Annotated in this window: 50 protein-coding genes, 4 tRNA genes and 1 pseudogene (2 of these 55 only partly in view); 25 read left to right on the top strand and 30 right to left on the bottom strand. The window is 72.1% G+C overall.

Going from position 1 to position 56,111, the window contains the following annotated elements:
• The 4 genes from ABD292_RS26360 to ABD292_RS26375 all read right to left on the bottom strand — a co-directional run.
• Positions 1-332: the start of a Bug family tripartite tricarboxylate transporter substrate binding protein gene (locus tag ABD292_RS26360; protein ID WP_344211770.1), read on the bottom strand. 628 nt of this gene lie to the left of the window's left edge; the window shows 332 of its 960 coding nt (coding positions 1-332); the start codon lies at positions 330-332; its stop codon lies beyond the left edge, outside the window.
• A 117-nt stretch (positions 333-449) separates the two neighbouring features.
• Positions 450-1,235 (bottom strand): SAM-dependent methyltransferase, encoded by a 786-nt coding sequence (locus tag ABD292_RS26365; RefSeq protein ID WP_344211772.1) that lies wholly within the window; start codon positions 1,233-1,235, stop codon positions 450-452.
• A 69-nt stretch (positions 1,236-1,304) separates the two neighbouring features.
• Complete coding sequence (gene glmS, locus ABD292_RS26370; RefSeq protein WP_344211774.1) at positions 1,305-3,125, bottom strand: glutamine--fructose-6-phosphate transaminase (isomerizing); 1,821 nt, start codon at positions 3,123-3,125, stop codon at positions 1,305-1,307.
• 23 nt (positions 3,126-3,148) lie between these two features.
• Positions 3,149-3,424 (bottom strand): hypothetical protein, encoded by a 276-nt coding sequence (locus ABD292_RS26375; protein ID WP_091082922.1) that lies wholly within the window; start codon positions 3,422-3,424, stop codon positions 3,149-3,151.
• A 172-nt stretch (positions 3,425-3,596) separates the two neighbouring features.
• On the opposite strand from ABD292_RS26375, the gene ABD292_RS26380 reads away from it, so the two are divergent.
• The 6 genes from ABD292_RS26380 (at position 3,597) to ABD292_RS26405 (ending at position 7,174) form a co-directional block, all read left to right on the top strand.
• Positions 3,597-5,591, top strand: coding sequence for an N-acetylmuramoyl-L-alanine amidase (locus ABD292_RS26380; RefSeq protein WP_344211777.1), 1,995 nt, complete (start codon positions 3,597-3,599; stop codon positions 5,589-5,591).
• Between the two features lie 92 nt (positions 5,592-5,683).
• Positions 5,684-5,755: transfer RNA gene (locus ABD292_RS26385), tRNA-Gly, on the top strand.
• A gap of 15 nt (positions 5,756-5,770) precedes the next feature.
• A tRNA-Cys gene (locus ABD292_RS26390) sits at positions 5,771-5,841 on the top strand.
• Positions 5,842-5,890: 49 nt separating this feature from the next.
• Positions 5,891-5,962 (top strand) — tRNA-Gly (locus tag ABD292_RS26395).
• A 19-nt stretch (positions 5,963-5,981) separates the two neighbouring features.
• A tRNA-Val gene (locus ABD292_RS26400) sits at positions 5,982-6,053 on the top strand.
• Positions 6,054-6,226: 173 nt separating this feature from the next.
• Positions 6,227-7,174, top strand: a complete 948-nt coding sequence (locus ABD292_RS26405; protein ID WP_425565165.1) for a mechanosensitive ion channel family protein — start codon at positions 6,227-6,229, stop codon at positions 7,172-7,174.
• A gap of 124 nt (positions 7,175-7,298) precedes the next feature.
• Here ABD292_RS26405 and ABD292_RS26410 read toward each other — a convergent pair whose 3' ends face one another.
• Positions 7,299-7,565 (bottom strand): DUF6401 family natural product biosynthesis protein, encoded by a 267-nt coding sequence (locus ABD292_RS26410; RefSeq protein WP_344211779.1) that lies wholly within the window; start codon positions 7,563-7,565, stop codon positions 7,299-7,301.
• 54 nt (positions 7,566-7,619) lie between these two features.
• On the bottom strand, positions 7,620-8,807 hold the full coding sequence (pobA, locus tag ABD292_RS26415) for a 4-hydroxybenzoate 3-monooxygenase (RefSeq protein ID WP_344211781.1): 1,188 nt from the start codon (positions 8,805-8,807) through the stop codon (positions 7,620-7,622).
• An 80-nt stretch (positions 8,808-8,887) separates the two neighbouring features.
• Between pobA and ABD292_RS26420 the strand changes: the two genes are divergently transcribed.
• The 3 genes from ABD292_RS26420 (at position 8,888) to ABD292_RS26430 (ending at position 12,226) form a co-directional block, all read left to right on the top strand.
• The gene (locus tag ABD292_RS26420; RefSeq protein WP_344211783.1) at positions 8,888-9,667 is read left to right on the top strand and encodes an IclR family transcriptional regulator; all 780 of its coding nucleotides are present in this window, start codon (positions 8,888-8,890) and stop codon (positions 9,665-9,667) included.
• Positions 9,668-9,743: 76 nt separating this feature from the next.
• Entirely contained in the window at positions 9,744-10,673 is a 930-nt protein-coding gene (locus ABD292_RS26425) for an SDR family oxidoreductase (RefSeq protein ID WP_344211785.1), read from the top strand.
• Positions 10,674-10,777: 104 nt separating this feature from the next.
• Positions 10,778-12,226 (top strand): cellulase family glycosylhydrolase, encoded by a 1,449-nt coding sequence (locus ABD292_RS26430; RefSeq protein WP_344211787.1) that lies wholly within the window; start codon positions 10,778-10,780, stop codon positions 12,224-12,226.
• A 134-nt stretch (positions 12,227-12,360) separates the two neighbouring features.
• Here ABD292_RS26430 and ligD read toward each other — a convergent pair whose 3' ends face one another.
• Positions 12,361-13,560: a non-homologous end-joining DNA ligase gene (ligD, locus tag ABD292_RS26435; protein WP_344211789.1), complete on the bottom strand. Its 1,200-nt coding sequence runs from the start codon at positions 13,558-13,560 to the stop codon at positions 12,361-12,363.
• A gap of 107 nt (positions 13,561-13,667) precedes the next feature.
• On the bottom strand, positions 13,668-14,408 hold the full coding sequence (locus ABD292_RS26440; protein ID WP_344211791.1) for a crotonase/enoyl-CoA hydratase family protein: 741 nt from the start codon (positions 14,406-14,408) through the stop codon (positions 13,668-13,670).
• 92 nt (positions 14,409-14,500) lie between these two features.
• Here ABD292_RS26440 and ABD292_RS26445 point away from each other — a divergent pair, with 92 nt between their 5' ends.
• Positions 14,501-15,373, top strand: a complete 873-nt coding sequence (locus ABD292_RS26445; RefSeq protein WP_344211793.1) for an RpnC/YadD family protein — start codon at positions 14,501-14,503, stop codon at positions 15,371-15,373.
• Between the two features lie 92 nt (positions 15,374-15,465).
• Here ABD292_RS26445 and ABD292_RS26450 read toward each other — a convergent pair whose 3' ends face one another.
• A complete protein-coding gene (locus ABD292_RS26450; protein WP_344211797.1) occupies positions 15,466-17,163 on the bottom strand; it encodes an acyl-CoA dehydrogenase family protein in 1,698 nt (565 codons plus the stop codon).
• A gap of 31 nt (positions 17,164-17,194) precedes the next feature.
• On the opposite strand from ABD292_RS26450, the gene ABD292_RS26455 reads away from it, so the two are divergent.
• Positions 17,195-17,914, top strand: a complete 720-nt coding sequence (locus ABD292_RS26455) for a PaaX family transcriptional regulator C-terminal domain-containing protein (protein WP_344211798.1) — start codon at positions 17,195-17,197, stop codon at positions 17,912-17,914.
• A gap of 18 nt (positions 17,915-17,932) precedes the next feature.
• Here the strand turns inward: ABD292_RS26455 and ABD292_RS26460 are convergent, their stop codons facing one another.
• The gene (locus ABD292_RS26460; protein ID WP_344211799.1) at positions 17,933-18,946 is read right to left on the bottom strand and encodes a hypothetical protein; all 1,014 of its coding nucleotides are present in this window, start codon (positions 18,944-18,946) and stop codon (positions 17,933-17,935) included.
• Positions 18,947-19,024: 78 nt separating this feature from the next.
• Complete coding sequence (locus ABD292_RS26465) at positions 19,025-20,422, bottom strand: glutamate-cysteine ligase family protein (RefSeq protein WP_344211801.1); 1,398 nt, start codon at positions 20,420-20,422, stop codon at positions 19,025-19,027.
• An 89-nt stretch (positions 20,423-20,511) separates the two neighbouring features.
• Between ABD292_RS26465 and ABD292_RS26470 the strand changes: the two genes are divergently transcribed.
• On the top strand, positions 20,512-21,549 hold the full coding sequence (locus ABD292_RS26470) for a zinc-dependent alcohol dehydrogenase family protein (RefSeq protein WP_344211803.1): 1,038 nt from the start codon (positions 20,512-20,514) through the stop codon (positions 21,547-21,549).
• A gap of 37 nt (positions 21,550-21,586) precedes the next feature.
• Here ABD292_RS26470 and ABD292_RS26475 read toward each other — a convergent pair whose 3' ends face one another.
• Positions 21,587-22,075 (bottom strand): carboxymuconolactone decarboxylase family protein, encoded by a 489-nt coding sequence (locus ABD292_RS26475; protein ID WP_344211805.1) that lies wholly within the window; start codon positions 22,073-22,075, stop codon positions 21,587-21,589.
• Positions 22,076-22,152: 77 nt separating this feature from the next.
• Here ABD292_RS26475 and ABD292_RS26480 point away from each other — a divergent pair, with 77 nt between their 5' ends.
• From ABD292_RS26480 to ABD292_RS26500, 5 genes are all read left to right on the top strand, one after another.
• Entirely contained in the window at positions 22,153-23,121 is a 969-nt protein-coding gene (locus ABD292_RS26480) for an aldo/keto reductase (RefSeq protein WP_344211807.1), read from the top strand.
• Positions 23,122-23,161: 40 nt separating this feature from the next.
• Positions 23,162-24,847, top strand: a complete 1,686-nt coding sequence (polX, locus tag ABD292_RS26485; RefSeq protein ID WP_344211809.1) for a DNA polymerase/3'-5' exonuclease PolX — start codon at positions 23,162-23,164, stop codon at positions 24,845-24,847.
• Positions 24,848-25,070: 223 nt separating this feature from the next.
• Positions 25,071-25,661 (top strand): TOPRIM nucleotidyl transferase/hydrolase domain-containing protein, encoded by a 591-nt coding sequence (locus tag ABD292_RS26490; RefSeq protein ID WP_344211811.1) that lies wholly within the window; start codon positions 25,071-25,073, stop codon positions 25,659-25,661.
• A 196-nt stretch (positions 25,662-25,857) separates the two neighbouring features.
• Positions 25,858-26,907: a sulfite oxidase gene (locus ABD292_RS26495; RefSeq protein ID WP_344211813.1), complete on the top strand. Its 1,050-nt coding sequence runs from the start codon at positions 25,858-25,860 to the stop codon at positions 26,905-26,907.
• A 143-nt stretch (positions 26,908-27,050) separates the two neighbouring features.
• The gene (locus ABD292_RS26500) at positions 27,051-28,697 is read left to right on the top strand and encodes a wax ester/triacylglycerol synthase family O-acyltransferase (RefSeq protein ID WP_344211815.1); all 1,647 of its coding nucleotides are present in this window, start codon (positions 27,051-27,053) and stop codon (positions 28,695-28,697) included.
• Positions 28,698-28,937: 240 nt separating this feature from the next.
• Here the strand turns inward: ABD292_RS26500 and ABD292_RS26505 are convergent.
• A pseudogene (locus ABD292_RS26505) lies at positions 28,938-29,090 on the bottom strand (helix-turn-helix domain-containing protein); the annotation flags it as partial.
• A gap of 63 nt (positions 29,091-29,153) precedes the next feature.
• Positions 29,154-30,131, bottom strand: a complete 978-nt coding sequence (locus tag ABD292_RS26510) for an alpha/beta hydrolase (protein ID WP_344211817.1) — start codon at positions 30,129-30,131, stop codon at positions 29,154-29,156.
• 36 nt (positions 30,132-30,167) lie between these two features.
• Here ABD292_RS26510 and ABD292_RS26515 point away from each other — a divergent pair, with 36 nt between their 5' ends.
• Positions 30,168-31,103, top strand: coding sequence for an aldo/keto reductase (locus ABD292_RS26515; protein ID WP_344211819.1), 936 nt, complete (start codon positions 30,168-30,170; stop codon positions 31,101-31,103).
• A 24-nt stretch (positions 31,104-31,127) separates the two neighbouring features.
• Here the strand turns inward: ABD292_RS26515 and ABD292_RS26520 are convergent, their stop codons facing one another.
• Together ABD292_RS26520 and ABD292_RS26525 are read right to left on the bottom strand one after the other, a co-directional pair.
• Positions 31,128-32,150 carry a polyprenyl synthetase family protein gene (locus ABD292_RS26520; protein ID WP_344211821.1) on the bottom strand — a complete coding sequence of 341 codons (1,023 nt, stop codon included), beginning with the start codon at positions 32,148-32,150 and terminating at the stop codon, positions 31,128-31,130.
• Between the two features lie 73 nt (positions 32,151-32,223).
• Positions 32,224-32,934 (bottom strand): TioE family transcriptional regulator, encoded by a 711-nt coding sequence (locus ABD292_RS26525; RefSeq protein WP_344211823.1) that lies wholly within the window; start codon positions 32,932-32,934, stop codon positions 32,224-32,226.
• A 72-nt stretch (positions 32,935-33,006) separates the two neighbouring features.
• Between ABD292_RS26525 and ABD292_RS26530 the strand changes: the two genes are divergently transcribed.
• Positions 33,007-33,891: a phosphotransferase enzyme family protein gene (locus tag ABD292_RS26530; protein WP_344211825.1), complete on the top strand. Its 885-nt coding sequence runs from the start codon at positions 33,007-33,009 to the stop codon at positions 33,889-33,891.
• Positions 33,892-34,023: 132 nt separating this feature from the next.
• Here the strand turns inward: ABD292_RS26530 and ABD292_RS26535 are convergent, their stop codons facing one another.
• The 3 genes from ABD292_RS26535 to ABD292_RS26545 all read right to left on the bottom strand — a co-directional run bounded on the left by ABD292_RS26535 (position 34,024) and on the right by ABD292_RS26545 (position 37,293).
• Entirely contained in the window at positions 34,024-35,622 is a 1,599-nt protein-coding gene (locus ABD292_RS26535) for a solute symporter family protein (protein WP_344212801.1), read from the bottom strand.
• A gap of 17 nt (positions 35,623-35,639) precedes the next feature.
• A complete protein-coding gene (locus ABD292_RS26540; protein WP_344211826.1) occupies positions 35,640-35,969 on the bottom strand; it encodes a DUF485 domain-containing protein in 330 nt (109 codons plus the stop codon).
• A gap of 103 nt (positions 35,970-36,072) precedes the next feature.
• Positions 36,073-37,293, bottom strand: coding sequence for a trans-sulfuration enzyme family protein (locus ABD292_RS26545; protein WP_344211828.1), 1,221 nt, complete (start codon positions 37,291-37,293; stop codon positions 36,073-36,075).
• A 26-nt stretch (positions 37,294-37,319) separates the two neighbouring features.
• Here ABD292_RS26545 and ABD292_RS26550 point away from each other — a divergent pair, with 26 nt between their 5' ends.
• Positions 37,320-38,315 (top strand): LacI family DNA-binding transcriptional regulator, encoded by a 996-nt coding sequence (locus ABD292_RS26550; protein WP_344211830.1) that lies wholly within the window; start codon positions 37,320-37,322, stop codon positions 38,313-38,315.
• A 57-nt stretch (positions 38,316-38,372) separates the two neighbouring features.
• Positions 38,373-40,625 carry a helicase-associated domain-containing protein gene (locus tag ABD292_RS26555; RefSeq protein WP_344211832.1) on the top strand — a complete coding sequence of 751 codons (2,253 nt, stop codon included), beginning with the start codon at positions 38,373-38,375 and terminating at the stop codon, positions 40,623-40,625.
• 8 nt (positions 40,626-40,633) lie between these two features.
• Here the strand turns inward: ABD292_RS26555 and ABD292_RS26560 are convergent, their stop codons facing one another.
• From ABD292_RS26560 to ABD292_RS26580, 5 genes are all read right to left on the bottom strand, one after another.
• A complete protein-coding gene (locus tag ABD292_RS26560; RefSeq protein WP_344211834.1) occupies positions 40,634-42,121 on the bottom strand; it encodes a sodium/solute symporter in 1,488 nt (495 codons plus the stop codon).
• Entirely contained in the window at positions 42,118-42,534 is a 417-nt protein-coding gene (locus ABD292_RS26565) for a hypothetical protein (protein ID WP_344211836.1), read from the bottom strand. The genes ABD292_RS26560 and ABD292_RS26565 overlap by 4 nt, the downstream gene beginning before the upstream one ends.
• Positions 42,531-43,283, bottom strand: a complete 753-nt coding sequence (locus ABD292_RS26570; RefSeq protein ID WP_344211838.1) for a LytR/AlgR family response regulator transcription factor — start codon at positions 43,281-43,283, stop codon at positions 42,531-42,533. The genes ABD292_RS26565 and ABD292_RS26570 overlap by 4 nt, the downstream gene beginning before the upstream one ends.
• 33 nt (positions 43,284-43,316) lie before the next feature.
• Positions 43,317-44,498, bottom strand: a complete 1,182-nt coding sequence (locus ABD292_RS26575) for a sensor histidine kinase (RefSeq protein ID WP_329574333.1) — start codon at positions 44,496-44,498, stop codon at positions 43,317-43,319.
• A gap of 69 nt (positions 44,499-44,567) precedes the next feature.
• Positions 44,568-44,972: an HIT family protein gene (locus ABD292_RS26580; protein WP_344211841.1), complete on the bottom strand. Its 405-nt coding sequence runs from the start codon at positions 44,970-44,972 to the stop codon at positions 44,568-44,570.
• Between the two features lie 54 nt (positions 44,973-45,026).
• Between ABD292_RS26580 and ABD292_RS26585 the strand changes: the two genes are divergently transcribed.
• Complete coding sequence (locus ABD292_RS26585; RefSeq protein ID WP_344211843.1) at positions 45,027-46,553, top strand: MFS transporter; 1,527 nt, start codon at positions 45,027-45,029, stop codon at positions 46,551-46,553.
• 7 nt (positions 46,554-46,560) lie between these two features.
• Positions 46,561-47,157 (top strand): TetR/AcrR family transcriptional regulator, encoded by a 597-nt coding sequence (locus tag ABD292_RS26590; RefSeq protein WP_344211845.1) that lies wholly within the window; start codon positions 46,561-46,563, stop codon positions 47,155-47,157.
• Here the strand turns inward: ABD292_RS26590 and ABD292_RS26595 are convergent.
• Genes ABD292_RS26595 through ABD292_RS26610 form a run of 4 tightly spaced genes read right to left on the bottom strand, consistent with a single transcriptional unit; the run spans position 47,093 to position 49,895 of the window.
• The gene (locus ABD292_RS26595) at positions 47,093-47,578 is read right to left on the bottom strand and encodes a protease inhibitor I42 family protein (protein WP_344211847.1); all 486 of its coding nucleotides are present in this window, start codon (positions 47,576-47,578) and stop codon (positions 47,093-47,095) included. The genes ABD292_RS26590 and ABD292_RS26595 overlap by 65 nt on opposite strands.
• Positions 47,575-48,546, bottom strand: a complete 972-nt coding sequence (locus tag ABD292_RS26600; protein ID WP_344211849.1) for a YihY/virulence factor BrkB family protein — start codon at positions 48,544-48,546, stop codon at positions 47,575-47,577. Before ABD292_RS26600 ends, ABD292_RS26595 begins: the two co-directional genes overlap by 4 nt.
• Positions 48,547-49,518: a DUF3618 domain-containing protein gene (locus tag ABD292_RS26605; protein WP_344211851.1), complete on the bottom strand. Its 972-nt coding sequence runs from the start codon at positions 49,516-49,518 to the stop codon at positions 48,547-48,549.
• Complete coding sequence (locus ABD292_RS26610; RefSeq protein WP_344211853.1) at positions 49,515-49,895, bottom strand: phage holin family protein; 381 nt, start codon at positions 49,893-49,895, stop codon at positions 49,515-49,517. Before ABD292_RS26610 ends, ABD292_RS26605 begins: the two co-directional genes overlap by 4 nt.
• Before the next feature lie 311 nt (positions 49,896-50,206).
• Here ABD292_RS26610 and ABD292_RS26615 point away from each other — a divergent pair, with 311 nt between their 5' ends.
• Together ABD292_RS26615 and ABD292_RS26620 are read left to right on the top strand one after the other, a co-directional pair.
• Entirely contained in the window at positions 50,207-53,134 is a 2,928-nt protein-coding gene (locus ABD292_RS26615) for a DEAD/DEAH box helicase (RefSeq protein ID WP_344211855.1), read from the top strand.
• A gap of 1 nt (position 53,135) precedes the next feature.
• Positions 53,136-53,927, top strand: coding sequence for an SWIM zinc finger family protein (locus ABD292_RS26620; protein ID WP_344211857.1), 792 nt, complete (start codon positions 53,136-53,138; stop codon positions 53,925-53,927).
• 16 nt (positions 53,928-53,943) lie between these two features.
• Here ABD292_RS26620 and ABD292_RS26625 read toward each other — a convergent pair whose 3' ends face one another.
• Together ABD292_RS26625 and ABD292_RS26630 are read right to left on the bottom strand one after the other, a co-directional pair.
• Entirely contained in the window at positions 53,944-54,882 is a 939-nt protein-coding gene (locus ABD292_RS26625) for a diacylglycerol/lipid kinase family protein (protein WP_344211859.1), read from the bottom strand.
• 59 nt (positions 54,883-54,941) lie between these two features.
• A protein-coding gene (locus ABD292_RS26630; protein ID WP_344211861.1) for an immune inhibitor A domain-containing protein crosses the window boundary here: on the bottom strand, positions 54,942-56,111 show its final stretch. The gene runs 1,578 nt beyond the window's last position; the window shows 1,170 of its 2,748 coding nt (coding positions 1,579-2,748); its start codon lies beyond the right edge, outside the window; the stop codon is at positions 54,942-54,944.

Consider the following 56,111-nt stretch of genomic DNA (forward strand, 5'->3'; position numbering starts at 1 on the left):
ACGACCACGACCTCGACGTCGCCGGCCAGCCGGGCGAGAGGGGTGGCCAGGTCGAGCAGGGTCTGGCCGTTGTTGAGCTCGGCGGCGGTCATCGCGGACAGGCCGCTCACGGTGACCTTGGTGCCGGTGCCGGTCTCGTACCCGGCGGCGCGGGCCGCGCCGGCGAGCGCCCGCCCGACCTCGCTCCAGCGGCGGGCGGCCGGGTTGATGACGAACCGCGCGCGCAGCCCCGGCCGGCCGGGGCCGCCGCCGGCCTGCCAGGCGCCGCAGCCGCCGAGCACCGCCGCGCCGGACGCGGCCAGCAGGCTTGCCAGGAACCGTCGACGGCGCATGTGTCTCTCCCCCGAAGCTCCGCGAATCCCCCTTACCTACAGTTATTCACACATTACGCAGAGATACACATATAGGCGACACATCCCACCAGCCGAAATTTGGTGAAATGTGGCTTTTTAGGCGGAAGTGGAATGATCGATTTTCCGGGCCACGCCCGCCATGAGCGACGACGGCAGCGCCCAATCGCCCACGAGTTTCGGCCGGTCCGGCCGCCAGTCGACGGCCTGAACCAGTCCGGGCGGATCAAGGGAGAACTCGCCGAAGAAGCGCCGGATCTCGGACGGCCGCCGGTCCGCTCCCCCGCTCCCGGACGAGCCCCGGTAGCCGCGGGGGACCTCCTCGTCCCCCAGCCGTCCCATCGTGGTGGCGTGGCTGATCACCAGGAAGCTGCCGGGGACGACCCGCTCGCGCAGCCGGGCCACGGCCTGCCCCGGCTGGGCGGAGTCGGGCAGGAAGTGCAGGATCGACACCAGCAGGACGGCGACCGGCCGGTCCAGGTCGAGGAAGTCACCGGCCTTGGCCAGCACGTCGTCGGCGTCCAGCAGGTCGGCCTCGACGCAGACGGCCCTGCCCACGTTCGTGAGCAGGGCCTTGGCGTGGGCGGCCACGACGGGGTCGTGGTCGACGTAGACGACCCGGGCGCCGGGCGCCACCTCGTGCGCGCTGCCCTGGGTGGGCAGCCCGCTGCCCAGGTCGATGAACTGGTCGATCCCGGCGGCGGCGACGTAGCGCACGGCACGCTGCAGGAAGGCCCGGTTCGCGCGGGCCAGCGGGACCGCCTCCGGGACCAGCTCGGCGAGCTGCTCGATGGCCAGGCGGTCGACCGCGAAGTTGTCCGTCCCGCCGAGCATGTAGTCGTACATGCGTGCGAGATTGGGCCGTTGCTGGTCGAACTGCCGCACGTATCGAATTTATGCTGTCCGGCCCCAGATAACACTACCCAGAGCGAAATGTGGCTTAATTGGAGTCAATTACTCAACAGTAACGCTCTTGGCTAGATTGCGCGGCTTGTCGACGTCCCGGTCCAGCGCGACCGCGGCGTGGTAGGCGAGGAGCTGGAGCGGGATGGTGAGCAGGATCGGGTCCAGCTCGACCTCGTTCTTCGGGATCACGATGACGTCGTCGGCCAGCTTGGTGTCCGGCTCCCGGTGGCCGACCATGAGCACCTGGCCGCCGCGGGTGCGGATCTCGCCGAGCGTGGTGAGGTTCTTGTCCAGCAGCTCGTCGTCGGGGACGATCGCGACCGTCGGCATCTCGGGGCCGATCAGCGCGAGCGGGCCGTGCTTGAGCTCGCTCGCCGGGTAGGCCTCGGCGTGCACGTACGAGATCTCCTTGAGCTTCTGCGCGCCCTCCCTGGCCACCGGGTAGCCGCGCACCCGCCCGACGAACATCATGCTCGGGTGGCCGGCGTACTTGCGGGCCAGCTCGGCGATCTTGTCGCCCTGGGTGAGGATCTCGGCGATCTGGCCGGGCAGCCGGCGCAGGCCCTCCACGATGCGCCGCCCGTCGGCCGGCGACAGGTCGCGCACCCGGCCGAGGTGCAGCGCGAGCAGGGCGAAGGCGACCGCCGTGGAGGTGAACGCCTTGGTCGAGGCGACCGAGACCTCGGGCCCGGCGTGCAGGTAGATGCCGCCGTCCACCTCGCGGGCGATGGCGCTGCCCACGGCGTTGACGATGCCGATGACCCGGCCGCCCTTGCGCTTGAGCTCCTGGACGGCGGCGAGCGTGTCGTAGGTCTCACCGGACTGGCTGATCGCGACGTAGAGCGTGTCGGGGTCGACGACCGGGTTGCGGTAGCGGAACTCGCTGGCCGGCTCGGCGTCGGCGGGGATGCGCGCCAGCTCCTCGATGAGCTGCGCGCCGATCTGGCCCGAGTAGTACGCCGACCCGCAGCCGATGATCTTCACCCGGCGGAACGAGCGGGTCTCGCGGGCGTCCATGTTGAGCCCGCCGAGGTGCGCGACGTGGAAACGCTCGTCGAGCCGGCCGGACATCGTCCTGGTGATCGTCTCGGGCTGCTCGGAGATCTCCTTGAGCAGGTAGTGCTCGTAGCCGCCGGTGTCGTAGTGGCCGGCGTCCCAGTCGACGGTCAGCGGCTCCTTGGCCGTCTCGCGGGCGTCGCTGGAGAAGGTGTGGAAGCCGTCGGCCTTGATCACCGCCAGCTCGCCGTCCTCCAGGTGCACGACCTGGCGGGTGTAGCGGATCAGGGCGGCGACGTCGGAGGCGGCGAACATCTCCTTCTCGCCGATGCCGAGCACGATCGGGCTGCCGTTGCGGGCCACGACCACCTCGCCGGGGCGCTCGGCGTCGATGACCGCGATGCCGTACGTGCCGACGATGCTCTTCAGCGTCTTCCTGACCGCCTCCTCCAGGGTCTCGTTCTCGTCCACGGCGGCGGCGATCAGGTGGGCCAGCACCTCGGTGTCGGTCTCGGAGGCGAACTCGACGCCGTCGGCGACCAGCTTGGCGCGCAGCTCGGCGGCGTTCTCGATGATGCCGTTGTGCACGACCGCGATGCGCTGGTCGGCCGACAGGTGCGGGTGGGCGTTCTCGTCGCTCGGGACGCCGTGCGTGGCCCAGCGCGTGTGCCCGATGCCGAGCCCGCCCTTGAACCTGGCCGGCACGACCTTGGCCAGGTCGGCCACCCGGCCCTTGACCTTGCGGAGCTTCAGCCCTTTGTTGGACACCACGAGCCCGGCGGAGTCATAGCCTCGGTACTCGAGCCGCTGCAGCCCCTCCAGCAGGATGGGCGCCGCGTCCTTGGGGCCGACATAGGCCACGATTCCGCACATCGAGGTCTCCTCTGCGTTTCTGGTTATCCGTAGACGATCCTGCGGAGCTGCCGCAGTGACAGCTCGGGCGCGGCCACCCGGCGGCCGCGTAATTCGGCGGCGATCCTGGGGAAGATCTCGTCGTTGGTGTGTCCGCGCGCCTTGAGCTCGCCGTGGCGGCGCCGGACGTACTCCTCGGCCGTCTCGGAGAAGTAGGCCAGCACGTCGGCGACGACGCGCGCCGCCTCCCCCGGGCCGAGCGCGCTCGTCCGGATGAGGTGGGCGATGAGGTCCTCGTAGGGATGCCGTGCCGTGGACACAGAGGAGGACACTACGCATCTGGAACGAGGCACGCCAACATCCTGCCCGAAATCGGGCAGGAATTAACTCCTTCTCACGTCCCATCAGTAACACTGGCCCCGTCTGACCCAGCGCTTTCTGGGGAAAGCTACGGAACGTAGTCACGTCGTGACGCGCTTCAGGGGGATGGACATGCACTTCTGGCTGGCCTGGCCGCTCTCGCTGCTCGCCGCCCTCACGCCCGCGGCCGGGCCCCCACGGGAGGCGCCGGCCGGGCGGCAGGGCGAGTTCGCCGCGGCGGCGCGCGAGTTCGGGGTGCCGCAGAGCGTGCTGCTGGGGGTGGCGTACCTGGGCTCGCGGTGGGACGCGCACGAGGGGCGGCCCAGCACCGCCGGCGGCTACGGGCCGATGCACCTCGTGGACGCCCTCCCCGCCGGCGCCCTCGCCGTCGGCGACGCACTCGGGGACGCCCGCGGCGACGAGACCCGGCCGATGCCGCCCCGGCCGGTGCACATGCTGTCCCCGCTGAGCGCCGCCGCGAGGCCGGCGCACACGACGCTGCCCGAGGCCGGGCGGCTCATCGGCGTCACGCCCGCCCGGCTGCGTGACGACCCGGCCGACAACATCCGCGCCGGCGCGGCCCTGCTCGCCTCCTACCACGACAACCCGAGTACCGATGTGGACGCCGGGCTCGCCGGCTGGTACGACGCCGTCGCCCGCTTCTCCGGCGCCGACGACCCGGCCGCGGCGCGGCAGTTCGCCGACGAGGTGTTCGCGGTGATGAGGGAGGGCATGGTGCGGCGCACCGACGACGGGCACGTGGTGCGCCTCGACCCGGTGCCCGGCCTGCGCGTGCGGCGGTCCGACCCCCCGTACGACGAGGCCTACGCCGAGCTCTTCCCTGACCAGTACGACGACGCCGCCGAGCCCTCTCAGGATGACGACGTCGCCGAACCGTACGACCCGGACGAGGTGACCGCGGCCTCGGGCCGCTCCTCCTCGGTGGAGTGCCCCGCGAGCCTGGCCTGCGAGTGGATGCCGGCCGCGCACAAGCGCTTCGGCAAGAAGGGCGGCAAGGACTACGGCAACCACGACCGCCTGTTCAAGACCCGGCACGTCGACTACATCGTCATCCACGACACCGAGGGCGGCTACGGGGGCATCCCGACCATGGTCCGCGACCCCAAGTACGTGAGCTGGCACTACACGATCCGCTCCCGCGACGGCCACGTGGCCCAGCACGTCAGGACCAACGACCTGGCCTGGCACGCCGGCAACTGGGACGTCAACACCCGCTCGATCGGCATCGAGCACGAGGGCTACCTGGCCAAGGGCGGGGCGTGGTACACCGAGGCGATGTACCGGTCCTCGGCCAGGCTGGTGCGCTATCTCGCGAACAAGTACGGCGTGCCGCTCGACCGGGCGCACATCCTGGGCCACGACAACGTCCCCGGCACCACTCCCCAGACCGTCGCCGGCATGCACGACGACCCGGGACCCTACTGGGACTGGGCCCACTACTTCGAGCTGATGGGCCGGCCGCTGCGGGCCGCCAAGAACGGCGACTCGGTGCTGATCCGGCCGTCGTACGACGACAACCGCCCGCGCTTCACCGGCTGCGTCACCACGAAGGCGGGCAAGGACTGCCCGCCGCACGGCGCGTCCACGGTCTGGCTGCGCACGGCGCCGCGGGAGAGCGCCTCCCTGGTCACCGACGTCGGCAAGCACGGCGGCAAGGCCAGCACGTACAGCGTGTACGACCACGCCGCCCGCGCCTCGACCGGCCAGCGCTACGCGGTCGCGGAGCGGCAGGGGGACTGGACGGCGATCTGGTACCTCGGGCAGAAGGCGTGGTTCCACAACCCGGCCGCGCGGCCGGTCGCCGTGCCCGCCAAGGGACCGCTGGTCACGCCGCTGCGGGCGGGCACCAGGGTGTACGGGCGGGCCTATCCGGAGCGGTCGGCGTACACGAAGGCGGCCGCGCAGCCGCTGACGCCGCTGCAGTACCGGATCGCGCCGGGGCAGACGTACACGGTGGGCGACACGATCACCGGCTCCCACTACTCGGCCGGGGCCTTCAGCCCGTCGCGGCACGTCACGACGACCGGCACCATCCGCTACCACCAGATCCAGCTCGGGCACCGGATCGCGTTCGTCATGGCGAAGGACGTGCGGTTGATCCCGTGAATTTTCGCCGCACGGGCCGCCGAGTGCGCACGGGCACTCCGCGGAGACGATATGGTTTTCCCGTGGCCCGGAGCACGTAGCCTGGGGTTCACGCGGAAGTGGCTCAGTGGTAGAGCATCACCTTGCCAAGGTGAGGGTCGCGGGTTCGAATCCCGTCTTCCGCTCGGAGTGTGACTCCTGGTGGAGTGGCCGAGAGGCGAGGCAGCGGCCTGCAAAGCCGTCTACACGGGTTCAAATCCCGTCTCCACCTCGCTGAACGGCGGACCCGCCAGGATCCGCTAAAGTAAAGGCAACGCCATGCGGAAGTGGCTCAGTGGTAGAGCATCACCTTGCCAAGGTGAGGGTCGCGGGTTCGAATCCCGTCTTCCGCTCTGAGTTCCAACTCAATACGGACGATTAGCTCAGCGGGAGAGCGCTTCCCTGACACGGAAGAGGTCACTGGTTCAATCCCAGTATCGTCCACCCTCATCGAAAGGCCCCGCCGACCGCGGGGCCTTTCGGCGTTCCGCGCCTCAGTGTCGATTTTCGCCGCACCATCTGGGCGATTTGTCGGGTCATGAGAAGTTTTGATGTCCCTTTGCGCATGCGCCGTCGCTCTCCGGGTAGCGCCGTGGCACTCCCCGGAGGAGGAAAACGTGGACATCAACATAGGCCAGGGCCTCACCGACGCCTGGCGATCAATTGCGACGTTCGTGCCGAGGCTGGTCGCGTTCGTGGTCATCCTCATCATCGGATACCTCATCGCCAAGGCCTTGGAGAAGGTGGTCGACAAGATCCTGCAACGGGTCGGCTTCGACCGCGCGGTGGAGCGCAGCGGCGTGCGCCGCTGGCTGGAACGCAGCAAGTACGACGCCAGCAGCCTGCTGGGCAGGATCGTCTTCTACGCCATCGTGCTGGTCACCCTGCAGATAGCCTTCAGCGTCTTCGGGCCGAACCCGATCTCGGCGCTGCTCACCGGCGTGGTCGCGTGGCTGCCCAGGGCACTGGTCGCCATCGTGATCATCGTGGTGGCGGGCGCGATCGCCAAGGCCGTACGGGACATACTCAACGGGGCGCTCGGCGGGCTGTCGTACGGCGGCTGGATCGCCACCGCGGCCGCCGTGTTCATCTGGGCGCTCGGCATCATCGCCGCGCTCAACCAGATCGGCGTGGCCACCACGGTCACCACCCCGGTGCTGATCACCGTGCTCGGGACGATCGGCGCCATTCTCGCCATCGGCATCGGCGGCGGCCTGATCCGGCCGATGCAGCAGCGCTGGGAGCGCTGGCTGAGCCGGATGGAGTCCGAGGCTCCGCAGGCCAGGGCGCACGCCGAGGCCTACCAGCGCGGGCGGCGGGACGCCGCCGCCATGAGCGGCGAGGAGACCGCGCCCATCGGCGCGGCACCGGGCGCGACGGCCGCCGGCCGGCCGGGCACGCCCCAGGGCGGGACGTCCGCGTCTCAGGGCGGGATGTCTCAGCCTCCGGGCGGGACGTCCGCGCCTCCGAGCGGGATGTCTCCGCCTCCGGGCGGGATGTCCCCGCCTCCTGGCGGCAGGCCCCGGCCTCCGGGGCCGCACCGCTCCGACATGCCTCCGGACTGACCTCTCCGAGAACGGCCCGCCGCCCGGCACCGCCCACCCGCCCGGAGCGACGGGCGCATCCCGCCGGCCGGCCGCCGCTGTGGACCAGCACGCGGCCGGCCGGCGGGAACCCCGGGCAGGACGTTCAGGCGGGGAGCTCGTCGCCCAGGAAGCCGTGCTCGCGGGCGAGCCAGCAGACCGCCGTCAGCCGGAGCGACGGCTCGTCCAGCTCTCCGGTGAACACCCAGCCGCGATGGCGCAGCTCGTCGACGAAGCCGAGCAGGTAGTCGCCCAGCGTCTCACGGTCGATGGGGATCGCCTCCCGCAGCTCGGCCGCGTGCTGGTCCACGGCGGCGACCAGTCCGGGCTCGGTGCCCAGGCGGGCGAGCTGGGAGTCGCCCAGCGCGTTCATCAGCCAACGAAGGGGCGAAGACGCCCAATTATCCCCAAAGACCACCAAAACACCTTAAAGCACGTTTAGGCGTGAGTCATCGGGGAACGGCAGCCCGACGTAGTTCTCCGCGAGCGTCGTCGCCGCCGCCTCGGACGAGGTGACGTAGTCCAGGTAGGAGAGCTGGAGCCGCCGCCCGTAGGCGTCCTCGTCCTCGAACGTGTGCAGCAGCGTCGTCATCCACCACGAGAAGTGCTGCGCCCGCCACACCCGCTTCAGGCACGCCTCCGAGTAGCCGTCCAGCAGGGCGGTCGAGCCGTCGGCGAAGTACGCGGCCAGCGCCTCGGTCAGCACCCGCACGTCGGCCACCGCCAGGTTGAGCCCCTTGGCCCCGGTCGGCGGCACAATGTGGGCGGCGTCCCCGGCCAGGTAGAGCCGGCCGTACTGCATGGGCTCGGTCACGAACGAGCGCATCGGCGTGACGCCCTTCTCCGTGATCCGGCCGGTGGTGAGCGTGAAGCCCGGCACGCTCTCCAGCCGGACCCGCAGCTCGTCCCAGATCCGCTCGTCCGGCCAGTCCTCCACCCGCGTGTCGGCGGGGACCTGGAGATAGAAGCGGCTGACCGTGGGCGAGCGCATGCTGTGCAGCGCGAAGCCGCGGTCGGTCCTGGCGTAGATCAGCTCCTCGGACGAGGGCGCGACGTCGGCCAGGATGCCCAGCCAGGCGAACGGATACTCCCGCTCGAAGACGGTCAGGACGCCCTCGGGGACCGAATGCCGGGACACGCCGTGGAAGCCGTCGCAGCCCGCGATGACGTCGCAGTCCAGCCGCTCCCCGTCGCCGAAGGTGATGTACGGCTCGGACTCCAGCGAGTGCGGCACCACGTTGTCGACCTCGAAGCGCACGTCTCCCCCGGCCGCCAGCCGCGCCGCGATGAGGTCCTTGACGACCTCCTGCTGCCCGTAGACGGTGATCGCGCGGCCGGGCACCAGCTTCTCGAAGGCGATGCGGTGGCCGGCGCCGCCGTACCGCAGCTCGATGCCGTGGTGCGGCAGGCCCTCGCGCTGCATCCGCTCCCCGACGCCGGCCTCGATGAGGGTGTCCACGGTGCCCTGCTCCAAGACGCCGGCCCGTACCCGCCGCTCGACGTAGTCGCGGCTGCGCCGCTCCAGCACCACGGAGGAGATGCCCCGCAGGTGGAGCAGATGAGACAGCAGCAGGCCCGCCGGGCCCGCGCCGATGATCCCGACCTGAGTTCGCATGACCGAAGCATGCTGCCTCGTCCCCCTTCGGGGGGAGGGTCGGCTTCCGTCCAGTGGAATCCTGATGCAGGATTTACCCCATGGCAGGAGGATCCAGGGAGCCGGGCCGGACCGTGACGTCCAAGGTGCTGGCCCTGCTCGGGGCGTTCGACGCCGCGCACCCCCAGCTCACGCTCACGGAGCTGGCCCGGCGCGCCGGCGTCCCGCTGAGCACCGCGCACCGGCTGGTCGCCGAGCTGGAGGAGTGGCAGGCGCTGGCCCGCGACCCCGACGGGCGGCTGCGCGTGGGGCTGCGGCTGTGGGAGCTCGGTCAGCTCGCCCCCGGCCGGCTGGTGGCGCTCGCGCATCCGTGGTTGCAGGAGCTGTTCGGCACCACCGGCGAGAACGTGCACCTCGCCGTCCGCGACGGCATGGAGGTGCTGTACGTGGACAAGGTGTACGGCCGCCGCGCCGTCCCCATCGTCTCCAGGACCGGCGGCCGGCTGCCCATGCACCCGACCGGCGTCGGCCGGGCGCTGCTGGCCCATGAGCCCGACTGGTTCGTCACGTCGTACCTGGCCCGCACGCTCGAACGGCCCACTCCGCACACGATCACCGAGCCGGGGCGGCTGGCCAGGGAGCTCGCCGCGGTGCGGGCGCAGGGGTACGCGCTCACCTACGAGGAGATGACGCTCGGCTCCTGCTCGGCCGCCGCGCCCGTCCTGGTGGACGGGCGGGCCATGGCCGCGCTCGGCATCGTGCTGTCCTCGCGCCGCGCCCGCGAGCTGCCCCGGCTGGTCGAGCCGCTGCTGCGCGTCGCGGGACGGATCGGCCGCGCCTTCGCCGACCCTCCGGCCGCCGGCGAGCGGCCGGGCCCCTGAGCGTGGTGGCGGTGTTTTCTACCCCTGACGTGCGAAGACATGTCAGACCAGGGCAATCGGGGGTAGTGGGGGCCGCATGCGGATTCTGGTCACGGGAGCGACGGGCATGCTGGGCAGGGCCCTGGTGCCCGCACTGGTGAAGGCGGGTCACCAGGTACGGGCGCTGAGCCGTACCAGGAGGGAGAGCCGCGGCAACGTCGAGTGGGTGTGGGGCGACCTGTTCTCCGGGCACGGCGTCCCGGAGGCCCTGGCCGGCGTGGACGCGGTCGCGCACCTGGCCACCAGCGGCCGCAGAGGGCGCGGCGCGGCCGACATCCCGGGCACCCGCCGGCTCGTCGCAGCCGCCCGCGAGGCCGGGGTCGGGCATCTGCTGCTCACCTCGATGGTCGGCGCCGATCGGGCTCCGGTCGGCTATCTCGGGTACAAACTGGAGGCCGAACGCCTGGTCGCCGCCGGCGGCCTCGGCTGGACCGTGCTCCGCAGCACCCCGTTCCAGCAGTGGCTGCACCGGCGGTTGCGCGACTACGCCGCGCTGCCGGTGCTGCCCGTGGATCCGACCGTGCTCATGCAGCCGGTGCACACGGGCGAGGTCGCGGCACGGGCGGCCGAGCTCATCGGCGGCGAACCGCTCGGGACGGCGGTCGAGTTCGGCGGGCCGGAAGTGCTCGACCATGCCCTGCTGGCCCGTACCTGGTGCCGTCTGCGCGGGCTGCGCCGGCTCTGCCTGCCGATGCGTTTCCCCGGCCGGCTGTACGCGGCCCAGCGCGCCGGCGAGCTGACCACGGACGCGACGCCCAGCGGCACGATCACCTGGGACGACTACCTGTCGCCGCCCGCGACGGCCCGCGCCGCCCGCTGGGGCGGCTCGGCCGCCTTCCCCGACTCCGACGACTTCGCCTCCGAGCACACCGCCTCCCCCACCAGCCCGGCCACGCAGCCGGAGCAGGACCCGGACGTGCACGTGTACGGCGGCGACGACGGCTACGAACGTCCCACCCGCGGCTGACGCGATCTTTTCTGACACTTTGGGCCTTGCGTCAGGGGCGGCGTCAACTTATGCTGCGCCGCAAATTAGGAAACTTTCCTAACCCTGAAGATTAGGAGTCGTACGTGAGGCGAAGTGCATGGGCGAGCATCCTGACCGTCGTGGCCGCGATGGCGTTACCGCTGGTCGCGCCGTCCGGCGCGGGCGCGGCCACGGCGCGGCAGGCGGCGGCCGACCCCCTGGTGTCACAGGGCAAGGCCGTGACGGCCTCCTCGACCGAGGCCGCCGGCCTGGAGCCGGGCAAGGCGGTCGACGGCAACCCGGCCACCCGCTGGGCCAGCGCCGAAGGGGTGGATCCGCAGTGGATCCGGGTGGACCTCGGCTCCGCGCACAACCTCTCCCGGGTCCGGCTGACCTGGGAGGTCGCCCACGCCACCGCGTACCGGGTGCAGACCTCGTCCGACGGCTCCACCTGGAGCGACGTCTACTCCACCACGAGCGGCGACGGCGCGGTCGACGACCTCACGATCAGCGGCGCCGGCCGCTACGTCCGGGTGTACGGCACCCAGCGCGGCACCCCCTACGGCTACTCCCTGTGGGAGCTGGAGGTCTACGGAACCCCTGCGAGCAGCGGCGGTGGCACCCCCGTCCAGGCCAACGGCCAGCTCCGCGTGTGCGGCGTCAAGCTCTGCAACCAGAACGGCAAGCAGATCCAGCTCCGCGGCATGAGCAGCCACGGCATCCAGTGGTACAGCCAGTGCCTCAACACCGCCTCACTCGACGCGCTGGCCACCGACTGGAAGGCCGACGTCCTGCGCATCTCGATGTACATCCAGGAGGACGGCTACGAGACCAACCCCCGGCTGTTCACCGACCGCGTCCACTCCCTGATCGAGATGGCCACCGCCCGCGGCATGTACGCCATCGTCGACTGGCACATGCTCGACCCCGGTGACCCGATGTACAACCTCGGCCGGGCCAAGACGTTCTTCACCGAGATCGCCCAGCGGCACGACAACAAGAAGAACATCCTGTACGAGATCGCCAACGAGCCCAACGGCGACGCCGTCACCTGGTCCGTCATCCGCGACTACGCGCACCAGCTCATCCCGGTGATCCGGCAGCACGACCCCGACGCCCCGATCCTGGTCGGCACCCGCGCGTGGTCGTCGCTCGGCGTCTCCGCCGGCGCCGACGAGACCGAGATCGTGAACAACCCGGTCAACGCCGCCAACATCATGTACACGTTCCACTTCTACGCGGCCTCGCACGGCACCGCCTACCTGAACACCCTGTCCAGGGCCGCCGACCAGCTGCCGATCTTCGTGACCGAGTTCGGCACCCAGAGCGCGTCCGGCGACGGGGCCAACAACTTCACCAGGTCGCAGCAGTATCTCGACCTGCTGGCCCAGAAGAAGATCAGCTGGGTGAACTGGAACTTCTCCGACGACTTCCGCACGGGCGCCGTCTTCACCCCCGGGACCTGCCCGAACGGCTCGTTCGCCGGCACGGGCCGGCTGAAGGAGGCCGGCGTCTGGATCCGCGACCGCATCCGCACCGCCGACGACTTCTGACGCCCAGGAGTGCGCGGCGAGGGCGTCCCGCACCCGCACGCGGGACGCCCTCAGCCACGCGAGGGACGCCCGCAGCCACACCCGGGACGCCCGCGACCGTACTCGGGACGCCTTCAACCGCACGGGCGACGGCCTCAACCGCCCCCGCTCGTGCGGCCCCAAGGGTCGTAGTCGACCTCCAGGGGCTCCTGCTCCGGCCGCTCCCCCTCGGGCACGTTGTGCAGGTTGACCCGGATCCGATACCAGACGCTGCTGCGCCCGCGCATGCCGTCGACCAGCACATCGGCGGGCTCCAGCCGGGCCGCCGCCTCCGGATGCCTGGCCTTCCAGCGTTCGAGACCGGCCAGGGCCTCGTCCTTGTGCTCGGCCCGCGCGATCTCGATGACCGGCTTCGTCTGCTGCCTGCGCCCCTCGCCCTTGGGCGGCTTGGGCGCGGGCCCCAGCTCCTCGGCCAGCTCCAGCAGCCCGTCGAGGGTGCCCGGGTGCAGGTCGAGGTCCTCCCAGGGGTCGCCGCGCTCGACCAGCCGCCTGGGCACGGTCTCGATCGTGAACAGCTCCGGCCGGCAGTCCGGCACCTCGTCCCAGGTCAGGGGCGTGGACACGCGTGCGTCGGCCACGGCACGCACCGAGTAGGCGGAGGCCACGGTGCGGTCGTAGGCGTTCTGGTTGAAGTCGACGAACACGCCGTGCCGCTCCTCCTTCCACCAGCGGCTCGTGGCCAGGTCGGGGGCGCGCCGCTCGACCTCCCGGGCCACCGTCTCGGCCGCCTTGCGGACCTTTGCGAACGGCCAGCGCCGCTCGATCCTGGCGTAGACGTGGAAGCCACGCGATCCGGACGTCTTCGGCCAGGCCACGAGCCCGTGGTCGGCCAGCACCTCACGCGCCACCTCGGCGGTCCGCAGCACGTCCGACCACGGCACGCCGGGCACGGGGTCGAGGTCGATGCGCAGCTCGTCGGGGCGGGACAGGTCGTCGGCGCGTACGGGATGGGGGTTGAGATCGACGCAGCCGAGGTTGACCACCCACAGCACCTGCGCCAGGTCGGTGCAGACGACCTCCTCCGCGCTCAGCCCCGAACGGTACTTCAGCGCGGCCACCTCGATCCAGTCGGGCCGCTTGGCCGGCGCCCGTTTCTGGAAGAACGCCTCCTCCTCGATGCCGTGCACGAACCGCTTGAGCACCATCGGCCGCCCGTGCACGCCCCGCAGCGCCGCCTCGCCGACGGCCTGGTAGTAGCGGATCAGGTCGAGCTTGGTGTGCCCGCTCCGCGGGAAGACCACCTTGTCGGGGCTGGTGATGCGCACTTCGCGGCCGGCAACCTCGATCTCAGGCATGACCTCACGATACGTTCCGCCTCCGACAATCAGCGGCCCCGCGTGCCGTGTCAGCAGCGCCCGTTTCAGAAGCGCCGTTCTTATGGCCGTTCTCAGAAGCGCCGTTCTCAGAAGCGGCCGTGACGGCCCGCGCCCCCGGCGAAGCGCGCCGCGCCGTCCCTGGCACCGGGCAGCGATCTCAGCCCATGCCGCAACTCGTTACGCATGGCCTCCGCCTCACCGAGCCCCTCCTGCTCCAGCACCGAAAGTCGGTCACCGCGCAGGCACGCCTGCGGAAAACGGGCGATCTCACGAGCCAGCTCCTCGGCACACGACCGGCTCTCACCTCGCGGGACGACCCGATTGGCCAGCCCTATCTCGTACGCCTCCCGCGCCCCCACCGGCCGCCCGGTGAGGATCATGTCCATGGCGCGGGACGTACCGACGAGCCTCGGCAGCCGCACCGTGCCACCGTCGACGAGCGGCACACCCCACCTGCGGCAGAACACCCCGAACACCGCGTCCTCCTCGGCCACCCGCAGATCGCACCACAGGGCCAGCTCAAGCCCGCCCGCCACCGCGTGACCGGCGACAGCGGCGATGACGGGCTTGCCCAGCCGCATCCTGGTAGGCCCCATAGGCCCGTCGCCCTCCTCACCGACGCGATTGTCCAGCGATTTGAGATCCGCACCCGCGCAGAACGTCCCTCCCTCGCCCCACAACACCGCCACGTCGGCATCGGACTCCTCGAACCCGCGAAAGGCGTCCGCGAGCGCGCCGGCGGTCTCGCGATCGACGGCGTTACGCGCCTCCGGCCGACTGATCACCACAGTGGTGACCGACCCCTGGCGCTCCACACGTACGGTCATCAGACCCTCCTCACATAAGTTGTGGTTACGTATCGTGTTTGTTATGTCACAATGAGTCCATGCCATCCCCCCCACACGACGCACTCACCCAGATGTTCACCGAACAGCCAGAGTTGGCGGTGCAGATCCTGCGCGACCACATGGGCGTTCCCCTCCCCGACACGCCCTTGGTCCGCCAGGAGGAGCGCACCTTCAACACCCGGTCCTCGGACGACTTCGACGCCGATGTGGTCCTCAGTCTGGGGCCGCACACCTCTCCCCTGCACGCCGTCATCATCGAAGTCCAGCAGGACAAATCCAAGGAACCGAAACAGCTCTCCCGGTACGCCGCCGCATTGTGGTTGCTCATGAAGTGCGACGTGACGGTCCTGATCGTCTGCCCCGACCGCGCCGCGGCCAAGTACTACGCGCAGCCGATCGACAGCGGGCTGACCGGCTACCGACTCCAGGCCCAGGTGCTGGGACCTGACGACATTCCGGTCATCACCGACGCCACGCAGGCCGCCGCCAACATGGCACTGGCGGTCATGTCGGTGATGGTGCACGGCAAGCAGCGGAAGGTGGTGGAGGCGTTCACGACCGCGCTGAACGACTCGGCCACTGATTACGCTACGAAGTACACTGAATACGCGTACAGCATGTCCTCGTTCGAGATCCGATGCCTGCTGGAGGAACTCATGGCGTCCACGTCCTGGCCGGTGTACAGCCCCTTCGCCCGCGAGCACTACGGCCGCGGCCTCGAAGAAGGCAAGGTGGAAGGCCGGGCGGAAGGCCAGGCCGAGGGCAAGGCTCGGGAGGCGGCGAAGCTGGTGCTGTTGTTCCTCTCCGCGCGAGGGCTCGACGTCACCGACGATGTCCGTATCCGCATCACCGACTGCACCGACGTCGAGACGCTCGAAGCCTGGGCCGTGCGCGCCGCCACCGTACAGACGGCCGACGAGTTGTTCGACGAGTCCGGCCAGTAGCTTCCTCCGTCAGAAGGGTCGGCTCGTCCTCGGGCCGGCCCAGAGGCGGTGCGGTCCCGGAGTGTTTCGGCCGGGACCGGCACATTCGCCCGTCAGCAGGTGAAGGCTCCCGCGACCAGTGCGTCATAGGGGTCCTCGGCGGGGGCGTCGAGGCCGCGCAGGGGGCCGTGGTCGGCCAGGTGGGCGTCGGCGTACAGGCGGGCGACCAGCGACTTGCGGCCGTCGTCCAGGCCCCAGCCGGCCTGTTCCTCCAGCAGGGCGGCGGCGTAGACGTCGGCCATGAACTGCGCCAGCGGGTACAGCCGGGCCTCGGCCACGGCGGGCTCCAGGGCGGCCCAGGCGGTGATCGCCTTGGTGAGGTCGTCGATGCGGGTGTGCACCAGGTCGGAGGTGGCGGCGGCTCGCAGGCGGTCGAGGAAGGGCAGGTGGGCCTGTTCCTTGGCCATGGCGCGGCGTACGTCCAGGCAGAGGATGTGGTCGCCGCCTTCCCAGATCGGGTTGACCTGGGCGTCGCGCAGCAGGCGGGCGACCGGCCACTGCTCGATGTAGCCGTTGCCGCCGTGCACCTCGACGGCGTCGCTCGCGGCGGTGAGGCCGAGGCGGGAGGCGCGCAGCTTGATCAGGGCGGGGGCGAGCCGCAGGCGGGGTCCGAGGTGGCCGTCGAAGACGAGTGCCTGCGCGGCTTCCACCTCGACGACGAGTTCGGCCAGCTTGCGGCGCATCAGCGGCTGCTCGGCGAGCGGGCGGCCGAACGCCTCGCGGGCGCGGGCGTAGCAGATCGACTCGACCAGCGCCCGGCGGGCCACGCCGAGGCCCATCATGGCGACGCCGAGCCGTGAGCCGTTGGTGAGCTTCATCATGGTGCCGAGCCCGGAGCCCGAGCCGCCCGACGTGGCCGCGTCCTGTGCGCGGCCGTCGCCGTCCGGGCGGTCCATGAGCAGGAACGCCTCCGCGTCCGCGAACTCGACCTCGCCCGACGCCACCGACCGGGTGCCGAGCTTGTCCTTGAGCCGCCGGATGCGTACGCCGTTGCGGCTGCCGTCCCGCCGCTCCCACAGCACGAGGAACGGCGCCACCGTTCCTTCGGGCAGCCGGGCGAGCACCACGAACGCCGAGCCGTTGGCGTTGGAGGCGAACCACTTGAAGCCGGTCAGCAGCCAGGCGTCGCCGGCGGGGACGGCCGCGGCCTCCAGGGCGGCGAGGTCGGAGCCGCCGGTCCGCTCGGTGAGCATCTGGGCGGCTTCGCCGGAGTAGTAGCCGTTGGCGAAGATCTCCCGTACGCGGTCGCGGACGTCCTGGGGGGCGTGCTTCTCGGCGAGCTGCACCACCATGTCGCCGCCCGTGCCGAGCGCGCAGCCCATCCCGATGTCGGCCTGGTCGAGCAGGTACGTCCACGCGGCGGCGAGCGCGGACGGGTTCGCCCCGTTGGCCCTGGCCTGCTGGGCGAAGGCGGGCGAGGTGAAGTTGTCGGCCATGAGCGCCTGCCGGGCGGCGTGGAACGACGGCGGCATGACGACCTCGCTGACGTCCCTGCCCCACTTGTCGTACTTCTCCAGGCGCGGCGGGTTGCGGTCGGTCTCCTCCGCCCAGGCGGCGACAGGGCCGCCCATGAGCGCGCCGAGCCGGTCGAGGTGCGGCTCGGCCCAGGCGTAGCCGTCGCCCAGGTGGCGTCGCATGAGCAGGTGCAGCGTGGGATCGCAGGCCCACCAGTTGCGCCCGGCCGCGCCCTGGTAGCGCTCGGTCGCGTAACGGTCGCTGCGGTCGAAGGGTTCGATGAGATAGCGCCCCATATCTGCGAGTGTTACATATACTCGACACGCGATGGAAGAGCGTAATACGTTGAGCGCCCGCTCGGCCGTGCTGAGCGCGCTGCTGGGCAGCCATCCCCCGCGCCTGCCGGCCCGGCACCTCGTCCGCATCGGCGCGCTGTTCGGGGTCGCGGAGGGCACCGTACGGGTGGCGCTGTCCCGCATGGTGGCGGCGGGCGACCTCGTGCAGGAGAACGGCTTCTACACGCTCTCGCCACGGCTGATCGAGCGGCAGGCCCGCCAGGACGAGAGCCGCGACCCCCACATCAGGCCCTGGGACGGCACGTGGGAGGTGGCGGTGGTCACCGCCGAGCGGCGCGCCCCCGCCGACCGGGCCGCGCTGCGGCACGCGATGACCACGCTGCGCCTGGCCGAGCTGCGCGAGGGCACCTGGATGCGGCCGGCCAACCTGGTGCGTTCCGGCTGGCCGGAGGTCGTCACGGCCCAGTGCACGCTCATCGACGGACGTCCGCACGGCGATCCCACTCCCCTGCTGTGGGATCTCGACGGCTGGGCGGCCGAGGCCCGCCGTCTGGAGGGGGCGCTGGAGCGGGCGGACGGGCTGGCGGAGGGCTTCCTGGTGTCGGCCGCGGTGCTGCGCCACCTGCTGGCCGATCCGCTGCTGCCGCCGGAGCTGCTGCCGGCGGGCTGGCCGGGCGCGGAGCTGCGGGCCCGCTACGACGCCTTCGACGCCCGCTACCGCGAGGTCCTGCTCCGGCACCTCGTCGGCTGAGCCCGCCTCACCGCCGGGTCACAGGGTGACGGCGAAGACGACGCGCTTGCCCTTGAACTCCGTGAGGCTCCACAGCCTGCCGTCCTGCACCGTGAGGTCCTCGGGGCCGATGGGGAACGGCCTGGTCTGGAACTTGCCGGCGCGGTGCACCAGCAGCTTGCCGTTGCGGGCCGAGCCGCCCGTCTGGCTGAGGTACCAGGTGTCGCCCTGGGAGAGCGCGCCCTGGATCTTGGGCTGGCCCATGACGTACGCCTCGGCGGGCTCGCCGCCCGAGAAGGGCAGGTTCCAGCGGGCCACCCGGCCGCCGGGGTCGTTCTCGCGGTACTCGCCGGTGATCAGTTTGCCGGCGCCGCCGCTGCGGTCGAGCGCGACGAAGGAGAAGACCGGGCCGGGGGTCGCGAGCCGCCACATGTCGGTCTGCGGGATGACGTAGCGGTAGCCGAAGGCGTGGAACCTGCCGCCCTGCCGGCCGATGCGGTCGGCGTCGCCGAGGTCGTTCTGGGCGGTGCGCAGGTCGAGGATGCGGCGCAGGTCGAACACGCGCAGGCCGCGCGTCGTGTCGGCCACGTAGAGCAGGTCGCCGTCGATGGCGATGCCGCCCGCGTGGATGTTGATCGGCCCGTACGAGCCGTCCGGCTTGGCCAGCACGAGCAGCGCGTGCCGGTACTTCAGCGTCCGCGGGCTCAGGAACGACACCCGGATGCCGCGTTCGCCGGCCGTCGGCTTGAAGTACCAGCTCACGACGAGCGTGGGCACGCCGATCGCGCCGGAGTCCGTGCTGCCGGTGATCCCCTGCGGGTACCAGTCGACGGTGTCCTGGTCGCCGGCGTCGAAGGCGTACCATTCGGCCGGTCTCGGCTGCATCGGGCCGAGGGCGGCGGTCGCTCCCCTGCGTGCCGCCGCCCGGTTGGCCTGGGCCAGCACCGCCTCGACGGCGGTGGCGCCGATCTCCTCGGCCAGTTTGGCCGCTCCGTCCGCGAGGTCCCCCGTCGCCCTTTTCAGGACGAAAGGTGATTTATCGGTTACTACCATCCCCGTCACCGACATAACTTCCTTCCTTTTCCGTCCTTTTACCCAGTGTGACGGAAACGAAAGGGGGATGGTTGTGACTCAACGCCACATATGCACCGGCAGTCCCGACAGGGCCAGCTCACGATAACGGCGGACCAGCTCCTCGACGTCGCCGCCGAGACGCTCCAGCGTCTCGCGCTGCCACACCGCGCCCGTACGGCGCAGCCGCGTACGCTGCTCCATGATCTCCAGGGCGTGATCGGCGTCGCTGGGGGCCACCCCCGCGCCCAGCAGCCCTTCGCGCGCCTCGGGCAGCAGCCGGAGAATGAGGTCGGCGGCCTCGTGCTCGCCGTCCCAGCCCGGCCAGGACAGCTTGGCGTCCAGCCCGTGCATGGCGGCGCGGTAGAAGTTCTGGTACGCCTCGGCGAAGCGGTAGCCGGTCAGGTCCCGTTCGGCCTGCGAGAGCGTGAGCCCGATCAGGAACGCGGTGTTCGCGGCCATGTCCGCGCACGAGGGCCCGGCGGGCAGCGCCCGCATCTCGATGCGCAGGTGGCCGCCGTCGGCCGGGTCGTAGACGGGCCGGTTCCACTGCCAGATGGTGCCCTGGTGCAGCCGCAGCTCGGGCACGTCGTGGGGCCCGGCGTCGTCGACGAGGTCGGGCACGATGGGCTCGTAGTCGGCGACGTACCGCTCGAACAGCTCGATCGCGCCCTCGCGCACCCAGTCGGAGCCGAACGTGACCCGCCCGTCCCGCCGTTCGAGCCGCGCCACGTCGCGGTCGTCGGCGGCCTCCTCCATCAGCGCGATGCGGGTCTCCTCCCACTTGCGGGGGCCGAGGAAGATCGGCGAGTTGCCGCAGGCCGCCAGCACCGGCCCGATGGCGAGCTGGGCGGCGTTGAACAGCCGGGCGAAGCGCTCCGGCGGGGTGCGGATGTGCACCTGCCAGGAGGTGTTGGCGCTCTCCAGGATGACGTCCTCGACCGACAGCTCCAGATCGTCGATCTTGACGAGGAACGGCTCCAGCCGCAGCCGCCGCAGGCCCCTGCTCATGGCCCGGTAGCGGTTCTGGTCGCTCATCGCGCCGACCGTGAAGTCCTCGGTCCGCAGCGTGGGCAGGATGCCGATGGGCAGCGCGCCACCGCCCTCGACCGCCGCGTCCACCTTGGTCACGGTGTCGTGGATCTCGGCGCCCAGCAGCTCGAAGGGCTTGCCCTCCAGCGTCGTGGGGGTCAGGTTCACCTCGAGGTTGTAGCGGCCGAGCTCCAGCACCACGCGGGGGTCGCCGAGGGTCTCACGCACGTCGCTGTTGCGCGGGAGGGGCCGGCCCCGGTCGTCGACGAGGAACAGCTCCAGCTCCGCGCCGATCGTCACCGGCCCCTGACCGAAGCCGGGGGTGTCGAGCAGCTCGCGCAACGTGCCGAGCTGCTCGCGGATGCGCTCTCCGAAGCGGAGGAACTCGTCCTCCGAGAAGCGCTCCTTGTCCAAGTCTTGTCCCATCAGCTCTAACTGTCCCGCCCACCGGATTCCACACCTGTGACAGGGCAGGTGCTTGCGCAGGTCACGGCCGCTCACTCTAAGCTCATGAGATGCGAGCGGTTGCGTTTGACGTCTTCGGGGGCGAGCTCGACATGCGCGAGCTGCCGGATCCGGCCCCCGCCCCGCACGGCGCGGTGATCAGGGTCCTGGCCACCGGGTTGTGCCGGTCCGACTGGCACGGCTGGCAGGGCCACGACCCCGACATCACGGCCCTGCCGCACGTTCCCGGGCACGAGTTCGCGGGCGTCGTCGAGGCCGTCGGCTCCGACGTACGGGGATGGCGGCCGGGCGCGCGCGTGACCGCGCCCTTCGTGTGCGCCTGCGGCACGTGCCCCTCCTGCGCGGCGGGCGAGCAGCAGGTGTGCGAGCGGCAGACGCAGCCGGGCTTCACCCACTGGGGCTCCTTCGCCGAGTACGTCGCGATCGACCACGCCGACGTCAACCTGGTCGCCGTCCCCGAGGACATGGCCTTCGTCACGGCGGCCGGGCTCGGCTGCCGCTTCGCCACCGCCTTCCGCGCCGTCGCCCAGGTGGGCGAGGTACGCCCGGGCGAGTGGGTCGCGGTGCACGGCTGCGGCGGCGTGGGGCTGTCCGCCGTCATGATCGCCACGGCCGCCGGCGCCCGCGTCGTGGCCGTGGACGTCAGCGGCGACGCGCTGCACCTGGCCGAGCTGGCCGGCGCCACGCACTTCGTCAACGCCTCTGCGGGCGACGCGGCGGCCCAGGTGCGCGAGCTGACCAGGAGCGGCGCGCACGTGTCGCTCGACGCGCTGGGCAGCCCGCAGACCTGCGCGGCCTCGGTCGAGAGCCTGCGCCGCCGCGGCCGGCACGTCCAGGTGGGCCTGCTGCCCGGCGGGCCGACCCCGGTGCCGATGGACCGCGTGATCGGCCAGGAGCTGCGGCTGCTCGGCAGCCACGGCATGGCCGCGCACGCCTACCCGCGGATGCTGGAGCTGATCAGGGCCGGGGTGCTCCACCCCGACCAGCTCGTCACCAGGACCATCGGGCTGGCCGACGCGGGCAAGGCCCTCGCCGCGATGGGCTCGGTGCCGGGCGTCACGGTGATCACTCCTCGATCGCCGCACTGAACGCCGATCACTCCTCGATCGCCGCTCTGAACGTCGATCACTCCTCGATCGCCACTCTGAGCGTCCGCAGCACCAGCGCCAGCATCCGGTAGTGGGCGACCAGCATGACCAGCTCGATCCGGCCCTCCTCGTCGTAGCGGTCGCAGAGCGCGGCCCAGGTGGCGTCGGTCAGGTCGCCGCCGTAGTGCAGGTCGTCGGCCACCTGGAGGACGAGCCGGTCCTCGACCGGCCACAGCGCGTCGGGGTGGCGTACGGAGTCGATCTCCAGCTCCGTCAGGCCCGCCTCGCGGCCGAGGCGGGCGTGGTGGGCCCACTCGTAGGCGCTGCGGCTGTGGTAGGCCGTGCGCAGGATGGCCAGCTCGCGGTCGCGGGCCGGCAGCGTGCCGTCGAGCAGCGCGCCGCCGAAACCGAGCCAGGCCCGGTAGAGCTTCGGGTGGCGGGCGATGGTGGCGAAGACGTTGTAGGGATTGGCCCTGATGAAGCCGTCCCACTCCTCGGGAGGCAGGGGCCGCACGCGGGGTTCCATCCTCGCAGCATCCCCCGGATCGGGGAACAGGTCGACAGGGCGGAAACCCGTACGTTCCGCCCCCTAATGTGAGCGGTATGGATTACACGCGACTGGGTGACACGGGTTTGCAGGTCTCGCGGGTGTGCCTCGGCATGATGAGCTACGGCGACCCCGCCCGCCAGGACTGGGCGCTGCCGCAGGACGAGGCGGAGCCCATCATCCGCCGGGCGGCCGACGCCGGCGTCACGTTCTTCGACACGGCCGACGTCTACAGCCAAGGTGAGAGCGAGGTCGTGACCGGCAACGCGCTGCGCGCGATCTTCCCGCGCCGCGAGGACTACGTGCTGGCCACCAAGGTGTACTTCCCGATGAGCCGCCGGCCCAATGACGGCGGCCTGTCGCGCAAGCACATCATGGCCGGCATCGACGCCTCGCTGCGCCGGCTCGGCACCGACCACGTCGACCTCTACCAGATCCACCGCTGGGACCCCGAGACGCCCATCGAGGAGACGATGGAGGCGCTGCACGACGTGGTCCGGGCGGGCAAGGCGCGCTACCTCGGCGCGTCCAGCATGTGGGCGTGGCAGTTCGCCAAGGCCCAGCACGTGGCCGAGCTCAACGGATGGACGAAGTTCGTGTCGATGCAGCCGCACTACAACCTGCTCTACAGGGAGGAGGAGCGGGAGATGCTGCCGCTCTGCCTCGACCAGGGCGTGGGCGTGATCCCGTGGAGCCCGCTCGCGCGCGGGGTGCTGGCCAGGGCGGGCGGGGCGGCCTCGACCGCCCGGGCCGGCTCCGACACCCGCATCGAGTCCCTGTACGACCCGGAGAACGACAAGGTCATCGTGGACCGCGTGACGCGGGTGGCCGCCGACCGGGGGCTGCCGGCCGCGCAGGTCGCCCTGGCCTGGCTGCTGCACCAGCCCGCGGTCACCGCGCCGATCGTCGGGGCCACCAAGGACCGGCACGTGGACGACGCGGTGGCGGCGGTGGACGTACGGCTGTCGGAGGAGGAGCTGGCGTTCCTGGCGGAGCCGTACCGGGCGCGTGAGGTGCGGTTCTGACCTCCCCGGTTTGTCGGTGCGGGCCTCTAGGGTTAGGGGCATGCGGGCAAATGAGGAGGCGGCGTCGGCGCTGCAGGAATACGCGGAGCTGTTCGCGCTCTGCGGCGGCGACGCCTTCCGGGTGCGGAGCTACCAGAAGGCGGCCAAGGCCATCGCCGGGTTCCCCGAGGACATCTCGGTGGTCGATGTGCGCTCGGTGCCCGGGGTGGGCGAGGCGATCGCCAAGAAGATGGAGGAGTTCCTCCAGCGGGGCAGCTTCCGGCAGCTCGACGACCTGCGGGGGCGGGTGCCCGAGGGCGTGCGGAGGCTGACGCGGGTGCCGAGCCTGGGCCCGAAGACGGCGATCATGCTGTTCGAGGACTACGGCATCGACTCGACCGACGCGCTGCGCGAGGCCATCGAGGGGGGCCGGCTCAAGGGCGTCAAGGGTCTCGGCCCGAAGACGCTGGCCAACCTGCTGAAGGGCGTCGAGCAGCTGGAGCAGTCCGGCAGGCGGGTGCACATCGGGGTCGCGATGTCGCTGGCCGAGCAGGTGATGGGGTCGCTGAGCGCCGAGCGCATCACCTACGCGGGGTCGCTGCGGCGGATGAAGGACACGATCGGCGACATCGACATCCTCGCGGTCGCACCCGAGTCGATCATGGAGGAGTTCCGCGCGCAGCCCTACGTCGCGGAGGTCATCGCGGCCGGCGACAAGAAGACCTCGATCCGCACCACGTCCGGCGTCCAGGTCGACCTGCGGCGCATCCCGGCCGGCTCGTGGGGCGCGGCCCTCCAATACTTCACCGGCTCCAAGGAGCACAACGTGGCCATCAGGGAGATGGCGGTGAAGAAGGGGTGGAAGCTGTCGGAATACGGCCTGTTCGAGGGCGAGCGGGTGATCGCGGCCGAGTCGGAGGAGGAGATCTACCACGCGCTCGGCATGCAGTACGTCCCGCCGCCGATGCGGGAGGACGGCGGCGAGGTCAAGGCGGCGCTGCGGGGCGAGCTGCCGGCGCTGGTGGAGCTGGCCGACCTCAAGGGCGACCTGCACACGCACACCGACCTCACCGACGGCATCGCCTCGCTGGAGGACATGGTGGCCGCCGGGCACGCCCGCGGTTACGCCTACTACGCGGTGACCGACCACGCGCCCGACCTGTCGATGCAGCGGATGACGCTGGACAAGGCGCTGGAGCAGCGGGAGCGGCTGTCCCGGCTGCAGGAGAAATATCCGGACATGCGGCTGCTGCACGGCTCCGAGCTCAACATCGCCCCCGACGGGTCGGTCGACTGGCCGGGAGAGGTGCTGCGGGACTTCGACGTGTGCGTGGCGTCGGTCCACTCGCATTTCGGCATGTCACGGGACGAGATGACACGCCGGTTCATCGCCGCCTGCGAGAACCCGTACGTCGACGTCATCGGCCACCCGACCACCCGCAAGATCGGCAAGCGCGAGCCGGTGGACGCCGACTGGGACGCCGTCTTCCGCGCGGCGGCGCGCACGGGCACCGCGATGGAGATCGACTCCTATCCCGACCGCTCCGACCTGCCGGCCGACCTGGTGCGGCTGGCCAAGCACCACGGGGTGAAGTTCTCCATCGACAGCGACTCGCACGCGATCCCGCACCTGGCGCACCAGCGCTTCGGCGTCGGGATCGCGCAACGGGCCTGGCTGACGCCGGACGACGTCATCAACACCTGGCCGCTCGAACGCCTCCTGGCTTTCCTGGGGCGTTCCCGGTGACAGGCGGGAAAGGGTAATAAGGGCCCGGGTGGGCGGGGAGCTCCCATGTGTGGTCCTCCTCTCCCCGCTTAGCCTGCTCCAGAAATCCGGATATAACACCATAAAGCTGGTGTCCATGACCCTCTTTTGACCAGGATCGGACGGGCTCCACTCTCTCGGCCTCGCTTGGGAACGGCCGCAAAAGCGGATGAACAACGTCGGGGTCGGGTGAAAGGGTGGGCTCGTGAGCGAGACGCGAACCGTGGTCCTGGTCGAGGGCGCCAGCGACAAGGCGGCGTTCGAGGTGCTGGCCCGGCGCCATGAGCGGGATCTGGCGGCCGAGGGCATCTCCCTCGTGGCGATGGGCGGCGCCACGAACATCGGCACGTACGTCGCCCGATTCGGCCCCGCCGGGCTCGGCCTGCGGCTGGCCGGCCTGTGCGACGCCGGGGAGGAGGACGACTACCGGCGCAGCCTCGAACGCGCCGGCCTCGGCTCCGGCCTCGACCGGGACGGCCTGGAGGCGCTGGGGTTCTTCACCTGCGTCGCCGACCTGGAGGACGAGCTGATCAGGGCGCTCGGCACCGACGCGGTCGAAGAGGTCATCGAGGCCGAGGGCGAGCTGGGGTCGTTCCGCACGCTCCAGCGGCAGCCGGCCTGGCGCGAGGGCTCCACGCACGACCAGTTGCGCCGGTTCATGGGGGCGGGCAGCGGCCGGAAGATCCGCTACTCCGGCCTGCTCGTCGCGGCGCTCGAACTCGACCGCGTGCCACGGCCGCTGGACCTGCTGCTGGCCCACGTCCTGAGCGACAGGCCGAGCCCGCTCGCCGGGTGAGCCCCCGGCCGCGCCCGGGTAGGGCCAGAGCGTCACAGTCCGGGTAGGGCCAGAGCGTCACGGTAGAGCCCTCGCGCTCCCCCAGGGGAGTGCGACGGTGAAGGCTTGTTCCGGTAAAGGATCGCGACGGAAGCCGACGTGAGGAGATTAAATGGTTTACAGGTAGGGAATACCGAGTAGCGAGGTGACAGCAGCCATGAGGAACGCCACGGCGAGCATCCTGAAGCCCCTGCCCGGCCACCTGTTCAGGGTGCGCGGCGAGAACGCCGAGATGCGGTGGGAGGCCATGTCGGGGCAGGGATACCACACCCCGATCGACCGGTTCTTCGTCCGCAACCACACAGGCACACCGCTCATCGACGCCGCGACCTGGCGGCTGCGCCTGCACGGCCCCGGCCTGCGATGTCCGCGCGCGTTCGGCTACGAGGAGCTGCGCGCCATGCCCTCGCGGACGTACGACGTGGCGATCGAGTGCGCCGGCAACGGACGCCGCTTCTACGGCCGCCAGCAGCACGACCCCGCGCCGGGCACCCAGTGGGGGCTGGGCGCGATCGGGGTGGCGCGCTGGCGCGGCGTGCCGCTGAAGCACCTGCTCAAGGAGGCCGGCGTACGGCCCGAGGCGGTGGACGTGCTCCCGTCGGGACTGGACGAACCGTTCGAGGACTACGGGCACGTACGCCGCCCGCTGCCCATCGCCAAGGCCATGGACGACGTGCTCGTGGCTTACGAGATGAACGGCGAGCCCCTGCCCCCCGACCACGGATTCCCCGCCCGGCTGGTGGTGCCGGGATGGGTGGGAATCGCGTCCATCAAATGGCTCGGCGACATAGAGGTCTCCACGAGCACCCTGCTGAGTCCCTGGAACACCGTGTTCTACCCCGATGTCACCGTTCAGCCGGTGAAAAGCGCGTTCGAACTGCCGTGGAACGCGCGGCTGGCGATCAGCGGCGTCCCCCTGGTGCTGCACGGGCGGTCCTGGTCGGGGCAGGGCCGGATCACCCGGGTCGAGGTCAGCTTCGACGGCGGCGACACCTGGCGCGCGGCCGCGTTGCACGGAAGTCACCTGGTCAGCGCCTGGTCGCAGTGGCATGTCACCTGGGCGCCCCGGCGGCCGGGCCGCTATGTGCTCATGGCCAGGGCGACCGACGAGACGGGCGCCACGCAGCCGCTCGCCATCCCCCGGCACCCGTTCGGCTACCACTTCAATGCTGTGGTGCAACACCCTGTTGAGGTTGTTCTTGGCTAGATAAATGTCACGGATAGCTGCTGAGCTGGCCATTTTCTCACAGCTTGCGCGAAGCGGACCGATTCCTCTGAAACACTCTCCCGGAAACCTTGCGGAAATCCGCTCGTGTGATGCTGCTCGTACGACGGCAGAAAGGAGAGCAGATGCGCCAGCTCACCGCGCTCGACGCCCAGTTCCTCAACGTCGAGACCGCGACCACCGCCGCGCACGTGGCCGGACTGGCGATCCTGGACTCCGGCGAGGGCGCCGTCAACCGGGACGCGCTGGCGGACCTGCTGCTCGACCGCCTGCACCTGTCCCCCGCTCTGAGCCTCCGGCTGGCGGAGGTCCCTCTGGGGCTCGACCGCCCGTACTGGACGCAGGATCTCGACTTCGACATCGCCAACCACCTGTTCGAGCTGACGCTGCCGCAGCCGGGCAGCGACTGGCAGCTCGCCGAGGTGGTCGCGGAGCTGCACGCCCGCCGGTTGGACCGCTCCCATCCGCTGTGGGAGATGCACCTCATCCACGGGCTGCCGGAGGGGCGGGTGGCCGTCTACACGAAGGTGCACCACGCCGCCATCGACGGCGTCTCCGGCGCCGAGACCCTGGCCACCCTCCTCGACCTCACCCCCGACGGCCACCTCGTGAGGCGTCAGGAAGCCGCGCCCCCCACGGGCCCGTCCAAGTGCGGGGTGGGCCGCGAAGGCGGGGACGGGACGTCGCGGGAGGTCGCCGCGGGTCGCGGGCCCGGGGTGGTGGGCATGCTGGCGGGGGCGGCGGCGCGGTCGGTGACGCAGCCGGTGCGGACGGTGGGGTCGGCGGTCAGAATGGCCGGGGACATGGACGCCATCCCGCTGGCGTCGCGGCTGCCCGGCGCGAAGGCGATCGCGAGGGCCGCGCGGGCCGTGACCGGGCAGCGGCGGGACCGGCCCGAGCTGCCGAGCCTGGCGGCTCCGCGCACGCCGTTCAACGGGCCGATCAGCGCCCGGCGGCACGTCTCGTTCGGGTCTCTGTCGCTCAAGGACGTCAAGAACGTCGCCAAGGCCAACGCCCTCAGCGTCAACGACGTCGTCATGACCCTGTGCACGTCGGCCCTGCGCGCCTGGCTGTCCGAGCGCGGCGCGCTGCCGGAGGAGCCGCTGGTGGTGGCGGTGCCGGTCGCGGTGCGCAAGCACGGCGCCAAGGAAGCGGCGGGCAACCAGATCTCGGCCATGATCGCCCCGATGCCCACCGACGTGCCCGACGCGCGGGAGCGGCTGCGGCTCGTGGGGGCGACGATGCGGCGGGCGAAGCGCAGGTTCGCGCTGGCCCCGGCGACCTGGCTGCAGGAGCTGTGCTCGCTGCTGCCCGCCCCGGTGACGGCGCTGGCCACGCCGGCGGTGTTCCGGCTGACGGGCAGGCTGGCGGACATGGCGCTGCCGCCGGTCAACCTGATCATCAGCAACGTGCCGGGGCCGCAGTTCCCGTTGTACCTGTGCGGAGGCAGGGTGCTGTCCTACTACCCGATGTCCGTCCTGACGGACATGAGTGGCGGGCTGAGCATCACCTGCTTCTCCTACGACGGCATGCTGGACTTCGGCGTCGTCGCCTGCCCGGAGCGCGTGGACGACGTCTGGAGCCTGGTGCGGCACCTGCGCGAGGCGCTGGAGGAGCTGCTAGACGAGCGCGTGGGCGACGAGTTCCGCGACGGCGTCGGGGTCGATCTGGTGTCCTGTGAGCTGCCACAGGTTCTCCTGGTAGATGAGGACGGCGGCGAACATGGCCGCCGCGACCTCCAGCCGCGCCGCGTCACCGCGGGCCCCGGGTAGCGCCAGCTCCAGCGCGAACCGGGCACGCCGGACGAGCTCGCCGTTGAGGCGGCCGAGCCGCTCCTTGACCGAGCCGTGCGTGTCGGCCTCGCGGAACAGGATGCGCCGCATCGCCGGGGAGGCGCGCAGCGGCAGCGCGCGGGCGAGCCGGGCGAGGGTGCCCGCCGGGTCGCCCGGCACCGCGTCGACGTCGCGCCCCTCCTCGATGTGGGTGCGTTCGTCGATCAGCGCGACCAGTACGTCGATCTTGCGCGGGAAGTAGTCGGAGACGATCCCTCCGGGCACCCTGGCGAGCTTGGCGATGACAGCCGTCGGTGTGGCCTCGTAGCCGGATCCCGCGAACAGCTCCTCCGCCGCGTCAAGGATGCGCGTGCGCACGTCACCCGTCACCACAGCACGAAGATTAGCGGCACCGCCGCGCCGTCGTCACGCCCTCTCCGGCCCCTGTGAGCGGGCTCACCGCGCGCCGATCGCGGACACCAGCATCGGGTAGGCGCGGTGCAGCTCACGCTGCCAGTACGTGTGGTTGTGCCCGCCACGGTAGAAGTGCGTGCGCACCGGGATGCCGAGGTCGTCGAGGCGGGCGGCGAAGGAGCGGGCGGCGCGGTTGGCCAGGTCCTCCACCAGGTCGCCCTCGCCGGCGGCCACGTACAGCTCGACGCCCTTCAGCTTCTCCGCCAGGTCGTACGGGTTGTGCGCCCGCCACACCTGCCGCTGCTCCTCCGGGTCGCCCCAGACGCGCTTCCAGTCGGTGCCGAAGCAGCCGACCGTCGTGCCGGCCATCACGGCCTGGGGGACGCCGGGGGCGGTGATGTTCACGGCGCCGCTGAAGGAGGCGGCCGCCTTGAACAGGCCCTTGGCCGCGTACAGCATCGCGCCCTGGCCGCCCATCGAGTAGCCGGCGATCGCGCGGTCCCGGCCGGCCCGGTAGCGGGATTCGAGGAGGGGGAGCAGCTCGCGCAGGTGGTAGGTCTCCCAGCGGGGCGGGCCGCCGTGGCCGCCGTTCCACCAGTCGGAGTAGCTGCCGCACTTGCCGCCGTCCGGCATGACGACCATGACGCCGGTGTCGCGGGTGAGCGCGGCCACGTCGGTCCTGGCCGTCCAGGAGGTGTGGTCGTCGAGCCCGCCGTGCAGCAGCCAGAGCACGGGCCAGTCGCGGCGGGACTCCCAGCCGTCCGGGAGGAGCAGGCGCACTTTGGTGGTCTCGTCCCCGAGTGCCGGGGAGCGGATCGTGAGCTCCAGCCTGCGCTCGTCGAGGCGCCGCTCGTCGACGACCTCGGCCGCCGGTGACGGGCTGGGGGTTACGGACGCGGGAGCGGTGGTTTCCGGGCCTGCCCTTTGCGCGCCGCGGGGCAGCAGCACGACCAGCCCGAGCAGGAACAGACCGCCGGCGACCACCGCGCCGACCAGGCATCCACGTAATCGGGGCGCCATCCGGGCCTCCTTGTCGGATCGTCGGATAATAGCGGGATGAGATCGATAGGCACCACGGACCTGTCCGTTTTCCCGATAGCACTCGGCACGAACGTCTTCGGCTGGACGGCCGACAAGGAGGCCTCGTTCGCCGTGCTCAACGCCTACGTCGAGGGCGGCGGCAACTTCATCGACACCGCCGACGTCTACCCGTCCTGGGTGACCGGCGAGTCCACGTCCGAGATGATCATCGGTGAGTGGCTGGCGGAGCGGCGCATCCGCGACTCCGTCGTCCTCGCCACCAAGGTCGGCATGCTGGAAGGGCTGCGCGGCCTGGCTCCGGCGACCATCCGCACCGCGGTCGAGGATTCGCTGCGGCGGCTCCGCACCGACTACATCGACCTCTACTGGGCGCACGTGGACGACCACGACACGCCGCTGATCGAGACCCTGTCCACGTTCGACGACCTGGTGCGCGAGGGCAAGGTGCGCTACGTCGGCGCGTCCAACCACACGGCGCGGCGGCTCGCCGAGGCGGTCGAGCTGTCCGACAAGGAAGGACTCGTCAGGTACGTCGCCCTGCAGCAGGAGTACAACCTGGTGGAGCGCGGGTACGAGGGCGAGCTGCGGGACGTCGTGGCGCGGGAAGGGCTGGCCAGCACCCCGTACTTCGGGCTCGCGCGCGGCTTCCTGACCGGCAAGTACGCGCCCGGCGTGACCGTGGAGAGCCCGCGGGCCGCGTCGGCGGCCGAATACCTCGCCACCGAGCACGGGCAGCGCACGCTGCGGGCGCTCGCCGAGGTGGCCGACGCGCGGGGCGTGCAGCAGGCGTCGGTCGCGCTGGCCTGGCTCGCGGCGCAGCCGACGGTGGTGGCGCCGATCTCCAGCGCGCGCGACGTCGCGCAGCTGGGGGCGCTGATGGCGGCGGCCGAGCTGGAGCTGAGCGGCGAGGAGCTCGCCCTTCTGGACGAGGCCTCCCGCCCGGCCGGCTGACCGTACCCGCCGGGCCGCCGGTGGTCAGTGGGTGCGGTTGACCAGGGACTCGCACAGGGCGCGCAGGTCCGCCGCCCCGGGAAGGTGCGCGTCCAGGAGGTGGAGAGCCCCGGAGAGGTGGCGGGCGGCCAGCGTGCCGGCGGCGGCGCGCCCGCCCGCCTCCTCGACCAGCCGGGCCGCCGTACGCACCGCGTCCTCGTCCTCCAGTCCCGCGGCCAGCACGGCCGACAGCTCGCGGGCGGCCGTCCCGCCCGCGGCGAGCGCGCACAGCACGGGGAGCGTCTTCTTCTCGCGCCGCAGGTCGCTGTGCACGGGTTTGCCGGTGACGGCCGGATCGCCCCAGATGCCGAGCACGTCGTCGGCGATCTGGAAGGCCACTCCCAGGTCGCGCCCCATCCGGCCCATCGCGTCGGCGGTCTGCCGCGACGCCCCGCCGAGCGTGACGCCGAGCGCCGCGGCGGCCCCGAGCAGGCTGCCGGTCTTGCCGGCCGCCATCTGCGTGTACTCCTCGACGGTGACCGCGTGGGGCCCGCGCCAGGGTCGGTTCTCGAAGGCCATGTCGGCGCTCTGCCCGTGGACGAGCTCCGTGAGGGCCGCCGACAGCAGCCGCATCGCCTCCGGGGCGGCGGCGAGCTGGGCGACGGCCAGGGCCAGCAGCGCGTCGCCGGTCAGCAGGGCGGGCCCGGGCCCGTACGCCTTCCAGAGGGTTTCGCGATGCCTGCGCCGTTCGTCGTGGTCGATGATGTCGTCGTGCGCCAGGGAGAACGCGTGCACCAGCTCCACCGCCACCGCCCCGGGCAGCGCGGCGGCCACGTCGGCGCCCACGGCCTCGGCGGCGAGCAGGACGATGGCCGGGCGCACGCCCTTGCCGCCGTCCCCGGTCTGGGGGCGGCCGTCCGCGTCGGACCAGCCGAGCGCGAACCCGGCCATCCGCGAGCTCCACGGGTGCAGGCCGGCGACGGCCTCGCGGAGCGCGGGTTCGAGCAGGCCGCGGCAGCGTTCCATGGCGGCGGTGGCGCCGGCGGCCGGGGGTCGGCTGACGTTCAACTGGTGCTCCTCCCCCGGTCCGATGCCCTTCCAGGACCCTATGCCAAAAGTGACTAACGACGCGTAGCGGTCCTCACGTGGGCGGGGACAGGTACGCGTGCAGCTCGGCGGCGGCCGACAGCATGGCGCGGCCACGGGCCGAGAGGCGGTCGCGCCAGCCGTCCAGGGCGTCCCGCAGGGGCTCGACGCCGCCGGCGGCGCGCACCTGCTCGATGAGCGGGGCGATCTGCTCCAGCAGGTAGCCGCCGCGCCTGAGCTGGTGCGCGAGCCGGGCGTCGCGTACGTCGGCGGCCGAGTAGACGCGGTAGCCGGTCTGCGGGTCGCGGCGCGGGCGGACCAGCCCGGCCCGCTCCCACTTGCGCAACGTGGCGGGGCGCAGCCCGAGCCGGCGGGCCAGGGGGCCGATGAACGTCGCGTCCGGCCCGTGCTCCCCATCGGGGGGAGTGGTGAGGTCGGTCAGGGCGCGTTCCACCGCTTCCAGGGTGCGGCGGTCGTCCAGGAGCTGGGCGTGGCTCTCGTCGACGCGCCGCAGCGCCTCCTCGACGGCGCCCTCGTTGACGGCCCGCATGATCGCGGTGGCCGTCGCGTGCCCGTGGGCGGGCACCAGGGCGAGGAACGCCCGCAACGCCTGCGCGTGCCGGGGCGTGTAGGCGCGGTAGCCGGCGGCCGTCCGGTCCGCGGGCGGCAGGATGCCCGCCTCCTCGTAGTTGCGTACGGCCTGGGTGGACAGCCCGTGCGCGCGCGCCAGGTCGACCGGCCGCAGCCGACGCCCGTCTCGTGACACCGCCGCTCCTCGCCAGAATCCTGCATGAAAAGTCCGACGATACCGCCGGACGACGACGGGTAGGCTGGCGGGATGATCTTCGTCACGACGCCCCTCACCCGGGAGATCCGCGAAGCCGTGGCTTCGGCCTGGGGTGTCACGGGAGAGGGTGAGCGGTTGCACGGCGGAGAGGAGTCCGCCGCCTACCGCCTCGACGGGCACGTCGTCCGCGTCGGCCCCGCGTGGCGGAGCGCCGCCGAGTCGGAGTGGTGCCACGCGGTCGCCCGGCACGCCGCCGCCGGCCTGCCCGAGGCCGTCGCCCCGCTGCCGACGGCCGGCGGCGCGACGGTCGTCGTGGTGGAGGGCCGCCCGATCTCCTGCTGGCCGTACGTCGAGGGCGCCTGGCCGGACTCCGACCTCCCGGCCCAGCGCGCGGCCGGCGCCCGTCTGCTCGCCAGGCTGCACAGGTCCCTGGCCGGCTGCCGTCCCGGCCCGCGCCCGGTGCCCGCCTTCCAGGAGTCCGGCCTGTACGGCGATCCGCCCCAGGACGCCACCGAGCTGGACGACCCCGGCCTGGACCGGTGGCTGCGCGCCTTCCACGCCGCCCACCCCGTCCGCCACCCCCTGCACGGCGACTACTACACCGGCAACACCCTGGCCAGGGACGGCCGGATCGTGGCCGTTCTCGACTGGGACGAGAGCTTCGTCGGCGCCCCTGAGCTGGAGCTGGCCGCCGCCGCCCTGGAATGGGGCGACGACGTGAAAGGGCCGAGCGCGGAGTTCGTGGCCGCCTACCACGAGGAGGGCGGCACGGCGGCCCGCCTGGACGAGGAGTCGATCGCCCAACTCGTCAGGCACAAGCTGCGCAGGGAGCACGCCTACTTCCGCAAGGCCGCCCGCTCAGGGGTGGCGCACGACGAGGAGGACGTCGAGTACCACCGCGTCCGGGTGGAGCTGTTCCACCGGCTGCGCCCCTGACGGCGGCGGCACGCGAGAAGGGCCCGGCCTCGTCACCGAGACCGGGCCCTTCGGTGCGGAAGGCGCCCGGGCGGGGGTGGGCGCCTTCCGCGGAGAGGCGCCCTCAGGGCAGGAGGCGCCTCACGCTCGCGGTCAGTGCGGGTCGGCCTTCTCCGCGCCGACGCCGGTCAGGGAGCGGACCTCGATCTCGGCGTACTTGGCCTCGTTGTGCTCCTTGCTCAGGATCGTGCCGAGCCAGCCGCACAGGAAGCCGATCGGGATCGACACGATGCCCGGGTTGCTCAGCGGGAACCAGTGGAAGTCCACATCCTTGAACAACGCCGTCGGGGCGCCGGAGACCACCGGCGAGAAGATCACCAGCAGGAGGGCGGAGACCAGGCCGCCGTAAATGGCCGACACCGCGCCGGCCGTGTTGAAGCGCCGCCAGAACAGGCTGTAGAGGATGGCGGGCAGGTTGCCCGAGGCCGCGACCGCGAAGGCCAGGGCCACCAGGAACGCCACGTTCTGCTTCTGGGCGAGGATGCCGAGGCCGATCGCGACGGCGCCGATGACGAAGGCCGAGACGCGGGCCACCATGACCTCCTGCCGCTCGCTGGCCTGGCCGCGCTTGAAGACGTGCGCGTACAGGTCGTGGGCGAAGCTGGAGGAGGAGGCCAGGGTGAGGCCGGCGACCACGGCCAGGATCGTGGCGAAGGCCACCGCGCCGATGAACGCGAGCAGGATCGTGCCGCCGACCGAGCCGAAGATCTCCTCGCCGATCTTCTGGGCCAGCATCGGCGCGGCCGTGTTGCCCGCCGCGTCACCCTCGGTGATCGCCGTCTTGCCGACCAGGGCCGCCGCGCCGAAGCCGAGGACCAGGGTGAGCAGGTAGAAGACGCCGATGATGCCGATGCCCCACAGGACGGACTTGCGGGCGTCCTTGGCGGTGGGGACCGTGTAGAAGCGGATCAGGATGTGCGGCAGACCGGCCGTGCCCAGCACCAGGGCGAGGCCGAGGCTGATGAGGTCGATCTTGCCGGCCAGGCCCTGCGCCTCGGTGCCGTACTTCAGGCCGGGGCTGAGGAAGGACTCCGGGTTCGCCTTGGGGCCGCTCGTCGCGGCGGCCTGGCCGAGCAGCGCCGACAGGTTGAAGCCGAACTTGCCGAGCACCAGCAGCGTCACCAGCGCGGCGCCGCTCATGAGCAGCACGGCCTTGACGATCTGGACCCAGGTGGTGCCCTTCATGCCGCCGAAGACCACGTACACGATCATCAGGGCGCCCACGCCGACGATCGTCCACGCCTTGCCGGCGTCGCCGGTGATGCCGAGCAGCAGGCCGACCAGCGCGCCCGCGCCGACCATCTGGGCCAGCAGGTAGAAGATGCTGACCACGATGGTGGAGACGCCGGCGGCCGTGCGGACCGGGCGCGGGCTCATCCGGAAGGCCAGCACGTCGGCCATGGTGAACTTGCCGGAGTTGCGCATGAGCTCGGCGACCAGCAGCAGCGCGACCAGCCAGGCCACCAGGAACCCGATCGAGTACAGGAACCCGTCGTAGCCGGACAGCGCGATGATGCCCGCGATGCCGAGGAAGGAGGCGGCCGACATGTAGTCGCCGCCGATCGCCAGGCCGTTCTGCACGCCGCTGAACGAGCGGCCGCCCGCGTAGTAGTCGGCCGCCGTCTTGGTCTGGCGGCTCGCCCAGAAGGTGATCGCCAGCGTCGCGGCGACGAAGATGAGGAAGAGGATCATCCCCAGGGTGGTGGAGCTCACTTCGTCTTCTCCTCCACCTCGTGGCGCAGCTTGTCGGCGATGGGATCGAGTTTCTTCTCGGCGTGCCTGGAGTAGGCCCACGCGATCAGGAACGTGGACACGAACTGCAGCAACCCGAAGATCAACCCGATGTTGATGTCGCCGAGGACCTTGGTGGCCATGAACCCGCGCGCCCAGCCCGACATCACGACGTAGAGCAGGTACCACACGAGGAACGCCACGGTCATGGGGAACGTCCAGGCCCGGAAGCGGCGTTTCAGCTCCTGGAACTCACTGCTCTCCCGAACGCTTTCATAGACCGATGCGTCATGTTCTTGAGTCGTCACGAGACCTCCACTGTGATGCGGATCACGCTCAACGTAAGAGCGCAACGTACCCCGCGTGGAGGTCCCGGAAGGGGTTGTTCGCCGAGCCGCCGCCGAGCGGCGATTAGTTGGGGCGGACCTGCGGTGAAAGGTCCTTCTCGCGCGATGAGCGGTCGGTGATCCCGTTCACCCCCTTCAGCGCCTTCAGCGCCTGGTCGAGATCGTTGATCAGGGTGTCGGCCGGTTCGAGGCCGACGGACAGGCGGACGAGGCCGGCCGGGATGCCCATCGTGGCGCGTACGCTCTCCTCGGTGGACAGGGCGGGGGCGTTGACCAGGCTCTCGAAACCGCCCCAGGACACGCCGATTCTGAAGTGCCGGAGTTTGTCGAGAAAAATCGCGACCTGATCGGTGTCGTCCGTCGCCAGCTCGATGCTGAACAGGCTGGAGAACCCCGACATCTGCCGCAGCGCGACCGCGTGCCCCGGATGCGACGGCAGGCCCGGATGGTTGACCTCCCGCACGGCGGGATGGCCGGCCAGGAACCGCGCCACCGCGAGCCCCCGCTCCTGGTGGGCCGGCATGCGGACGGGCAGAGTGCGCAGGCCCTTGATCACCTTGGCCGCGTCGTGCGGCGACATGGCGGCGCCGTAGAGCTGGTACTCGGTCAGCGCGAGCGGCCTGATGAGCCGGGACGGGCCGATCACGACGCCGCCGACCAGGTCGCTGTGGCCGCCCACGTACTTCGACAGCGAGTGCACCACCAGGTCCACGCCCAGCGTGAGCGGCTTCTGGAACAGCGGCGTGGACCAGGTGTTGTCCATCACCGTCACCAGCCCGCGCTCCCGCGCCCAGGCCGCGACCTCGGCGATGTCCACGATCGCGTACGCCATGTAGGAGGGCGACTCGAAGTAGAGTAGGCGCGTCCGCTCCTTGATAGCGCTGTCACACTCCGCGAGGTCGCTCACGTGCGTATGCGTGACCCCGAACTTCTCCAGGTAGCGCAGGAACTGCGTGGTCGGCCCGTAGATCGCGCCCAGCACCAGCACGTGGTCACCGGCCGACACCAGCGACGAGATCGTCGCCGCGATGGCGCCCATCCCCGAGCCGAAACACTTGGCCCGCTCTCCCCGCTCCAGCGCCGCCAGCTTACGCTGGGCGAGATCGACCGTCGGGTTGGTCCCCCGCCAGTAGACGTAGCGCTCGTCCTCGTTCCTGATGGCCTCGCCCAGCTCCCCCGCCGTCGCGAACGTGAACAGCGAGTTCTCGAACACCGGCGGATTGACCGCGCCCAGCGTCCACGGCTCGTCCTCGCCCAACCGGCCACAGATCCATGCGTCATCCATGCATTCGTCATCCATGGGGGCAGAGTATGACAACGCGCAAGCCGACCATGGCCGACGTCGCCAGGCACGCGGGCGTGAGCCTCAAGACCGTCTCCCGGGTGGTCAACCAGGAGCCGCACGTACGGGCCTCGCTGCAGCAGCGGGTGCAGGCGGCCATCAGCGCGCTCGGCTACCGCCGCAACGAGGCCGCCGCCCGGCTGGCGCGGGGCGCGACCATGCTGACGCTCGGCCTGGTCATGGAGAACATCTCCAACGAGTTCTACGCGCGGCTCGCGGCCGCTGTGGAGGCCGCCGCGGCCGAGCACGAGGCGCTGGTCGTCTTCGGCTCGTACGAGGAGAGCCCCGACAAGGAGCGCATGCTCATCGAGTCCATGGCGGCGCGGGGCGTCGACTCGCTCATCGTCGTCCCGTCGGCGGCCGACCACGCATGGCTGGCCGAGCACGCGAGCCTCAGGATGGTGTTCGTGGACCGGCTGCCGCCCGGCCTCGCGACGGCCGACGTGGTCGTGCTCGACGACGAACGGGGCGGGCGGGCCGCGACCGAGCACCTGCTGGCGCGCGGGCACCGGCGGGTCGCGCTGATCTCCGACGACGACGGGCTGAGCTCCGTCCACGAGCGCGCCGCCGGCTACCGCGCCGCTCTCGCGGCGGCCGGGCTGCCGGTGGACGAGGGGCTGGTCGTGCACGGGGTGTTCGACCCCTGCCGGGTCGCGGAGGAGGTGGCGCGGCTGCTCGACCTGGCCGATCCGCCGACCGCGTTCTTCGCCGCCAACAACCGGGCCGCGATCGGGATCCTGCGGGCGCTGCGGGAGCGGCCGGAGCGGCCCGCGTACGTGGGGTTCGACGACTTCGCCCTCGCCGACGTCTTCAGCCCCGGGGTGACGGTCGTCCGCTACGACGTTTCCCTGCTCGCGCGCACGGCCGTGGACCTGCTGCTGCGTCCGGCGGAGGGGGCGGCCCGGCTGGTGAAGCTGCCCGTGGAGCTGGTCCCTCGCGGCTCCGGAGAGCTCCCGCCCTCCTGAACGTCCCGGGGTGGGATTCGGCCGCGTTCTGTCGGCGGTCCTCGCTAGTCTCGTGCCGTGCCGCGCACGAACGCCGAACTCACCACCCTCCTGGAGCACCGCCCGGAGCTGGCGGCGGCTCCCTCGCTCGACGTGGTCGAACGCCTGCTGGCCCGGCCCGAGCCGGCCATCCCCGTCCTGCTCGGCCTCGACGCCGACTGCCACGTGGTCAGCCAGGCCGTCCAGGCGGCGGGCGGGGCCACGACCCGCGAGCGCCTGGCGGCGGCCCTGCACGACCCCCGGGGCCGCCTGGGCGAGGTGCTCGGCACGCTCGCCGCCCACGGCCTGCTCACCCTCGACGGCCCTTCCGTACGCTCGCCGCACCGTGGCGGGCTGTGGGCGCACCCGTTCGGGCTGGGCAGGCCGCTGCGCGAGCTGGCCGGCGAGCTGAGCGCCGAGATGCTGAAGACGCTGGTGAGCGCGCACGGCGGCCGGGCCAGGGGCCGGCGGGCGGAGCTCGCGGCCGAGGCCGGGCGGCTGCTGGCCGACGGCGTGGCGGTCCGGGCCCGCGCCGCCCGCCTTCCCCGTCAGGCGGCCGATCTGCTGCGGACGATGGCTGCCGGACGGCCGGTGCTGGAGAGCGAGCAGGTCCACTTCGGGGCCGGGGTTCGTACGCATCCGGTGCAACGGCTGGTCGAGGCCGGGTTCGTGGTGCGCGACGGATGGGCCTACGAGATGCCGCGCGAGATCGGCCTCGCGCTGCGCGGCGACGACTGGCGGCCGGCGCTGACCGGGCAGCCCGACGTTCCCGTGCGCGAGGCCGGGCCGTCCGCCGACGGGGTGGGCGCCGCCCTGCGCGCGCTCGACCTGGTCGAGGCCCTGGTCGAGCTGGCCACCGCCACGCCGCTCACCGAGCTGAAGGCGGGCGGCGTCGGCACGCGGGAGCTGCGGCGGGCGGCCAAGGCGCTGGGCGTCACGGAGCAGGAGGTGACGTTGTGGCTCGACGTCGCCCACGCCGCCGCGCTGGTCGCCTCCGACGGCGGCGAGCGGCTGACCGGCACCACCCTGGCCGACGACTGGCTCGCCCGCTCCCCCGCCGCCCGCTGGCGGGTGCTCGCCGCCGCCTGGCACGGGCTGCCGCAGGCGGCGACCCACCGGGTGGTGGGGTGCTGCGAGGGGCACCTGGACCCGCTGCCGCCGCCCTACGTGTTCGAGTGCGGGGCGGGGGCGATCCGCCGGGCCGTCCTGGACACGCTCCGCACCCTGCCCGAGGGCGTGGGCGCGGAGGCGTCCGGGCTGATGACGGCCGTCCACTGGCGCACCCGCGCCGCCGCCGAGTCGCCGCCGGCCGCCGAGCCCTTCGTGACGGCCGCCCTCCGCGAGGGCGACCTCCTCGGCCTCACCACCGACGGCGCCCTCACCCACCTGGGCCGCGCCTACCTCGCGACCCCGGGCCCCACACCCCCACCCACCACCAGCACCCGCGACGGCCCCGCCGCAGGCGCCTCTGCCGGCGCCCCCAGCGGGGAGGCGGAGGAGCCGCTGGCGGGGCTGTTTCCCGTGCCCGCTCTCACCGTCACGCTGCAGAACGACCTGACCGCCATCGTCACCGGCCTTCCCGCGCCCGCCCTGGCCGCCTTCCTCGGCTCGTGCGCCGACCTGGAGTCGCGTGACCGGGCGAGCGTGTGGCGTTTCTCCGAGCGGAGCGTGCGGCGGGCCCTCGACGCGGGCGGCGACGCCGAGTCCCTGCTGGCGGGCCTGGCCCGGCACAGCGCGAAGGACGTTCCGCAGGCCCTGCGCTACCTTGTCACCGACACGGCGCGCAAGCACGGCACGCTCAAGGTCGCCGCCACCCCGTCGGTGGTGATCGCCGCCGACGCGGTCACGCTCACCGGGTTGTGCCGCGCGAAGTCGCTGCGCAAGCTCGCCCTCCAGCAGGTCGCGCCCACGGTCGCGCTGTCCGCCCGCCCGCCCGAGGAGACCCTGCGTCTCCTCCGCGAGGCCGGGCAGGCGCCCGTGGCCCTGGCGCCCGACGGCACGATCAGGGCCGAGCCGGCCCGCCGGCCCCGGCTCACCGTCGACGCCGAGCCCGCTCCCGACCCGGCCGCCACGGCCGCCGCCATGCTCAAGGGCACCGCCACGTCCGGCACCGCCGAGGCCCTGGCCCTGGCGGCGATGACCGGCGAGCTGGTCGTCATCGTCTCCCAGCGCCGCGAGCACTACATGGACGACCTCGCGATCGCCGGCGACGCGATCACCGGCTACTGCCACGACTGCGACCGCGGCCACACCTTCGACCGGGCTCGCGTCACCAGGGCCTACCTGCCCTGAGAAAAGCCCTAGGACGAGCGGGGCCGCCAGTCGCCGCGGTTGAGGTCCAGGTTCTCGGGAGTGTGCAGGCGGACCATGACGCGCGCCACGTTCGCCGGCACCCGGTGCGGGGTCAGGAAGGACACCGCCACCATCACCACGAACGCGATCGGCACCGTCCACGCCGCGGGCTGGGCCAGCAGCGCCGTCGTGAAGCCGTCGTACGGCGCCCCCGTGATCGTGGCCAGCACCGCGCCGCAGGCGAGGCCGCCGCCCACGAGCAGCCCCGCCAGCGCCCCCGTCGTCGTGAGGCGGCGCCACCAGATGCCGAGCACGAGCAGCGGGCAGAACGACGAGGCCGCCACCGCGAAGGCCAGCCCCACCACGTCCGCCACCGGGAGCTGGCGCGCCCACAGCGCCAGGCCCAGCGGCACCACCACGGCCATGAGGGTGGCGATCCTGAACGAGCGCACCCCGCCCTTGAGCAGGTCCTGCGCGATCACCCCTGCCACGGACACGGTCAGCCCCGACGAGGTGGACAGGAACGCCGCGAACGCCCCGGCGGTCAGCAGCGCCGTCAGCAGCTCGCCCAGGGTGCCGCCGATCATCCGGGCGGGCAGCGTCAGCACCACCGTGTCGGTGCGGGTCAGGTCGGGGGCGTAGAGGCGGCCGAGCCAGCCGTACATGGCGGGCAGCAGGTAGAAGGCGCCGAGCAGGGAGAGCACGACGAGCGTCGTACGGCGGGCGGCCCGGCCGTCGGGGTTGGTGTAGAAGCGCACGAGCACGTGCGGCAGCCCCATGGTCCCCAGGAACGTGGCCAGGATCAGCGAGTACGTCGAGTACAGCCCGTACTCCCTGCCCCCGCTGAGCGGCGTCTGCCAGGTGACGGCGTCCGCGGCGCTCACCCCGGGCGCGCCGTCCGCGCGCCAGGCCATGAGCAGGAACACCAGCGGCACGGCCAGCGCCGTCAGCTTGAGCCAGTACTGGAACGCCTGCACGAACGTGATCGACCGCATGCCGCCGGACAGCACGTTCACCGCCACGACCAGGGCCACCAGCAGCCCGCCCGCCCACGGGGGCGCGCCGGTGATCTCACGCAGCACCAGCCCGGCGCTCTGGAACTGCGGCATCAGGTAGAGCCAGCCGATGAGCACGACCAGCACGCTCGCCGTCCTGCGCACGGTCATGGACTCCAGCCGGGCCTCGGCGAAGTCGGGCAGCGTGTACGCCCCGGAGCGCCGCAGCGGCGCGGACACCAGCACCAGCAGCACCAGGTAGCCGCCGGTCCAGCCGACCGGCAGCCACAGCATGTCCACGCCGAAGGCGAGGATGAGCCCGGCGACGCCGAGGAAGGAGGCGGCCGACAGGTACTCGCCGCCGATGGCGGAGGCGTTCCAGAGCGGGCTGACGGTGCGGGAGGCGACGTAGAAGTCGGACGTGGTGCGCGAGACGCGGATGCCGAAGGCTCCGATGAGCACGGCCGCCACCACCACGACCAGCACGGCGGTGAGGCTCATCGGCGCTCGACCAGCTCGGCGAAGTGGCGTTCGTTGCGCTCGGCCTGGCGGACGTACAGCCAGGCGCCGAGGACGAAGGCGGGGTAGATGAGCCCGGCGAGCACCGCCCACGGCAGCGGCACGCCGAGCAGCTCGACCTCGCGCAGCTCGGGGATGAGCAGGAACAGCAGCGGCAGGCCGCCGACCACGCAGGCGAGGACGGTGCAGACGAACAGCGCCAGCCGGAACTGGGTGCGCAGCAGGGAGCGCATGTAGACCTCGCCGAGGCCGGTCTGCTCGTCGATCTCGCGGGTGGCCGGATAGCGGGGGCGGCGCGCGGCGGCGGTGCGCGGGCTGGTCACGGCGGTCCGCCGCGCCCGCCGGCCGGGCCGCGGCTCCTCCGGCGGCGTCCCCGGCGTTTCCCCGAGTGTCATTCCGGGCGTCCCTTCCGTGCGCGCCGGACCAGCAGGTCGCGCAGCTCCCGCGTGTGCCTGCGGCTGACCGGGATCTCGGTGCCGGCCACCCGGACCGTGCACCTGCCCGAGTCGATGTGCAGCTCGTCGATGTGTTTGACGGCCACGAGGTGGCTGCGGTGCACCCGGAGGAACCCGGCCGGGGCCCACCGTTCCTCCAGCGTGGCCAGCGGGATGCGGACGAGATGGCTGCCGGCCGCGGTGTGCAGCCGGGCGTAGTCGCCCTGCGCCTCGACGTAGATGACGTCGGCGCTGGAGACGAAGCGGGTCACCCCGCCCAGCTCGACCGGGATCGTGTCGCTCTCGCCGCCGTCGGCGGCGGGCACGTCCGCCGAGACCGCGACGCGCCGGATGGCCTCCGACAGCCGCTCCGGCCGTACCGGCTTGAGCAGGTAGTCCTCGGCCTTGATCTCGAAGGCGTCCACGGCGTGCTCCTCGTACGCCGTCACGAACACCACCCGGGGCGGGTTGGCGAACTGCGACAGCAGCCGCCCGAGCACCACCCCGTCGAGCCCGCGCATGCGGATGTCGAGGAACACCGCGTCGATCGGCCGCCCGTCGGCGATGGCGCGGTCCAGCAGCCGCAGCGCCTGCGCGCCGTCCCGCGCGGTGGCGACCTCACCGATGCGGGGGTCGGCGCGCAGCAGGTACGACAGGTCTTCGAGGGCGGGCAGCTCGTCGTCGACCGCGAGAACCCGGAGTTGTGCCATAGACAGTGATGAAACCGACAACAAAGATCAAGGTCAACGGGCAGAGACACCCGGGTGATACTTCGGCAACCTGATGTTGACCTTCGTGCCCGCCCCTTCGCCGGTCTCGACGACGAGGCCGTACTCGTCGCCGTAGACCTGGCGCAGCCGCTCGTCGACGTTGGCCAGCCCGACGCCGCCCGCCGGGACGATCTCCCCGGCGAGGATGAGCCGCAGCCGGTCGGGGTCCATGCCGAGGCCGTCGTCCTCGACGCTGATGCGGCACTCGGCCCCGGCGTCCTCGGCGACGATCGTGATCCGGCCGACGCCGTTGCGGCTCTCCAGCCCGTGGCGTACGGCGTTCTCGACCAGCGGCTGCAGGCACAGGAACGGCACGGCGACGGGCAGCACCTCGGGCGCGATGCGGAGGGTGACCTGGAGCTGGTCGCCGAACCTGGCTCGCTCCAGGATCAGGTAGCGGTCGATGGAGCGCAGCTCCTCGGCGAGGGTGGTGAACTCGCCGTGCCGGCGGAAGGAGTAGCGGGTGAAGTCGGCGAACTCCAGCAGCAGCTCCCTGGCCCGCTCCGGGTCGGTGCGGACGAAGGAGGCGATGGTGGTGAGCGAGTTGTAGATGAAGTGGGGGGAGATCTGCGCCCGCAGCGCGCGTACCTCGGCCTCCATGAGCCGGGTGCGCGAGCGGTCGAGCTCGGCCAGTTCGAGCTGGGAGTCCACCCAGCCGGCGACCTCCTGGGCGGCGCGGACCAGCCCGGCCGAGGCGCTCTGGCTGTAGGCGATGAGCGCGCCGACCACCCGGTCGTCGGTGGTGAGCGGCACCACGACGGCCTGCCTGATCGGACATTCGAGCAGGTCGCAGTCGAGGGTGAGCACCTGGATGCGGCCGTCCTCCAGGGTGGCGGCGGCGTGCTCGAAGGCGTGCTCGGCGTGGTGGTCGTCGCCCTCGCCGTCGTAGACGAGCAGCCGCTCGGCGTCGGCGATGGCCAGGGCGGGCGAGTTGAGCAGGGCGCGCAGGTGCCGGGAGGCGCGCTCGGCGCCGTCCTCGGTGAGCCCGGCGCGCAGCGGCGGCGCGGCCAGCGAGGCGGTGTGCAGGGTCTCGAACGTGGCCCGCTCGGCCGGGCTGGTGCCCAGCTCGCGGCGGCCCCGGAGCACGCGCCAGAGCACGATCGCGGGCACGCCCACGAGCACGGCGACCACGGCGCTGCCGACGACGTACTCCACGCGGCCGAAGCCTAGCCGAGGCCGGAGCCCGAACACACAGGGCCCGCGCACACCGGACGGTCCGGCGGCTCAGAGCGCCGCCGCGACGCGGGCGGCGTACGACTCGGCCTCCTCGGCGGAGTCGTATTTGGTGCGGGGCCAGAAGAAGCCGCGCAGACCGTCCTTGCGGTGCCGGGGCACCACGTGCACGTGCAGGTGGGGGACGCTCTGGCTGATGCGGTTGTTCATGGCGACGAACGTGCCTCCGGCCTCCAGCCCCTCCTCCACGGCCCGCGCCAGGGCCTGCACCCGGGTGAAGAACGGCCCGACGTCGCCGAGGTCGGCCAGCGTCTCGGCGTGGACGCGCGGCACGACCAGCACGTGGCCCTTGAAGACCGGCCGGGCGTCGAGGAAGGCGACCGCCACGTCGTCGGCGTGCACGAGGTGAGCGGGCCGCTGGCCCGCGATGATCTCGCAGAACAGGTCTGTGCTCACGGTCCGACCCTATCGGCTCGACATTTGGCGACAGGTCGTTGCTATCTTAGGGACATGGTGTCGCTAAACGAGCGGACCCGGCAGAGCTGGCTCCCCCTCTTCGTGCTCGGCGTCGGCATGTCGATGATCATCATCGACGCGACGATCGTGAACGTGGCCGTCCCCGCGATCATGGCCGACCTGTCCTTGTCGGCGACCGACGTCGAGTGGGTCAACTCGATCTACTCGCTCACCTTCGCCGCCCTGCTGGTCCCGCTCAGCCGCACCGGCGACGCGCACGGCCGCCGGCGCATGTTCGCCTCGGGCCTGGTCGTGTTCCTGGTGGCCAGCGTGCTCGCGGCCATGGCGGGCAGCGGCGCGCTGCTCATCGGCGCCCGCGTGCTCCAGGGCGTCGGCGCGTCGATGGTGGTGCCGATGACGCTCGCCGTCATCAACGCCCTCTACGTCGGGCCGCGCCGCACGATCGCCTTCGCCGTCTGGGGCTCGGTCATCGGCGGCATGGCCGCGCTCGGCCCGCTGCTCGGCGGCTGGCTGGTGACCGGCCACGGCTGGCGCTGGGCGTTCTGGGTGAACCTGCCCATCGGCCTGCTCGTGCTGCTCGGCACGCTCAAGGTGCCGGAGTCCAAGGACCCGGACGCCCGCGGCTGGGACGTGCCCGGCGTGCTGCTGTCCGTCATCGGCACCTCGGCGCTGGTGTTCGGGCTCATCGAGGGCCAGCGTTACGGCTGGTTCGCCCCGGCCGAGGGGCACTCGATCTCGCCCATCCCGTTCGCGTTCGCGCTGGCGGCGCTGGCGCTCACGGCGTTCACGCTGGTCGAGCGGGCGCGGGCGCGGGCGGGCCGGCCGGTGATCCTGGACCTGTCGCTGCTCGCCATCCCCTCCTTCCGTTACGGCTGCCTCACCGCGATGATCGTCACGCTCGGCGAGTTCGGCATGATCCTGGTGCTGCCGCTGTTCCTGCAGTCGGCGATGGCGTTCACCGCGTTCGAGGCCGGCCTGGTCATCGCCTCGCTGGCGCTCGGGACGTTCCTGGCCGGCGGCATGGTGCCGAAGCTCCGGCTGACCCCGCGCCTCATCGTCCGGCTCGGCCTGGCCCTGGAGGCCGTCGGCGCGATCGCGGTCGGCCTGTCGGTCTCCCCGTCGCTCGGCCACTGGACGCTGGTGCCCTGGCTCGTCGTGTACGGCGTCGGCGTCGGCTTCGCCTCGGCCCAGCTCCCGAACCTCACGCTGGCCCAGGTGCCGCCCCGGCAGTCCGGCGTCGCCTCCGGTTTGCAGAGCGCGATCCGCCAGCTCGGCGCCGCGATCGGCATCGCCGTGCTCGGCTCGGTGCTGGTGACCGGCCTCGGCTCGGCCATGGCCGACCGCCTGCCGGCCGACCCGGCGCTCGGCAAGGCGGTGCGCGACAGCGCGGGCGCGGCCGTCGCCATGATCAAGGACCCGGTCAGGCACGCCGCCGCGGTCGCGGCGGCCGCCGACGCCACCCGCCGGGTGACCGTCTTCACCGGGATCGTGCTGTTCGGCGGGGTCGGGGTGACGCTGCTGCTGCCCGATACTGGGGTGGGACGACGCGAGGAGGAGTGAGACAGCGGTGCCGAGGATCAGCGCGGCCACGGTGGCCGACCATCGGGCGGGCCGGCACGCCGCGCTGCTGGCGGCGGCGATGGAGATCCTGGCCGCCGAGGGCGCGGCCGGGCTCACCCCGGCCGCCGTCGGGGCCCGGGTCGGGCTGGCCCGCTCCAGCGTCTACCGCTACTTCTCCTCGACCGCCGACATCCTCGCCCAGCTCGTCGAGGACGCGATCCCGCGCTGGGCCGGCCGGCTGGCGAGCGCGGCGGCGACCGGCGACGACCTGGAGACCCGGGTGCGCGCCTACGGCACGGTGACGCTGTCGTTCGCCGCGCATCCCGACTACGCGCTGCTGCGCGCCCTGAGCGCCGTGGACCTGCCGCCCGACTGCCGCGAGCGGCTCGACCAGCTCCACGAGACGATGATCGGCCCGCTGCGCGAGATCCTGGCCGAGGCCGGGCACGACGACCCCGGCCTCGTGGCCCACCTGGGCTGGAACGTGCTCGGCGAGGGCCTGCGCCGGCTCGCCGCCGGCCCGGCCGACCCCGCCGCCGTCACCCGGACGGTGCTGGAGGTGCTGGTCCGCGGGATGTCGCCGGGCCCTCCTTCGTCACCGTGAGCGTGAAGACGGCCTCGCCCGACTCGCTGCGGCTCTGCTCGCTCTCCGGCGTCCCGCCGGTGCCGCAGCGCCAGCAGTCGTACAGCCTGACCTCGGTGGTGCCCGGCTGCTTGGCGTTGAACACGAAGTAGGTGGTGCCGCCCCCGCCGACCTGGTCGCCGTCGCCCTCGTGCTCCTGGCTGATGAACGACACCACCTTCGTGTCCGGCAGGGCCTTCAGCGACCAGCTGTCGCCCACCGACGCGTTGCCGGTCACCGCCAGCGAGAAGCGCTGCCCGCTGCGCAGCTCCACCGGCACGGTGGCGCCCTTGGCGCCCTTGACCACCGTGCCGAGGTCGCTCACCGCCGAGCCGGCCCCGCAACCGCCGCAGGCGGCGAGCAGCAGCAGGCCGAGCCCGGCGGCGGCCGTTCGAAGTGTCATTCCGGCAGGCTATCGGCCTTCGGCTCGTCGCGGGGCACGGCGTACGGCTCCCGCTCGGCCGGGCGGCCCCCGGCGATCGCGCGCTGCCGGATCAGCTCGGCGTCGAACTCCGCGCCGAGCAGCAGCGCCATGTTCGACAGCCACAGCCAGACCAGGAACACCACGATCCCGGCCAGCGCGCCGTACGTCTTGCTGTAGGACGCGAAGTTGGCGACGTACAGGGCGAACCCGCCGGAGACGATCACCCACAGCACGATCGCGAGGATGCTGCCCGGCGAGATCCAGCGCAGGCCGGGCTGGCGCACGTTCGGCGCGGCCCAGTACAGCAGCATGATCAGCCCGGCGGCGACCAGCACCATGATCGGCCACTTGAGGATGTCCCAGGCGAGCACGGCCGCCTCGCCGAGACCGAGCGCGCGGCCGAGCGCCGCCGCGAGGTCGCCGGTGAGGGTGACGGCGATCGCGCCGACCGCCAGCAGCACGGTGGCCAGCAGGGTGAGGCCGATCCGCAGCGGGGTCGTCTTCCAGAACGGGCGGCCCTCGTCGATGTCGTAGATCGTGTTGCCGGCCCGGATGAAGGCCGCGATGTAGCCGGAGGCCGACCACAGGGCGACCACCAGGCCGACGATCGCCACGGCGCTCGCGGCGCCCGCGCCGTTCTGCGCCGCCTGGATGCTCGTCACCATCAGGTCGCGCACCTCGGCGGGCACCAGCACCATGACGCCGGAGAGCTGGGCCGCGGCGTCGCCCCGCCCCAGCAGCCCGAACACCGACACCAGCACGATCAGCGCGGGGAAGATCGACAGGACCGCGTAGTAGGTGAGCCCGGCGGCGAGGTCCTGAAGACGGTCGTTCTTGAACTCGATGATCGTCCGCTTCAGCACCGTCCACCAGGTCCGGCGGGGGAATTCGCCCGGGCCGTCGGGCACTCCGGCGGCCCGTTCCGCGGCGTCTCTGGAAACCGTCACCTACCTGCTCCCGAGTCCCATCAGGCGACGGCGCGCGGGACGGCCCGTCAGGCGTCCCTTGACGACGGCGCCCTTGATGACGCCGCCCCTTGTCACGCGTCCGCTCGTCAGGCGGGCCTTCACGCGGCCCGCCGCGTCGCCCCGCACCACGCGCTCCACGAACGTGCGGCGCGCGGTCATGCGACGCCGCGCCATCCGCCGTACGACGAGGACGGCCACGGCCCCGGCGGCCACGGCGACGAGCAGCGCCGGACGCCGCCTCGCCTCCACGGCGACGGCCTTCATCTGCTCGGGCGTGTGCTCGCCGACCTGACCGGCCATCTCGGAGGTCCTGTCCTTGATCACGACGGCGGCTTCTGAGGCGCGGGCCCTGACCGTTCCGGCGGCCTCGGACGCCCGCTCCTTCGCCACGCCCGCGGTCTCGGCCGCCCGCTCCCTGGCCACCGCGGCGGCCACCCCGGCGCGGTCCCTGGCCACCCCCGCGGCCTCGGCGGCGCGGGCCCTGAACGCCCCGGCGGCCTCGGCCGCCCGGTCCTTGGCCACCTCGGCGGCGTGGCTCGCCCTCGACTTCACGTCGGCCTTGTCCGCCAGCGCGCTGACCGTGCGGCCCAGCTGCTCGCGGGTCTCCTCGATGTCCCTGCGCACGGCGGCTCTTCCGTCGTCCTCGTCCTCGTCGTCGGCGCGCCTCCGGGTGCCGTGGGCGCGTTCGGCCCGGTGCACCTCGCGCATGGAACGTTCCTCCGTGCGCAGGCTCTCGACGGCCTCGGCCCGCTCGTCCCTGATGGGCCCCTCCGGGATGAAGGTCTCGTGGCCCTCCCGCGCGGCCTCCGCCCGCCTGGCGTTCTCCGTCGCGCCCGGCCTGGTGGGAGGCACGTTGACGGACTCAGGCTCGGTGGGGGCGCCCACGGTGGCCCGGTGCGCGCCCACGTCGCCGGCGTGCTGCTCGCTGTATCCGGGATCCGTCTCGCTCATCGATGTGCCCTCTCCTTGACCATGTCGATGTCGGCCTTGACGCTCGCGATGGTCTCCTCGGGGACCGGCGGCGTGGCCCGTTGCACCTGGTTCTTGCCGACCAGGCCCAGGACGGCGGCGACGACGAGCAGGACGACCCCCACGACGGCGGCCGCGACCCACGCGGGCATGGCCAGGGCGAGGAGCAGGATGACGGCGGCCACCAGCGCGGCGGCGCCGAAGAAGGCGGCCGTTCCGGCCGCCCCGAACAGGCCCGCGCCGAAGCCGGCGCGCTTGCCCTTCGCGGTGAGTTCCATCCTGGCCAGGCGGAGTTCGTCCTTGACCAGCCGGGAGACCTGTTCGGAAAGGTCACTGACCAGTTTCTGGGTGTCGCTCACGATCGTTCGCCTCCTCCGTCCGAGTGAGGCGACTACCCAGGCACTTGGCCTTCTATCACGCGGCTATTTCCGCCTGGCGGACTTCAGCACGAGGTCGAGGACCTTCAGCACGGGATCCTTAGGCGTCTCACACCAGTTGTCGGGCTGCTTCGGCTTGCTCCACGGAGACGGGAGCTCGCACGACGGAGCCTGCGGCTTGGGTCGTTCACACCACGATCCGGGATTACTGGTCATATTTCCACTTTACGCTTTCAGGGGCCGCTTATATAAGCGCGAACGATTTCCCTGACGGGCGACGGTAATCTGCCCTGGTGCTGGTCGTACACGGGGTCTGGACAGAGGACGGGCTCGCCTTCTGGGCGGAGGACGTCGAGGGCGGCGGGCCGGCGGCACGGACGGGCCGCGGCTCCCGCCCCCATCCCTTCGCCGCCCCGGCCGCCGCCATTGCCGCCGCGCTCGGCCTGGACGAGCCCGCCGAGCGGACGCTGGAGCTCTTGCTCCCCGGCTCGGCCGCGGAGCCGTCGCCGTCGCCGGAGACCGGGCGGCTGACCGAGGCCACCCGGCCGCGGCTGCGGCCGTGGCGGGTGCCGGCCGTCGTCCCGCCCGCCGCCACGGCGCTGCGCCTGCTCGCCGGACGGCCGGAGACGGCGACCCTGCGCCACTGGGCGGCGGTCGCCGATCTCGCCCGTGACCTCGTACGGCGAGGCCGCGTCCTGCCCCAGCTCGCCCTGGAGCCGGGCGGGGCACGGGCCGTGTGGCGGCCGGTCGTCAACGGGACCGACGGCGGCTACTTCCGCGAGCTGGCCCTCGCCATGCCGCCCGCCTGCCGGACCGCCGCCGCCGAACGGCCCTCCGCCGGCGTGCTGCGCGCGGCCCTGGAGACGTTCGTGGACGCGCTGGTCCGGCAGGCGCTCACCGAGCCGCTGGTCACCCGCCCCGCCGCCCCCCGTGACCGCTGGCTGGCGGCACTGACCGGCCCCGACCCGTCCTGCCCCGACGTCCCGGAGCTGCGCGCCGAGCTGGCCGCCTGGCACGACGCCGCCGCGACAGCCGAGGGCGCGGCCCGCGTGTGCTTCCGCCTCATGGAGCCCGCGGCGGACCCCACGGGCGACGGGGCGGACGCCTGGCGGGTCGAGCTGGCCTTGCAGGCCGCCGACGACCCCAGCCTGTACGTCCCCGCCGCCGCCCTCTGGGCCGGTGAGCGCGCCCCCGGCCTGCCCCCGGCCCCCGAACGCGAGCTGCTGACCGGCCTCGGCCGCGCCGTCCGGCTCTACCCCGAGCTGGAGCGCGCCCTGCGGGTGCCGGAGCCGGCCGAGCTGGCCCTGGACACCGCGGGCGCGTTCGGGTTCCTGCGCCAGGCCGCGCCGCTGCTCCAGGCGGCCGGGTTCGGCGTGCAGCTCCCCCGCTGGGCGGGCCGCGCGAGGCTCGGGCTCAAGCTGACGACCAGGACCAGGACGCAGACCGCGGCCGTGAGCCAGGGGTTCGGCATGCGGGAGCTGGTCGACTTCCGCGTCGATCTGGCGGTGGGCGACGAGACGATCAGCGAGGAGGAGCTGGCCGAGCTGGCCCGGCTGAAGGTGCCGCTGGTCCGGGTGCGCGGCCAGTGGGTGGAGCTGGACGACCGGCAGCTCAAGGCGGCCCTCCGCGCCGTGGAGGGCGCCCGCGCGGGCGAGGCGGCGGCGGGCGAGATCCTGGAGCTGGTGGCCCGGCACGACGGCGAGCTGCCGCTGCTGGAGGTGGACGCCGACGGCGCGCTCGGCGACCTGCTGTCCGGCCAGGCCGAGCAGCGGCTGCGGCCGATCGCCACGCCGCCGGGCCTGGACGCGGTGCTGCGCCCCTACCAGGAGCGCGGCCTCGCGTGGCTGAGCTTCCTGTCGGAGCTGGGCCTCGGCGGGGTGCTGGCCGACGACATGGGGCTGGGCAAGACGGTCACCACGCTCGCGCTGCTGGTCCACGAGGGCCGCGAGCGAGAGGGACCGCCGACGCTGCTGGTGTGCCCGATGTCGCTGATCGGCAACTGGCAGCGCGAGGCGGCCAGGTTCGCGCCGGGCCTGCGCGTCTACGTCCACCACGGGGCCGCCCGCGACGCCGCGCTCGTCGGGGACGCCGACCTGGTGATCACCACGTACGGCACCGCCCACCGCGACCTGGAGACGCTGAAGCGGCACGAGTGGCGCCGGGTGGTGTGCGACGAGGCCCAGGCCATCAAGAACAGCGGCACCCTGCAGGCACAGGCCGTCCGCGCGATCCCGGCCGCCACCCGCCTGGCCCTCACCGGCACGCCGGTCGAGAACCACCTGGCCGAGCTCTGGTCGATCATGGAGTTCGCCAACCCGGGGCTGCTGGGGCCGCGCTCGCGGTTCCGTACGCGCTTCCAGGAGCCCATCGAGGCCCGCCAGGACGAGGAGGCGGCGCACGCGCTGCGGCGGGCGACCGGCCCGTTCATCCTGCGCCGGCTGAAGACCGACCGGTCCATCATCACCGACCTGCCGGAGAAGATGGAGGTCAAGGAGTGGTGCCCGCTCACGACCGAGCAGGCGAGCCTCTACCAGGCGGTCGTGGACGACATGCTGGCGAAGATCGACGACAGCGAGGGCATCGAGCGGCGCGGGCTGGTGCTCGCCACCATGGCCAAGCTCAAGCAGGTCTGCAACCATCCGGCCCACCTGCTGAAGGACGGCTCCCGCCTGGCGGGCCGCTCGGGCAAGCTGGCCAGGCTGGAGCAGCTCGGCGAGGAGATCCTGGCCGAGGGCGAGAAGGCGCTGGTGTTCACCCAGTACGCCGAGTTCGGCGGCCTGCTCCAGCCCTACCTGGAGCGGCGGCTGGAACGCCCGGTGCTGCTGCTGCACGGCGGCCTGCCGAAGAAGACCCGCGACCGCCTGGTGGACCGGTTCCAGAACGACCCCGAGCCGATGTTGTTCGTGCTGTCGCTCAAGGCGGCCGGCGTCGGGCTCAACCTGACGGCGGCCAACCACGTCGTGCACGTGGACCGCTGGTGGAACCCTGCCGTCGAGGACCAGGCCACCGACCGGGCCTTCCGCATCGGACAGCGCAAGAACGTACAGGTGCGCAAGCTGATCTGCGCGGGCACCCTGGAGGAGCGCGTGGACGAGATGATCGAACGCAAGAAGGCCCTGGCCGAGCGGGTGGTGGGCACCGGCGAGGAGTGGCTGACCGACCTGTCCACCAGCGAGCTGCGCGAGGTGTTCAGCCTCACGGGTGAGGCTGGGGGGAGCTGAGATGGCCTGGTTCGACGACTACGACCACCGCGGCCCGATCCGGGTCGAGGGCGGCCTGCGGGCCCGCTCGAAGCGCGGCTCGATCGGCTCCACCTGGTGGTCGCGGCGCTTCATCGACATCCTGGAGCGCGTCTGCGACAAGGGCCGGCTGACCCGCGGCCGGGCCTACGCCCGCCAGGGCCAGGTCCTGTCGATCGACCTGGCCGCCGGGGAGGTCAGGGCGGCCGTGCAGGGCTCGCGGCCCGAGCCGTACGACGTGGTGATCAGGATCGAGGCGTTCGGCGAGCGCCGGTGGGCCGAGCTGGAGGAGGCCATCGCGGCGCAGGCCGTGCACCGGGCCCGGCTGCTGGCCGGGGAGATGCCGCCGGAGATCGAGGAGCTGTTCGCGGCGGCGGGGGCCGACCTGTTCCCGCGCGACCTGGACATGGACTGCTCGTGCCCCGACTGGGGTTTCCCGTGCAAGCACCTGTCGGCGGTGCTCTATCTGCTGGCCGAGGCGTTCGACGACGACCCGTTCCTGGTGCTGGCTTGGCGCGGGCGCACCCGCGAGCAGCTGCTGGGGTCGCTGGCCACCGACGAGGGCTCCGGCGTGCCCGAGGTCGTGGACGTGCCGTTCGCCGAGCGGCTGGCCGACTTCTACGCCCCCGGAGCCACCGCACATCCGCCCGAGCGCCGACCGGCCGCCTCCCCGGCCCTGCTGCTGCGGGTCTTCCCGCCGCCCGGCGACCTGGGCCGCGTGCTCGCCCCCGCCTACGAGCGGCTGGGCGAGCGGCTGGGCGAGCGCCCGGCCTGACGCCCGGCGCGGGCGGTCAGCGGTCCTCGAAGGAGTCGGGCACCATCACGCGCACCCCGTTGGGCACCACGCGCAGCCTGATCGGGGTGCGCAGCCGCACCTCGCCGTCCACGTCGGCGGCCATCGGCGGATCGGTCTCCAGCAGCATCTCCCGGCCGACCACGAACGGCCCGCCCGCGAGGCTGCGCCAGCGGCCGGTGGTGGCGCGGAGCAGGGTCTCGCCGAGCAGGCGGAGCTTCTTGCCCGAGCCGAGCTGGTAGGCCACCAGCGTGCCGTTGTCGATGCTGATGTCCCTGGCGACCTGCCAGCCGCCGTGGAAGCGGCCGTTGGCGATGTTGAGCTGGTGGGTGAGCAGTTCGTGGCGCTGGCCCTCGACGGTGATGAAGGCGCGAAAGGGCCGGTGGCCGGGCAGGATCGTCAGCGCCGTCAGCGGGTAGGCGGGCCGGCCGAGCAGGCGCTTGAGCCACGGCTTGACGGTGCCCGCGACCTCCACCGACACGCCGAAGCTGGCCAGGTTGGCGAACGGCCGGTCGTCGGCCATGCCGAGGTCGATGTCGGCCACCTTGCCGGTGGCGAAGACCCGGATCGCCCCGGCCAGGTCGAGCGGCAGGCCGAGGCTGCGGGCGAAGTTGTTGGTGGTGCCGAGCGGCAGCACGCCGAGCGCCACGTCGCGGTGCGCCACGTGCCGCACGGCCGAGGAGAGGGTGCCGTCGCCGCCGCCCACGATGAGCAGGTCGGGGTCGGTCGCGAGCGCGGTGTCGAGCAGCTCGCGCAGGCGCTTGGGGTTGTAGACCGACAGCTCGACCAGGGGCTCGAAGCCCGACTCGTGGAGCTGCTCGATGACCTCGAAGTAGTGGCGGCGGCCCCGGCGCGAGCGAGTGTTGACCACCACGGCCACCCGGCGATCCCGCTGGATCGCCGCGGTGTGCTCGGCTTTGGTGCGCAAGTCGCTCATGGTCACTTATGGTAGGGCCGCCGGGAGACCCCGGCGGCCCGTGAATTACTTCTTCGGATCTACTTCTTCGGCGGGACGACCTGGACGATCGCGCCCAGGTTGCCCGGCAGCGGGCTGATCAGCTTGAACTGCACGCCGAGCGCCTTGCCCTCGTCACCGGGGTTGCCGGTGCCGAGCACCGAGCCGGCGACCGCCTGGCCGTACAGCTCGGGGGCGGGGGTGCCGTCCGCGTGCACCGCGCGGGTGCTGTAGGACTGGTCGCCCTTCGACGGCACGACCACCGAGGCGTCGAAGTCGCGGTAGGCGAGGGCGCCGTTGAGCAGCTCGATGCCCGGGTACCACGTCTTGGCGTCGGTGAAGGTGCTCACGCCCTTCTGCGCGGGGAAGTCCGTGCAGTAGGTGCTGAACGGCTCGTTCGCCGCCTCGATGCACTCCTTGAAGGGGTACGTCTTGCCGAACCCGAACGCCGCGTTCGACGTCTGCACGCGCCCCTGCAGGTTCTTGTTGGCCGTCGGGTCCTTCTCGGCCGCGACCCCGGTGCGGCGCAGCGGCTCGAAGTGGGAGTCCACGACCAGCAGGCTGCCCTTGGGGCCGAGGCTCGGCGGGAGGCGCAGGTTGTTGGCGACGGAGTTGTTGGTGTAGGTCGAGTCGCGGTACCACACCAGCAGGCCGGGCGCGTTGTACTTCACCTTCTGCACCTTCCACGCCCCGTCGCGGCTGTAGTCGGTGTCGTAGGTGTAGGCCAGGCCGTTGTCGAAGCCGTCGAAGTTGCGCCACTCGGCGAGGTAGAAGCGCTGCACCTCGCGCTCGCCGTTGTTGCGGGTCCAGCCCTGGCCGCTCGTGTTGGTGAAGGTGCCGCCGGTGGCCTTCCAGCCGTTGTCGCCGCCCTCGACGTCGTCGCTCCAGACGGTCTCGCCGCCGTTGGTGAGCGCGAAGTCGTCGACGTGCCAGCCGCGCGGGGTGAAGGCCGCGTCGGTGTTGTACGTCAGGCGGAACTTGACGGTCTGCCCGGCGAACGCCGTCAGGTCGACGTAGTCGTGCCGCCACTGCTCGCCGGTGTCACCGGTGATGCCGTACTTCTTGCCGCCGAACGTCTTGAGGTTCTTGTTCGGGTCCGGGTAGCCGTCGGGCGTGGTGACCTCGTTGCCGGCCTCGTCGTACATCTTCTGCTGCGCCCAGGTCTGGCCGCCGTCGGTCGAGACCTCGACGAAGCCGAAGTCCCAGTCCTG

Origin of the sequence: Nonomuraea bangladeshensis, from assembly GCF_039529455.1 — a bacterium.
In the GTDB taxonomy this organism is placed as follows: domain Bacteria; phylum Actinomycetota; class Actinomycetes; order Streptosporangiales; family Streptosporangiaceae; genus Nonomuraea; species Nonomuraea bangladeshensis.

Excerpts from the sequence above, each read along its gene's own strand:
- ABD292_RS26460 (WP_344211799.1), bottom strand. The coding sequence starts at position 18,946 with ATGGTAGTAACCGATAAATCACCTTTCGTCCTGAAAAGGGCGACGGGG.
- ABD292_RS26450 (WP_344211797.1), bottom strand. The coding sequence starts at position 17,163 with ATGGGGCGCTATCTCATCGAACCCTTCGACCGCAGCGACCGTTACGCG.
- polX (WP_344211809.1), top strand. The coding sequence starts at position 23,162 with ATGCGGGCAAATGAGGAGGCGGCGTCGGCGCTGCAGGAATACGCGGAG.
- ABD292_RS26570 (WP_344211838.1), bottom strand. The coding sequence starts at position 43,283 with ATGGCACAACTCCGGGTTCTCGCGGTCGACGACGAGCTGCCCGCCCTC.
- ABD292_RS26495 (WP_344211813.1), top strand. The coding sequence starts at position 25,858 with ATGAGGAACGCCACGGCGAGCATCCTGAAGCCCCTGCCCGGCCACCTG.
- ABD292_RS26625 (WP_344211859.1), bottom strand. The coding sequence starts at position 54,882 with ATGAGCGACTTGCGCACCAAAGCCGAGCACACCGCGGCGATCCAGCGG.
- ABD292_RS26480 (WP_344211807.1), top strand. The coding sequence starts at position 22,153 with ATGGATTACACGCGACTGGGTGACACGGGTTTGCAGGTCTCGCGGGTG.
- ABD292_RS26455 (WP_344211798.1), top strand. The coding sequence starts at position 17,195 with ATGGAAGAGCGTAATACGTTGAGCGCCCGCTCGGCCGTGCTGAGCGCG.
- ABD292_RS26410 (WP_344211779.1), bottom strand. The coding sequence starts at position 7,565 with ATGAACGCGCTGGGCGACTCCCAGCTCGCCCGCCTGGGCACCGAGCCC.
- ligD (WP_344211789.1), bottom strand. The coding sequence starts at position 13,560 with ATGCCTGAGATCGAGGTTGCCGGCCGCGAAGTGCGCATCACCAGCCCC.
- ABD292_RS26380 (WP_344211777.1), top strand. The coding sequence starts at position 3,597 with ATGCACTTCTGGCTGGCCTGGCCGCTCTCGCTGCTCGCCGCCCTCACG.
- ABD292_RS26560 (WP_344211834.1), bottom strand. The coding sequence starts at position 42,121 with ATGAGCCTCACCGCCGTGCTGGTCGTGGTGGTGGCGGCCGTGCTCATC.
- ABD292_RS26470 (WP_344211803.1), top strand. The coding sequence starts at position 20,512 with ATGCGAGCGGTTGCGTTTGACGTCTTCGGGGGCGAGCTCGACATGCGC.
- ABD292_RS26420 (WP_344211783.1), top strand. The coding sequence starts at position 8,888 with ATGGCAGGAGGATCCAGGGAGCCGGGCCGGACCGTGACGTCCAAGGTG.
- ABD292_RS26535 (WP_344212801.1), bottom strand. The coding sequence starts at position 35,622 with ATGATCCTCTTCCTCATCTTCGTCGCCGCGACGCTGGCGATCACCTTC.
- ABD292_RS26510 (WP_344211817.1), bottom strand. The coding sequence starts at position 30,131 with ATGGCGCCCCGATTACGTGGATGCCTGGTCGGCGCGGTGGTCGCCGGC.
- ABD292_RS26475 (WP_344211805.1), bottom strand. The coding sequence starts at position 22,075 with ATGGAACCCCGCGTGCGGCCCCTGCCTCCCGAGGAGTGGGACGGCTTC.
- ABD292_RS26620 (WP_344211857.1), top strand. The coding sequence starts at position 53,136 with ATGGCCTGGTTCGACGACTACGACCACCGCGGCCCGATCCGGGTCGAG.
- ABD292_RS26465 (WP_344211801.1), bottom strand. The coding sequence starts at position 20,422 with ATGGGACAAGACTTGGACAAGGAGCGCTTCTCGGAGGACGAGTTCCTC.
- ABD292_RS26440 (WP_344211791.1), bottom strand. The coding sequence starts at position 14,408 with ATGACCGTACGTGTGGAGCGCCAGGGGTCGGTCACCACTGTGGTGATC.
- glmS (WP_344211774.1), bottom strand. The coding sequence starts at position 3,125 with ATGTGCGGAATCGTGGCCTATGTCGGCCCCAAGGACGCGGCGCCCATC.
- ABD292_RS26445 (WP_344211793.1), top strand. The coding sequence starts at position 14,501 with ATGTTCACCGAACAGCCAGAGTTGGCGGTGCAGATCCTGCGCGACCAC.
- ABD292_RS26425 (WP_344211785.1), top strand. The coding sequence starts at position 9,744 with ATGCGGATTCTGGTCACGGGAGCGACGGGCATGCTGGGCAGGGCCCTG.
- ABD292_RS26500 (WP_344211815.1), top strand. The coding sequence starts at position 27,051 with ATGCGCCAGCTCACCGCGCTCGACGCCCAGTTCCTCAACGTCGAGACC.
- ABD292_RS26565 (WP_344211836.1), bottom strand. The coding sequence starts at position 42,534 with ATGACACTCGGGGAAACGCCGGGGACGCCGCCGGAGGAGCCGCGGCCC.
- ABD292_RS26515 (WP_344211819.1), top strand. The coding sequence starts at position 30,168 with ATGAGATCGATAGGCACCACGGACCTGTCCGTTTTCCCGATAGCACTC.
- ABD292_RS26605 (WP_344211851.1), bottom strand. The coding sequence starts at position 49,518 with ATGAGCGAGACGGATCCCGGATACAGCGAGCAGCACGCCGGCGACGTG.
- ABD292_RS26595 (WP_344211847.1), bottom strand. The coding sequence starts at position 47,578 with ATGACACTTCGAACGGCCGCCGCCGGGCTCGGCCTGCTGCTGCTCGCC.
- ABD292_RS26585 (WP_344211843.1), top strand. The coding sequence starts at position 45,027 with ATGGTGTCGCTAAACGAGCGGACCCGGCAGAGCTGGCTCCCCCTCTTC.
- pobA (WP_344211781.1), bottom strand. The coding sequence starts at position 8,807 with ATGCGAACTCAGGTCGGGATCATCGGCGCGGGCCCGGCGGGCCTGCTG.
- ABD292_RS26545 (WP_344211828.1), bottom strand. The coding sequence starts at position 37,293 with ATGGATGACGCATGGATCTGTGGCCGGTTGGGCGAGGACGAGCCGTGG.
- ABD292_RS26530 (WP_344211825.1), top strand. The coding sequence starts at position 33,007 with ATGATCTTCGTCACGACGCCCCTCACCCGGGAGATCCGCGAAGCCGTG.
- ABD292_RS26550 (WP_344211830.1), top strand. The coding sequence starts at position 37,320 with ATGACAACGCGCAAGCCGACCATGGCCGACGTCGCCAGGCACGCGGGC.